56 protein-coding genes (2 of these 56 only partly in view) are annotated in these 57,671 nt (G+C 65.9%); 23 read left to right on the plus strand and 33 right to left on the minus strand.

Annotated elements, in window-relative coordinates; translation table 11 throughout:
• Together LWC34_RS43700 and LWC34_RS43705 are read left to right on the plus strand one after the other, a co-directional pair.
• Positions 1-2,027: the 3' portion of an autotransporter outer membrane beta-barrel domain-containing protein gene (locus LWC34_RS43700; RefSeq protein ID WP_233731197.1), read on the plus strand. 1,033 nt of this gene lie to the left of the window's left edge; the window shows 2,027 of its 3,060 coding nt (coding positions 1,034-3,060); its start codon lies beyond the left edge, outside the window; the stop codon is at positions 2,025-2,027.
• Positions 2,028-2,123: 96 nt separating this feature from the next.
• Positions 2,124-3,233, plus strand: coding sequence for a hypothetical protein (locus tag LWC34_RS43705; protein WP_233731198.1), 1,110 nt, complete (start codon positions 2,124-2,126; stop codon positions 3,231-3,233).
• Between the two features lie 54 nt (positions 3,234-3,287).
• On the opposite strand, the gene LWC34_RS43710 is transcribed toward LWC34_RS43705, so the two are convergent.
• From LWC34_RS43710 to LWC34_RS43720, 3 genes are all read right to left on the minus strand, one after another.
• The gene (locus LWC34_RS43710) at positions 3,288-4,385 is read right to left on the minus strand and encodes a DUF6923 family protein (protein ID WP_233731199.1); all 1,098 of its coding nucleotides are present in this window, start codon (positions 4,383-4,385) and stop codon (positions 3,288-3,290) included.
• Positions 4,385-5,155 carry a bestrophin-like domain gene (locus LWC34_RS43715; RefSeq protein WP_233731200.1) on the minus strand — a complete coding sequence of 257 codons (771 nt, stop codon included), beginning with the start codon at positions 5,153-5,155 and terminating at the stop codon, positions 4,385-4,387. Before LWC34_RS43715 ends, LWC34_RS43710 begins: the two co-directional genes overlap by 1 nt.
• A gap of 99 nt (positions 5,156-5,254) precedes the next feature.
• Positions 5,255-5,800 carry an alpha/beta fold hydrolase gene (locus LWC34_RS43720; protein WP_308200224.1) on the minus strand — a complete coding sequence of 182 codons (546 nt, stop codon included), beginning with the start codon at positions 5,798-5,800 and terminating at the stop codon, positions 5,255-5,257.
• Positions 5,801-6,091: 291 nt separating this feature from the next.
• Between LWC34_RS43720 and LWC34_RS43725 the strand changes: the two genes are divergently transcribed.
• From LWC34_RS43725 to LWC34_RS43740, 4 genes are all read left to right on the plus strand, one after another.
• Complete coding sequence (locus LWC34_RS43725; RefSeq protein WP_233731201.1) at positions 6,092-6,472, plus strand: OB-fold nucleic acid binding domain-containing protein; 381 nt, start codon at positions 6,092-6,094, stop codon at positions 6,470-6,472.
• Complete coding sequence (locus tag LWC34_RS43730; protein WP_233731202.1) at positions 6,469-7,215, plus strand: DUF3159 domain-containing protein; 747 nt, start codon at positions 6,469-6,471, stop codon at positions 7,213-7,215. The genes LWC34_RS43725 and LWC34_RS43730 overlap by 4 nt, the downstream gene beginning before the upstream one ends.
• Before the next feature lie 68 nt (positions 7,216-7,283).
• Positions 7,284-9,128 (plus strand): peroxidase family protein, encoded by a 1,845-nt coding sequence (locus tag LWC34_RS43735; protein ID WP_233731203.1) that lies wholly within the window; start codon positions 7,284-7,286, stop codon positions 9,126-9,128.
• 104 nt (positions 9,129-9,232) lie between these two features.
• The gene (locus tag LWC34_RS43740; RefSeq protein WP_233731204.1) at positions 9,233-10,222 is read left to right on the plus strand and encodes a hypothetical protein; all 990 of its coding nucleotides are present in this window, start codon (positions 9,233-9,235) and stop codon (positions 10,220-10,222) included.
• Here the strand turns inward: LWC34_RS43740 and LWC34_RS43745 are convergent.
• Complete coding sequence (locus tag LWC34_RS43745) at positions 10,217-11,014, minus strand: SDR family oxidoreductase (protein WP_233731205.1); 798 nt, start codon at positions 11,012-11,014, stop codon at positions 10,217-10,219. The genes LWC34_RS43740 and LWC34_RS43745 overlap by 6 nt on opposite strands.
• Positions 11,015-11,074: 60 nt before the next feature.
• Between LWC34_RS43745 and LWC34_RS58365 the strand changes: the two genes are divergently transcribed.
• Positions 11,075-11,773 carry an AraC family transcriptional regulator gene (locus LWC34_RS58365; RefSeq protein ID WP_233731206.1) on the plus strand — a complete coding sequence of 233 codons (699 nt, stop codon included), beginning with the start codon at positions 11,075-11,077 and terminating at the stop codon, positions 11,771-11,773.
• Between the two features lie 6 nt (positions 11,774-11,779).
• Here LWC34_RS58365 and LWC34_RS43755 read toward each other — a convergent pair whose 3' ends face one another.
• From LWC34_RS43755 to LWC34_RS43765, 3 genes are read right to left on the minus strand one after another with little or no spacing between them, the layout of a single operon-like run.
• The gene (locus LWC34_RS43755; protein ID WP_233731207.1) at positions 11,780-12,340 is read right to left on the minus strand and encodes a GNAT family N-acetyltransferase; all 561 of its coding nucleotides are present in this window, start codon (positions 12,338-12,340) and stop codon (positions 11,780-11,782) included.
• A gap of 18 nt (positions 12,341-12,358) precedes the next feature.
• Positions 12,359-13,015, minus strand: coding sequence for a potassium channel family protein (locus tag LWC34_RS43760; RefSeq protein WP_233731208.1), 657 nt, complete (start codon positions 13,013-13,015; stop codon positions 12,359-12,361).
• The gene (locus tag LWC34_RS43765) at positions 13,015-13,680 is read right to left on the minus strand and encodes a potassium channel family protein (protein ID WP_233731209.1); all 666 of its coding nucleotides are present in this window, start codon (positions 13,678-13,680) and stop codon (positions 13,015-13,017) included. Before LWC34_RS43765 ends, LWC34_RS43760 begins: the two co-directional genes overlap by 1 nt.
• Before the next feature lie 93 nt (positions 13,681-13,773).
• Between LWC34_RS43765 and LWC34_RS43770 the strand changes: the two genes are divergently transcribed.
• Both LWC34_RS43770 and LWC34_RS43775 read left to right on the plus strand, forming a co-directional pair.
• Positions 13,774-15,774: an APC family permease gene (locus LWC34_RS43770; RefSeq protein ID WP_233731210.1), complete on the plus strand. Its 2,001-nt coding sequence runs from the start codon at positions 13,774-13,776 to the stop codon at positions 15,772-15,774.
• Positions 15,771-17,012, plus strand: coding sequence for a class I SAM-dependent RNA methyltransferase (locus tag LWC34_RS43775; RefSeq protein WP_233731211.1), 1,242 nt, complete (start codon positions 15,771-15,773; stop codon positions 17,010-17,012). Before LWC34_RS43770 ends, LWC34_RS43775 begins: the two co-directional genes overlap by 4 nt.
• Here the strand turns inward: LWC34_RS43775 and LWC34_RS43780 are convergent.
• The 4 genes from LWC34_RS43780 to LWC34_RS43795 form a co-directional block, all read right to left on the minus strand.
• Complete coding sequence (locus tag LWC34_RS43780) at positions 16,996-18,471, minus strand: aldehyde dehydrogenase family protein (RefSeq protein WP_233731212.1); 1,476 nt, start codon at positions 18,469-18,471, stop codon at positions 16,996-16,998. The two genes, LWC34_RS43775 and LWC34_RS43780, sit on opposite strands and share 17 nt — an antisense overlap.
• A 104-nt stretch (positions 18,472-18,575) precedes the next feature.
• Positions 18,576-19,001, minus strand: a complete 426-nt coding sequence (locus LWC34_RS43785) for a WD40 repeat domain-containing protein (protein ID WP_233731213.1) — start codon at positions 18,999-19,001, stop codon at positions 18,576-18,578.
• A 136-nt stretch (positions 19,002-19,137) separates the two neighbouring features.
• Positions 19,138-19,524, minus strand: a complete 387-nt coding sequence (locus LWC34_RS43790; RefSeq protein WP_233731214.1) for a hypothetical protein — start codon at positions 19,522-19,524, stop codon at positions 19,138-19,140.
• Positions 19,525-19,656: 132 nt separating this feature from the next.
• Positions 19,657-21,099: a hypothetical protein gene (locus LWC34_RS43795; RefSeq protein ID WP_233731215.1), complete on the minus strand. Its 1,443-nt coding sequence runs from the start codon at positions 21,097-21,099 to the stop codon at positions 19,657-19,659.
• Between the two features lie 191 nt (positions 21,100-21,290).
• Between LWC34_RS43795 and dxs the strand changes: the two genes are divergently transcribed.
• From dxs to LWC34_RS43810, 3 genes are read left to right on the plus strand one after another with little or no spacing between them, the layout of a single operon-like run.
• A complete protein-coding gene (dxs, locus tag LWC34_RS43800) occupies positions 21,291-23,207 on the plus strand; it encodes a 1-deoxy-D-xylulose-5-phosphate synthase (RefSeq protein ID WP_233731216.1) in 1,917 nt (638 codons plus the stop codon).
• 3 nt (positions 23,208-23,210) lie between these two features.
• Positions 23,211-23,888 (plus strand): response regulator transcription factor, encoded by a 678-nt coding sequence (locus LWC34_RS43805; RefSeq protein ID WP_233731217.1) that lies wholly within the window; start codon positions 23,211-23,213, stop codon positions 23,886-23,888.
• A complete protein-coding gene (locus LWC34_RS43810; RefSeq protein ID WP_233731218.1) occupies positions 23,885-25,012 on the plus strand; it encodes a sensor histidine kinase in 1,128 nt (375 codons plus the stop codon). Before LWC34_RS43805 ends, LWC34_RS43810 begins: the two co-directional genes overlap by 4 nt.
• 133 nt (positions 25,013-25,145) lie before the next feature.
• Here LWC34_RS43810 and LWC34_RS43815 read toward each other — a convergent pair whose 3' ends face one another.
• From LWC34_RS43815 to LWC34_RS43845, 9 genes are all read right to left on the minus strand, one after another.
• Positions 25,146-25,466: a peptidase inhibitor family I36 protein gene (locus LWC34_RS43815; protein ID WP_233731219.1), complete on the minus strand. Its 321-nt coding sequence runs from the start codon at positions 25,464-25,466 to the stop codon at positions 25,146-25,148.
• 142 nt (positions 25,467-25,608) lie between these two features.
• Entirely contained in the window at positions 25,609-26,406 is a 798-nt protein-coding gene (locus tag LWC34_RS43820; protein ID WP_233734032.1) for a DUF72 domain-containing protein, read from the minus strand.
• Positions 26,407-26,441: 35 nt separating this feature from the next.
• Positions 26,442-26,618 carry a hypothetical protein gene (locus LWC34_RS58370; protein ID WP_308200225.1) on the minus strand — a complete coding sequence of 59 codons (177 nt, stop codon included), beginning with the start codon at positions 26,616-26,618 and terminating at the stop codon, positions 26,442-26,444.
• Positions 26,619-26,659: 41 nt separating this feature from the next.
• A complete protein-coding gene (locus tag LWC34_RS58375; protein ID WP_308200226.1) occupies positions 26,660-27,430 on the minus strand; it encodes a CehA/McbA family metallohydrolase domain-containing protein in 771 nt (256 codons plus the stop codon).
• On the minus strand, positions 27,427-27,978 hold the full coding sequence (locus LWC34_RS58380; protein WP_308200227.1) for a PHP domain-containing protein: 552 nt from the start codon (positions 27,976-27,978) through the stop codon (positions 27,427-27,429). The genes LWC34_RS58375 and LWC34_RS58380 overlap by 4 nt, the downstream gene beginning before the upstream one ends.
• A gap of 630 nt (positions 27,979-28,608) precedes the next feature.
• A complete protein-coding gene (locus LWC34_RS43830) occupies positions 28,609-30,684 on the minus strand; it encodes a 3-hydroxyacyl-CoA dehydrogenase NAD-binding domain-containing protein (RefSeq protein WP_233731220.1) in 2,076 nt (691 codons plus the stop codon).
• On the minus strand, positions 30,681-31,904 hold the full coding sequence (locus tag LWC34_RS43835; RefSeq protein ID WP_233731221.1) for a thiolase family protein: 1,224 nt from the start codon (positions 31,902-31,904) through the stop codon (positions 30,681-30,683). Before LWC34_RS43835 ends, LWC34_RS43830 begins: the two co-directional genes overlap by 4 nt.
• A gap of 465 nt (positions 31,905-32,369) precedes the next feature.
• A complete protein-coding gene (locus LWC34_RS43840) occupies positions 32,370-33,614 on the minus strand; it encodes an HRDC domain-containing protein (protein ID WP_372496771.1) in 1,245 nt (414 codons plus the stop codon).
• Between the two features lie 59 nt (positions 33,615-33,673).
• Positions 33,674-34,390: a response regulator gene (locus tag LWC34_RS43845; RefSeq protein ID WP_037262141.1), complete on the minus strand. Its 717-nt coding sequence runs from the start codon at positions 34,388-34,390 to the stop codon at positions 33,674-33,676.
• A 256-nt stretch (positions 34,391-34,646) separates the two neighbouring features.
• Here LWC34_RS43845 and LWC34_RS43850 point away from each other — a divergent pair, with 256 nt between their 5' ends.
• Both LWC34_RS43850 and LWC34_RS43855 read left to right on the plus strand, forming a co-directional pair.
• Positions 34,647-35,789 carry a dipeptidase gene (locus LWC34_RS43850; RefSeq protein WP_233731223.1) on the plus strand — a complete coding sequence of 381 codons (1,143 nt, stop codon included), beginning with the start codon at positions 34,647-34,649 and terminating at the stop codon, positions 35,787-35,789.
• An 81-nt stretch (positions 35,790-35,870) separates the two neighbouring features.
• Positions 35,871-36,116, plus strand: coding sequence for a hypothetical protein (locus tag LWC34_RS43855; RefSeq protein WP_233731224.1), 246 nt, complete (start codon positions 35,871-35,873; stop codon positions 36,114-36,116).
• Here the strand turns inward: LWC34_RS43855 and LWC34_RS43860 are convergent.
• On the minus strand, positions 36,106-36,663 hold the full coding sequence (locus tag LWC34_RS43860; RefSeq protein WP_233731225.1) for a DUF3000 domain-containing protein: 558 nt from the start codon (positions 36,661-36,663) through the stop codon (positions 36,106-36,108). The two genes, LWC34_RS43855 and LWC34_RS43860, sit on opposite strands and share 11 nt — an antisense overlap.
• Positions 36,664-36,852: 189 nt before the next feature.
• Between LWC34_RS43860 and hemE the strand changes: the two genes are divergently transcribed.
• From hemE to hemQ, 7 genes are all read left to right on the plus strand, one after another.
• On the plus strand, positions 36,853-37,920 hold the full coding sequence (gene hemE / locus LWC34_RS43865) for a uroporphyrinogen decarboxylase (protein WP_233731226.1): 1,068 nt from the start codon (positions 36,853-36,855) through the stop codon (positions 37,918-37,920).
• Positions 37,920-39,359 (plus strand): protoporphyrinogen oxidase, encoded by a 1,440-nt coding sequence (gene hemG, locus LWC34_RS43870; RefSeq protein ID WP_233731227.1) that lies wholly within the window; start codon positions 37,920-37,922, stop codon positions 39,357-39,359. The genes hemE and hemG overlap by 1 nt, the downstream gene beginning before the upstream one ends.
• Positions 39,360-39,484: 125 nt before the next feature.
• Positions 39,485-41,926, plus strand: a complete 2,442-nt coding sequence (locus LWC34_RS43875) for a sensor histidine kinase (protein ID WP_233731228.1) — start codon at positions 39,485-39,487, stop codon at positions 41,924-41,926.
• 11 nt (positions 41,927-41,937) lie between these two features.
• Complete coding sequence (locus tag LWC34_RS43880; protein ID WP_233731229.1) at positions 41,938-42,357, plus strand: roadblock/LC7 domain-containing protein; 420 nt, start codon at positions 41,938-41,940, stop codon at positions 42,355-42,357.
• A complete protein-coding gene (locus tag LWC34_RS43885) occupies positions 42,354-42,725 on the plus strand; it encodes a DUF742 domain-containing protein (RefSeq protein ID WP_233731230.1) in 372 nt (123 codons plus the stop codon). Before LWC34_RS43880 ends, LWC34_RS43885 begins: the two co-directional genes overlap by 4 nt.
• Positions 42,706-43,290 carry a GTP-binding protein gene (locus tag LWC34_RS43890; RefSeq protein ID WP_233731231.1) on the plus strand — a complete coding sequence of 195 codons (585 nt, stop codon included), beginning with the start codon at positions 42,706-42,708 and terminating at the stop codon, positions 43,288-43,290. The genes LWC34_RS43885 and LWC34_RS43890 overlap by 20 nt, the downstream gene beginning before the upstream one ends.
• A gap of 2 nt (positions 43,291-43,292) precedes the next feature.
• Positions 43,293-43,985 carry a hydrogen peroxide-dependent heme synthase gene (hemQ, locus tag LWC34_RS43895; RefSeq protein WP_233731232.1) on the plus strand — a complete coding sequence of 231 codons (693 nt, stop codon included), beginning with the start codon at positions 43,293-43,295 and terminating at the stop codon, positions 43,983-43,985.
• Between the two features lie 60 nt (positions 43,986-44,045).
• Here hemQ and LWC34_RS43900 read toward each other — a convergent pair whose 3' ends face one another.
• The gene (locus tag LWC34_RS43900; RefSeq protein WP_233731233.1) at positions 44,046-44,219 is read right to left on the minus strand and encodes a hypothetical protein; all 174 of its coding nucleotides are present in this window, start codon (positions 44,217-44,219) and stop codon (positions 44,046-44,048) included.
• A gap of 244 nt (positions 44,220-44,463) precedes the next feature.
• Between LWC34_RS43900 and LWC34_RS43905 the strand changes: the two genes are divergently transcribed.
• Together LWC34_RS43905 and LWC34_RS43910 are read left to right on the plus strand one after the other, a co-directional pair.
• Positions 44,464-47,184: a helix-turn-helix transcriptional regulator gene (locus LWC34_RS43905; protein WP_233731234.1), complete on the plus strand. Its 2,721-nt coding sequence runs from the start codon at positions 44,464-44,466 to the stop codon at positions 47,182-47,184.
• Between the two features lie 74 nt (positions 47,185-47,258).
• Entirely contained in the window at positions 47,259-47,774 is a 516-nt protein-coding gene (locus LWC34_RS43910) for an NIPSNAP family protein (protein WP_233731235.1), read from the plus strand.
• 5 nt (positions 47,775-47,779) lie between these two features.
• Here LWC34_RS43910 and LWC34_RS43915 read toward each other — a convergent pair whose 3' ends face one another.
• From LWC34_RS43915 to hisS, 11 genes are all read right to left on the minus strand, one after another.
• Positions 47,780-48,280 carry a DUF6328 family protein gene (locus tag LWC34_RS43915; protein WP_233731236.1) on the minus strand — a complete coding sequence of 167 codons (501 nt, stop codon included), beginning with the start codon at positions 48,278-48,280 and terminating at the stop codon, positions 47,780-47,782.
• A 122-nt stretch (positions 48,281-48,402) separates the two neighbouring features.
• Positions 48,403-51,585 carry a S8 family peptidase gene (locus LWC34_RS43920; protein WP_233731237.1) on the minus strand — a complete coding sequence of 1,061 codons (3,183 nt, stop codon included), beginning with the start codon at positions 51,583-51,585 and terminating at the stop codon, positions 48,403-48,405.
• A 229-nt stretch (positions 51,586-51,814) separates the two neighbouring features.
• Positions 51,815-52,324: a hypothetical protein gene (locus tag LWC34_RS43925; protein ID WP_233731238.1), complete on the minus strand. Its 510-nt coding sequence runs from the start codon at positions 52,322-52,324 to the stop codon at positions 51,815-51,817.
• Positions 52,325-52,340: 16 nt separating this feature from the next.
• Positions 52,341-52,688 (minus strand): SCO6045 C-terminal-like domain-containing protein, encoded by a 348-nt coding sequence (locus LWC34_RS43930; protein WP_233731239.1) that lies wholly within the window; start codon positions 52,686-52,688, stop codon positions 52,341-52,343.
• Positions 52,685-53,479, minus strand: a complete 795-nt coding sequence (locus LWC34_RS43935) for an MbnB/TglH/ChrH family RiPP precursor modification enzyme (RefSeq protein ID WP_233731240.1) — start codon at positions 53,477-53,479, stop codon at positions 52,685-52,687. Before LWC34_RS43935 ends, LWC34_RS43930 begins: the two co-directional genes overlap by 4 nt.
• A 4-nt stretch (positions 53,480-53,483) precedes the next feature.
• The gene (locus LWC34_RS43940) at positions 53,484-54,227 is read right to left on the minus strand and encodes a DUF2207 domain-containing protein (protein ID WP_233731241.1); all 744 of its coding nucleotides are present in this window, start codon (positions 54,225-54,227) and stop codon (positions 53,484-53,486) included.
• Positions 54,228-55,115, minus strand: coding sequence for a TIGR04222 domain-containing membrane protein (locus LWC34_RS43945; protein WP_233731242.1), 888 nt, complete (start codon positions 55,113-55,115; stop codon positions 54,228-54,230). It abuts the gene before it with no gap.
• Positions 55,116-55,187: 72 nt separating this feature from the next.
• Complete coding sequence (locus tag LWC34_RS43950; RefSeq protein WP_372496829.1) at positions 55,188-55,886, minus strand: TIGR04222 domain-containing membrane protein; 699 nt, start codon at positions 55,884-55,886, stop codon at positions 55,188-55,190.
• Positions 55,887-56,095: 209 nt separating this feature from the next.
• Positions 56,096-56,536, minus strand: coding sequence for a peptide-methionine (R)-S-oxide reductase MsrB (msrB, locus tag LWC34_RS43955; RefSeq protein ID WP_233734038.1), 441 nt, complete (start codon positions 56,534-56,536; stop codon positions 56,096-56,098).
• A gap of 11 nt (positions 56,537-56,547) precedes the next feature.
• Complete coding sequence (locus LWC34_RS43960) at positions 56,548-56,853, minus strand: hypothetical protein (RefSeq protein WP_233731244.1); 306 nt, start codon at positions 56,851-56,853, stop codon at positions 56,548-56,550.
• Between the two features lie 17 nt (positions 56,854-56,870).
• A protein-coding gene (gene hisS / locus LWC34_RS43965) for a histidine--tRNA ligase (RefSeq protein ID WP_233734039.1) crosses the window boundary here: on the minus strand, positions 56,871-57,671 show its 3' portion. The gene runs 462 nt beyond the window's last position; only the last 801 of its 1,263 coding nucleotides appear in the window; its start codon lies beyond the right edge, outside the window — the gene reads right to left on this strand; its stop codon occupies positions 56,871-56,873.

Genomic DNA, 57,671 nt, shown 5'->3' on the forward strand with positions numbered 1-57,671 from the left:
ACGTCACGCAGGTTCCCGGTAGCGAACCGGCCCGCTACCAAGTGACCCTGACGGTCAGCTTGAGCGGCAAGGCCGGTCTCAGCGGGAACGCGGCGGGTGAGTCCGAATTGCAGGGCGGCAAGGCATCCGGGGGTTTGTCCGGCTCGGTTTCCGCTTCGGGCACAGGAACTTTCGTCCATGTCTTCAACGAAGACGAGGCACAGAAGTACATGGCGTCGGTGACCGCGGGCGGTGCGGGCAGCGGACCGAAGGAACTCCAGGTGATCAAGCAGCTGGCGGCCGGGAACCTGGCCGACGCCAAGGCTTTGCTCACCAACGCGCAGGCATCGCTGATGAGCGCGGACGGCGTCGCGGGCCTGAAGGAAGGCGAGAGCGGCGAGATCACCATCGACCTGAAGGGCGAGGTCGGTGGAAACCTCGGCGGCGACATGGCCGGGTTCGGGGTCAAGGGCACGGCCAGCGGCAGCAAGGGCGTGAAACTCAAGCGGAGTGTGGCGCGCAAGGGCGGCAAGATCGTCATCGATGTCGCGATGGACTACACCGACAGCCTCGGCGCTGGCGCGACGGTGTCGATGGACCTGGCCAGCGGCGGATACAGCGGGAGTAAGTCCGAGACGCAGACCGAAGGTGCCACGTTCACGCTCGATCCGGACAACCGTGCCTATCAGGAGCAGTTCGACGCCATCGCGGGCGTGCGGTCGGTTGAGTCGTTGCGGCACGTCGCCCAGACCCACAAGGACTTGGTGAGCTCGTCGACGACGGGAAGCGGCCACGGCACGACGTCGACCGCGACGGCGGGAGCGGCCGGAGTGGGGGTGGAAATCGGCACCACCAACAGTTACGACGAGAAGGTCACCGTCGGCGAATACGGCAAGACAAGCACTTTCACCGGGACCGAAGGCGGCAGCTTGGCGTTGACCGGTCCTGGCGGTGTCAAGGTCTCGCATTCGGAGACGAACACCGTCTCGGCGTCGGTCGGCATCGACGGCACGGCGACCGGTGACTTGAGCACGACCACGTCCGGCACCGACCTCGGCGGTTCGGCCGCGGCGCTGGGCAAAGCGTTGACGGACAACAAACTCGGCCTGCTGACCGGCAGTGCCAAGGTGATGCAGGAGACCACCGAGGTCTGCGGGATGGCACTGTCCGATGGGGACTTCGCGACCATCGCCGCGGTGGCCGAGGAGGTCAACCGGTGGAAGAAGGTCGAGCAGGACGGTGACGTCTACAGCGACTGGATCCGGTTGCGGTTCAAGATCGTCAAGGCGAAGGGTGACCGGACGGTCATCGCCAAGGCACTCGCCGAGTACGGCGCGGATCACGAAGGCGCGACCAAGGCGATCGGCCGGATCGTCCGCTCGGTGGGTTCGGCCCAAGGCGGCACGCTGTACGACTGGCCGGGCGCGTTGTCGGCGGAGAAGGCCCAGTACGCCGCACTGATCACCGGCGACCCGCTTGCGCCGGTCCGTGAGCACAGGTCGAAGGGCACGTACGCCGAAGGCATCCAAGTCGCCAACGCCTTGCTGCCCAAGATCGACGCTGTGGTGACGGCGATGCGGGCGAACCAGGACAAGTTCAGCGACGGCACGGCACTCGGCGAGATGCTGGCCGCCGCTGCCACTAGGCGTGGCGAGATCGTTCGCGAGGCCGCGTCCTTGCGGCAGCTCAACGGTGGTGGCGCCGCCGAGGTCGATGTGGAGGCCGCGAAGGCCGAACTGGCCGGGATCCAGCCCGCTTTGCTGGAGTTCGAGCGACGGCAAGGCAAGGCGTTCGTGACCGTCCAGGACGAGCTCGACGACATGTACGTCAACCACCGCACGATCATGGAGGCCCTCAACGACCTGCGTGACAACGTCTATCCCGCGTGGGAGAAGACCCTCGAGCAAGCGCGCAAGGCCGCGGCGTCCGCCGGTCTCGACCCGTGGGCGATCCAGCCGACACCCGGCAAAGGCTTCTTCAACCAGCTGCACAAGGAGGCTTTCGGTGGCCCGCCGCCCTACGAGTGGCCGCCGAAACCCAAGCCGTGAGTGGGTTCGGGTTCCCGCCATGCCGGTTTCCGCCAGCCGAGGGAGTGTCCATTGAGGTGATACTGGCCGTGCCAGGGGGCCAGTTCAGGAGCCGCAGTGAGAATGTTGAAACAAGCGTTACGGACAGTGATCCTTGCCGTGGCGCTCGGTGCGGGCGTGGTCGTCGCACCCGCGTACGCCACCCCGGTCGAGCAGGCCCGGCAGATCGTCGACGCCCTTGACGTCGCGCGGATCGAGCAGTTCGCCGCTCGCCTCGGCGTCGAGGACAACGAGCTGACCGACAGCGTGATCAATCCGGGCGACTACCAGTGCTCGGCCGCCACCCCGGTACGGACCTGGCTCGCCGAGCAGATCGCGAGCTGGACTCCGCTCGACCGCGCGTACGCCGACCTCGGGCAGCAACTGGCCGTGCTGGACGCGGTGTTGTTCCCCGCAGGCGACAAGTTCGGGCTCAATGGCGAGTACACACAGGACGTCACGAAGGTCTTCCGTGATCTGAAGAAGTTCTGGGACATCGACGGTTCCTCGATCAAGGTCGCCTCGCTCAACAGCACTGTCCTGCTCAGCCAGCCGCGGCTGTCCCGGCTGTTGCAGGTGTTGTACGGACTCCCGCCGCAGGCAGTGGACCCGACGGCTGCCGCGTTGGTCACCATCTACGACCAGCCGCAGTTCGACCAAGGCAGGCATCCGTTCTTCAGCTTCAACGCGTTCGCGCAGCAAGGCGGACTGGAGATCCCTGGTGTCGGCGTGATCCCCGACGAGATCCTGATGGGTGACGGCGTGCTCGCCGGGTTCGCGGCTGTTGGGCTGGCTGACGTCAGCGCGAAGGCCATCTTCGCCCACGAGTACGGCCACCACGTCCAGTTCCGGCGGAACCTGTTCGAGTCGGACCTGACCGGCCCGGAGGCCACGCGGCGGACCGAGCTGATGGCGGACGCGTTCGGTTCGTACTACCTGACGCACGCCAGGGGCGCGACGATGCAGTGGAAGCGGGTGCGGTTGTTCGAGCAGGTGTTCTTCCAGCTCGGTGACTGCGGGTTCGCCGCGGCCAGCCACCACGGCACTCCCAACCAACGGCTTCGCGCCGTCGATTGGGGCTACGACGTGGCGGACAGTGCCCACAAGCAAGGGCATGTTCTGCCCACGCTGACCTTCGCGGACCTGTTCGACCGCAAGCTGCCGGAGCTCGTGGCGCCGGACGCCTGAGGCCATCCCAGCCATCCCATCCACGGCCCGCCGGTTGTCCGGCGGGCCTTTCCCCTATCGATGCCTCGCGGCTGCCGCGACCGCCGCACTGGTGCCGAGGATCAGCACGACAGTGGTGATCGCCCACCGCCGCTTCTTGTCGGTGTCGGGTTTTCTCGGCCCCGCAACGGGTTTGGCTGACGGCGGCGGGGTATTGCGCGGCTTGGTCGTTGCCGGAGGCGGCGGCGGTGGTGGCGGCTGGATCACTTGCCGCACAGGCGGTGGCGGTGTCGTGGTCGTTGGCGGACGAGTTGGTCGCGGGGTGCTCGTCCGTGGCGGAACGGGCCGCTGGGTTGACGGCGGCGGAGGCGGTTGAGGTGGCGGAGCTGGTGGCTCCACAATCGGCGGTGGGGTCAGGCAACCGGCCGCGTCGGTCGTGTCGGCCGGTGCGAACGCCGCCACCTCGACCGCGTTTTTCGGTGCGTTCAACGGAATCCGGTAGAGCCTGCTCTTACCGTGCGACCGGTTGTTGATCGCGTACAGGACCCGGCCGGGCGCCATCAGCACCGCGCCGTACGTTCCGTACGGCAAGGCATGCGGCTTGGCGATCATCCGGACCTTCCCAGTCCGCGGATCGACGCTGACGACCATGCCGGTGCTCGTCACGCCGTACAGCAATGCGTCCGAGCCGAAATCCCAGTCGTCGACGTGCGCGAGCCACGACAACCACTTCGTTCGAGTGATCGTCAGGTAGGTCGGGCTGGCCGGGTCGATGTCCAACGACACCAGCTTCAACCCGTCGCGCAGGAACAACGTCGACCCCGAGACAGCGCCCGCGGTCGCGTCCCCGATGCCACGAACTTTGCCGCGGTCGACTGACGTGCCACCGCGATCGAGCGTCACCACGTGCGAGCGGGTCGAGACGCCGTACAACAGGTTCTGGCTTCGCGAGTACCCGATCGCGTTGAGCTCGTTGGAGAACTTGCGCAGTTCCGCCCCACGGCCCTCCGGTAACGATAGTCTGACCAAAGTGGACATTGAGCCGTGTTTCGGGGTGTACACCTCGAACGCGTCGCACTCGCCGTCGGCCGCGTGCGCGGAGCCGACCAGACCGCTTGCCACGGCAAGCGAAGCGGCCAACGCGAGACTGGGCAGACGACTGGGCAGACGCATCAGTTCAACCGGTCCAGCACGGCGGTGAACGCGTCCGGACCGACCGCCGCACCTCCGCTGAACGGGTTCTGCAACTGGTAGATCGCGAACAGCAGCAACGTGATCGCGGCCGCCAGCGTGCCCGAGATCAACGCGTGGGACAGCACTTTCGGCCCGCCGTGCAAGTAGATCAGGCCCATCACCATCACGCTGCCGAGCAGCAGGGCGAACCAGACCACCGAGCTCACGCCGCCGCTGCCGGCCGCGTCAAGCCGGGCCTGCCGTGCTTGGTAAACCTCCCACAACTGGTCTGTGGCAGCGGCTTTGCGGCTTTCCTGCCAGGTGTCGTCCGCCGATGTCGGCGCCTTGGCGATCGTGTCGCGCAACTGCTCGAGTTGCTGCCAGCCCGCGGTGGCCTCGACCGTGCCCTGGTCGCTCATCTGCGGCCATTCCTGGCTGACGACCGTGTTGGAGTAGTCCATGGTGATCTGGCGGACTTTGTCGCTCACTGGCTCCGGCAACGCGTCGGCCGACCAGGACACCGCGACCAGGTTGTTGGCTTCCCGCTGTGAGTCGCTCTGAGCCGCGCTCACCCCGTCGAATAAGGAAATCAGCACGAACGCTAGGAGGACCGCGTGTAAGCCCGCGACGATCGTGAACACCTGGCCGGCGACTTCGTTGTTGCCGCTCAACCCAACGGTCGCGGGTATCCGGTGGATCAGGACCGCGACCAGTGCGGCAGCCACACCCGCGCCGATGATCCAGAACGCGCCGCTCAGGTAGATACTCACGCCGGGGAAGGCTGATGCAACACACTGTGGCCGGACAAGACCTGCGCGTGATTACCACTCTTCGACCACTCCGGTTTCGCCGGTTCGGAGCAACGTCGATTAGATCGGCTGCTCCATCCGCGTGACCCCTACGGCCTTGAGCCACGCGAGAACCGCCGCGCGTCCAAGCGATTCACGGTCGTTGCCTAGCGCGCGCAACGTGGTTGTGCACAACTGGGCGTTCGAGATCGTCGACGCCCAGCGCTTGGCCACCTCGATCGGATGGACGAGGTCGTCGGAACAACCAGCGATACCCGTCGGCACGGTAATGCGCGTCAGGTCCGTCAACTCCGGCGCGGGCCGTGTCGCCGCCACGTCCAACGAGTCCGCCAATCCGGGCTCGGCGCGTCGCCACGCACGAGACAGTTCAGCCGTCAGCCACGGCTCGGCGTCGACAGTGGCCAGGGTCGCATCGAGACCGTGCTCACGGACGGCCTGCGCGCTCAGCCTCGCCGATACGGCAGCGGGCGCATCTCCCGGCGACCCATTCCACGCCGGGAGCGCGAGCAGTAGCCCGGCACACCGTCCTGGGTTCGCCAGCGCCCACTCCACCGCCAGATGCGCGCCAAGCGAGATACCGCCGGCGAGAACCGGCCTCTCCGCCATGTCATCCAATGCCCGCAGATGTGTTTCAGCCAGCGTTTTTCCGGGTACCGGCCGGGGCGCGACCAACTGAATACCGACAGTACGAAGCGGACCTTCGAACACTGACCGGACAAACAGCTCATCCGAGGCCGTACCCGGCAAAAGAATCGCGGTCTGAATCGTGTCCGTAAGGGAACGCCCAACCGACACCTGACGTTGGTGTACTGACACGGTTCGGGCCTCCTGCCTACGGTTACGCTTGATTGTGCACGGGTCGGAAGTCGGGGCCGATCCCACCAATGAGGAGCAGGCATGGGTGTCGACAAGGGGGACGGATATTTTCGCCGTCTTGTCCGCAAGCTGACCAGTGACGTAGAAGAGCTGGACGCCGATGACCTGTCCGCCAGCGTCGAGGCGAGCGGCGCGATGAAGGCGTGTGACTGCCGCTCCGGCCAGGAGGTCACGGTGCTCGGCAGGCTGCGCAGCGTCGAGCTCTCGCCTGGCGACGCGGTCGCCACGCTGGAGGCCGAGCTGTTCGACGGAACCGAGGGTGTGACATTAGTCTGGCTCGGCCGACGGCGGATTCCCGGTATCGAACCGGGCAGGACGGTGAAGGCGAAAGGCCGGATCGCGGTGCGGGACGGTCGCAAGGTCCTCTACAACCCCTACTACGAGCTGCAGACGACTACATGACTGAAGAGAAGCCCACGCCCGAGCAGGACACCACCGAGGCTGACCAGACCGAGAAGCCGATGCCGACGCTCTGGGAGCAGATGGGCGGGCTCGTCGGGTTCGTCTCGGCGTCCGTGCCGGTCGCGGTGTTCGTCATCGTCAACATCGCCACCAGCATGGGCCCGGCGATCTGGAGCGCGGTCGGCGCCGCGGTGCTGATCGCGGTGATCCGGATCATCCGCAAGGAACAGCTGATGCCCGCGATCTCGGGCATCTTCGGCGTGGCCATCGCCGCCTTCATCGCCTACCGGGTCGGTGAGGCCAAGGGCTTCTTCCTGTACGGGATCTGGGTCTCCGGCGCGCTCGGCTCCGCGTTCCTGATCTCGATGTTCGTCCGCTGGCCGCTGGTCGGTGTGATCTGGTCGACGCTCAACGGCCACGGCTTCGGCTGGCGTGCGGACAAGAAGTCCCGCATGTACTACGACATCGCGACCGCGGTGTGGACGCTGGTCTTCGCGTCCCGCGTCGTGGTGCAGCAGTGGCTGTACAACACCGACGAGACGACGCTGCTGGGCATCGCCCGGCTGGCCATGGGCTACCCGCTGACCATCATCGCCTTCCTCGTCGCGATCTGGGCGGTGCGCAAGGTGAACCACCGCGACAAGATCCGTGAGGAAGCGGCGAAGCAGGAAGCTGTGGTTGACGCCGAGATCGAGCGGGAACTACGCGCGAAGTACGACACCCCGGCCCAAGAGTCCCCCTAAGGTATTACGGGATTAATCGGAGCCTCGCCGGATGTGGCTGAGGCGGTGGTTCCGAGACGCTTGCTGGCATGAGGAGATCAGCCAGGAGAACCGTGGTGGGCCTGGTTGTCGCCGGGGGATTGCTCGCGTCCGGCGCCGCTGAGGCGAGCGCCGGTTTCGAGTACCAGAGCCTGGACGGCAGCGGCAACAACCGTGCCCATCCGGATTGGGGTAAGGCAGGCGGGGCCTATTCACGAGTGGGCCCCGCGCACTACACCGACGGCGTCGGAGCGCCGTTTTCCGGCCTGAATGCCCGCTACATCAGCAATCGCGTGTTCAACGACGCCGGGCAGCGGTTGTCGTCGCCGCGTGGGGTGAGCCAGTGGGCGACCACGTGGGGCCAGTTCGTCGATCACACCTTTGGTTTACGTGTCGGCGAACCCGGTGCGACCGCGAACTTTCCTTACGACAACAACGATCCGCTGGAAAGCTTCCGCAACGATTTCGGCATGGTCCCGTTCGGCCGAAGCAAGCCGATCGACGGTACCGGCGGGGACAAACCACGCGAACAGGTGAACGCGCTGGGGTCGTACATTGACGCGTTCGCTGTCTACGGAACACCCGATCGGCTGGAATGGATGCGCGAAGGGCCGGTCGACGACAACATGGCCAACAACAGCGCGAAGCTGTTGATGCCTGGGGGAAATCTGCCGCGACGAGACGCCCGCGGCGACATCCAAACCGCTCCAGGGGTGGATGAAGGCAACGGGCGCATGCGGGGCCGCGGCATGGTCGCCGGTGACGGACGGGCCAACGAGAACACGGGCTTGCTCGCCGTGCAGACGTTGTTCGCCCGTGAGCACAACAGGATCGTGGACCGGTTGCCGCAATCTCTACCCGAAGAGGTGAAGTTCCAGATCGCCCGGCGTGTGGTGATCGCAACGCAGCAATACATCACCTACACCGAATTCCTGCCAACGCTCGGCGTGCACCTCAAGCCGTACCGCGGATACCAGCCGGACGTGAACGCGACACTGGGCAATGAATTCGCCACCATCGGGTACCGCGGTGCGCACAGCATGATCCACGACGACATCCGGCTGAAGGTGCCCGTGTCCCGCTACACGCCAGCGCAGCTCGACCTGTTGCGCGCCAAGGGCGCTGTGGTGAAAGTCGTCGGCGACACCGTGGAGCTCACGATGTCCGCCGCCGAGGCGCCGTTCAACCCGGACTTGTTCGAGGAACTCCGTCTTGGACCAGTGCTGCAGGGGCTCGGCCGGTACCCAGCGGCCGCGTCGGACGAACAGATGGGGGAGTTGATCCGGAGCATTCCGTTCACCGCCCCGGGTGCGACGGCCATCTTCGACATCACCGCGGTGGACATCGAACGCGGCCGTGACCACGGTATGCCGACGTATCAGCAGATGCGTGCGCTCTATGGACTCTCGCCGAAGACGTCGTTCGCAGCGATCACAGGTGAAGCGTCCGAGTCGTTCCCCGCGGACCCGGAGCTCACACCAGGTAACGAAATCAACGACCCGGACTCATTGGATTTCATTCGGCTGCGTGACAAAAACGGCCGAGATGTCCCGGCTGGTAGCGAAGAGGCTGTGTCGGGAGAGCGCAGGACCACGACTGCCTCGCGCCTGAAGGCTTTGTACGGAGATGTTGCCAAGCTGGACGCCTTCGTCGGCATGGTCGCCGAACCCAAGGCACCCGGCCGTGAGTTCGGCGACCTGCAGACCGCGATCTGGCGCAAGCAGTTCGAGGACCTGCGTGACGGCGACAGGTTCTTCTACGGCAACGATCCCGTGCTCACCACGATCAAGCAGCGCTACGGGATCGACTACCGGCAGAACCTCGGCGACGTGATCGCACACAACACGGATGTGCCGCGCAATGTTCTGGCGGCCAACGTCTTCCGGGCCTCCTAAGCCCATCGGGGGAATTCGACCCTGACGAAAGCTGCTTCCGCCTGCCCGAGCATCGCTGCCACGCTCGGGCAGGCGGAAGTGTGCCTTGAGGAAGGGGATTTCTCTTGTCGACAAGACGGGCGATTGTCACTGTTGCCCTTGGTGTCGCGGTGAGCTTGGTCAGCGCACCGGCCGGTCAGGCGGAAGCGGCGTGTACCTGGACCAAGACCGCATGGGAAATGCCTGCCAACACGAACTACGGCTGGCTCGTCGGCACGAACGGCAAGTACGCGGTCGGCGGTACCGGATACTGGCAGGGCGGCCCGAACATCACCAATCGGCGTGGCGCGTTGTGGGAGAACGGAAAACTCGTCCTCCAGGGTGTCGAGAAGCCGAATCTCTACGATGTCAACGCTTCCGGCCTGGTCGTCGGCCAGGACATCATCGCCAGCAAGTGGGTGGGGGTCAAGGTCGCGCGTGATGGCAGTGCGACCGTGCTCCCATCGAACCCCGCGTGGGAGAGTTTTTCGGCTGACCTGGTCAACAATGCCGGTGACATCGTCGGAACCGCGGACGTCGGCACCAGGGAAACCGTGGTCGTGTGGCCGGCCAGCGCGCCGGGCACCTACCGCGAACTGTCCACGCCGGACGTCAGTTCGTTGACCCTCGTCGACGTCGACGAGCAGGGCCGGATCGTCGTGGACACCGACTCGAGTACCGGCGGTTTCGTCCGGGACACCGATGGCCAGTGGCGCAAGCTCGCTGCGCCTGGACCGGGTGGATACGGCACTCCGCAGGCGATCCGGGACGGCCGAGTGGTTGGTGACGTGCACGACAGCAACAGCTACGCTGCTGCCGAGTGGAACGCCCAGGGTGCCCTCGTCCGAACGATTCGCAATGGTGCCTTGTCAGCGAAGGCCATTGGCGGCAAGGGCACCGTGGGTGGCCAGAGGTACGTGGGCACGACAAGGCGGCCGGTTCTCTGGCGTGACGGCGTTGTCGTCGACCAGCTCGCCACCGTCTCGGAATTCTTCACGGTGCACGGCATCAGCGATGACGAACGCACCCTCGTCGGATCCGAGGGCATGCCCGCCCACTACACCTGCACGCTATAACAAGGTTTCCTGAGCCCAGGTTCTGAACGTGGCCGGTGACCGGCCGAGGACTCGCTCCACATGGTCGGTCACCACCGCGTTGCCGCCGTTGCGGACGATCTCGAAACCTTTGAGCATGAACTCGACGGATTCACTCGGCATCCCCTGCGCGAGCATCCCAGCGCGCGCTTGGTCAGGCGAGACATCGACTGTCTGCAACGGTTTTCCCAAGACATCGCTCAGAATTTCAACCTGTTGTGTGGTGTTCAAGAGCTCTGGACCAGTCAGCGTGTATGTCTGCTTGTCGTGGTCGTCGGTGAGCAGTGCTTGCGCGGCAACGGCCGCGATGTCCCTCGGGTTGACGACTCCGTTCTTGCCGTCGCCGTAGAAACTCGGGATCGGTTCGCCCGCTTCGATTTGTGGCAGCCACGCCAGGGCGTTCGACGCGAACGCGGTCGGCCGCAGGATCGTCCACATCAGATCGCTCGACCGCAGTGCCTGCTCACCAGGCAGATGCCAGGCGCTGGTGAGCTCGAAACCCGGCTCGCCGGTGTGGATCGCGGAGATCTTCACGACCTTGTGGACATTCTTGGCCTGTTCCAGCAACGCCAAGTCGTACTTCGCGACGGTATCGCCGGGTGGGGACAACAGGAACACGGTGTCGACGCCGTCGAGGGCTCTGGTCAGCGACTCGGTGTCCTCGAAGTCGAACCCCTGCCGCCGGGACATCTCCCTGACCGCCGCGCCACTGTCGATCAGCAACGGGACGAGGTGCCGGCCGATGGTGCCGGTCGCACCGGTAACGAGAATCATGCGTTCACGGTGTCAAGAAGTCCGATCAGGACATAGGAAGATTCGGCTAATGTCGATGGCGTGAAGCCCTGGGACATCCACTCGACGTGCAAGTTCTCCGGCGGAGAGGCGACGCGTACCCGTCTGCCGAGCACGAGCACGTCCTTGATCTTCGTGCAGCTGCCCAGCGGCGAGAGTCAATTGGTTGTGATGGGGCCACGCACACACGCGCTGTACTTCCCGTACAAGGACATCCCAGTGACGGTCAACGCCCAGTTCCACGCCGGTTGGGCGGGCGCGCTGCTCGGCGTGCCGGTCCAAGAACTGACCGATCGTGTGGTTCCCCTGCACGATCTGTGGGGTGCTGAAGGCAAACGTCTACACGAAGAGCTGGATTCCAACCCGCGCAATGCCGCCAATCGGATGGAAAACGCACTCGTTGCGCGAATGACTGACAATCCAGCCGGTGCGCTCGTACGCGAAGCCACGCGGTGGCTCGATCAGGAGAGGCTGCCGGAAACCGCGCGCCGCCTGAACATCAGCGAACGGCACCTGCGCACGGTGTTCACCGGATCGGTTGGTGTGTCACCAAAAAGGTTCGTTCAGGTGAACCGTGTCCGCAAGGTTCTGGCCAACGCCAGCGCCCACAAAGGCGCGCAGCTGGCTGCCGAAAGCGGCTACTACGACCAGTCTCATATGACCGCGGAGTTCCGCGCCACCATGGGCGTCCCGCTCAGCACGTACCTCGCCGGAGATCTGCCTGCGACGGCAACCTGCTGAGCCACCTCAGCCTGCTGACCACTCGCTGGCGAGCATGGCGTACACGACCTCGTCACTCCACTCGCCCTTGATGAACTCGTTCTCCCGGAAGTGCGCCTCCTGACGCATCCCGAGCTTGGCCAGCACGCGCGCGGACGCGGTGTTGCGGCCGTCGAGCCTGCCGATCACGCGGTGCGCTTTCAAGTCTTCGAACGCGATCCGCAACAACGGTCGCGACGCCTCGGTCGCGAAGCCGTGACCGTAGTGGTCGGGGTGCAGGACGTATCCGATCTCCGCCTGCTTGTGCTCGCCCGGCAGCGAGTTCAGCACGACGTCGCCGATCATCGCGCCGGTGTCCTTGCGCACGATCGCCAGTATCAGCGACTCGCCGGGTGCGGGCAGCTGGGACTTTTTGGCGATCCGCTCGTCCAGCATGGCTTGGACTTCCTCCCGGCCGAGCACCCCGGTGTAGAGGTACCGGGTCACCTCCGGCCGCGACCTGATGTCGTAGAGCTCGTCGAGGTCGGCCGGGTTGGACACCCGCAACCAGAGCCGGTCCGTCTCAATCTTGTCTGATGGGGCGAACACCCTCCCGACATTATCCGATCAAGAGCCCAGAGCTGTGCGAATTTCATGTTCGACGTTGGCGGCCGCCACGAACAACAGCTCGTCGCCCGGCTCGAAGGTGTCCTCCGGCTGCGGCACGATCACCCGGCCGCCGCGCAGGATGGTCACCAGAGCGGCGTCGCGTGGCAGGTTGATCTCCTGAACCGGCTTGCCCGCCAGCGGCGTGTCCTCCGGCAGGGTCATTTCCACGAGGTTGGCCTGGCCCTGACGCAGGGTCAGCAACTGCACGACGTCGCCGACGCTGACCGCCTCCTCGACCATGGCCGCGAGGATGCGCGGGGTGGATACCGCCACGTCGACGCCCCACGCCTCGGTGAACAGCCACTCGTTGGCTGGGTCGTTCACCCGCGCGACCACCCGGCGGACCGCGAACTCGGTCTTGGCCAGCAGCGACACCACGAGATTGACCTTGTCGTCGCCGGTCGCGGCGATGACCACGTCACACAGCTGCAGGCCAGCGTCCTCAAGGGACGACAACTCACACGCGTCAGCCAGCACCCACTCGGCCTGCTCGACCGTGTGCGGCTCGAAATGCGAGGCCTGCCGCTCGATCAGCATCACCTGGTGCCCGTTGGCCACGAGCTCGGCGGCGATGGACCGGCCGACGGCGCCTGCGCCCGCGATCGCGACCCGCATCAGTTCTCCTCCTCCGGTGGCTGCGCCGCCGCGTTGGTGATGTCGCTGACCGTGCCGGACAGCGCAGCGACATAAATCACGTCGTCAGCCTGAACGACCGTCTTGGCGTTGGGCAGCACGCCCGTGCCGAATCGCATGATGAACGCCACACGCGCGCCCGTGGCTTCCTCAAGGGCGCTCACGCGCTTGCCCGCCCACGACTCGTGCACAGGCAGCTGCAGCACCGCGACCTTGCCCGACGGCTCACGCCACGCCGACGCCACGCCGTCCGGTAGCAACGTTCGTAGGAAACGGTCTGTGGTCCACGGCACTGTCGCGACGGTCGGAATGCCCAGCCGCTCGTAGACGGCTGCCCGCTTCTCGTCGTAAATACGCGCCACGACGTGCTCGACGCCGAAAGTCTCCCTGGCGACCCTGGCGGAGATGATGTTCGAGTTGTCACCGCTGGACACGGCCGCGAACGCACCGGCCCGCTCGATCCCCGCCTTGATCAAAACGGTCCGGTCGAAGCCGATCCCGACCACCTGCGAGCCGTGAAAATCCTGGCTCAGCCTGCGGAAAGCCTGCACGTCCTTGTCGATGACGGCGACCGTGTGGCCAAGGCGCTCAAGCGCGGCCGCGAGCGACGACCCGACCCGGCCGCAGCCCATGATCACCACGTGCACGACCAGCCTCCTCGAAGATCTCTCGCATCGTCGGGCAAGAACCTACCGTCCGGTGCTCCACCTGGGTGACGGGAGGACATACTCTGTGATCCCGTGTCGAAGTTCTCAACCGCAGCGAAGCGCCTCGTCGTCGGCAGGCCCTTCCGCAGCGACAGCCTTGGCCACACGCTGCTGCCCAAACGGGTGGCGTTGCCCGTGTTCGCCTCGGACGCCCTGTCGAGCGTGGCGTACGCGCCACAGGAGATCTTTCTGACCCTCAGCATCGCCGGAATCGCCTCGTTCGCCTTCGCGCCGTGGATCGGTCTCGTCGTCATCATCGTGCTCCTGACGGTGGTCATGAGCTACCGCCAGAACGTGCACGCCTACCCCAGTGGTGGCGGTGACTACGAGGTCGCCACGGTCAACCTCGGGCCGAAGGCCGGCGTCACGGTCGCGAGTGCGTTGCTGGTGGACTACGTGCTGACGGTCGCTGTGTCCATTTCGTCCGCTGCGGACAACCTCGGCGCGCTCGTCCCGTGGATCCACGAGAACAACGTGCTGTTCGCCGTTGTCGCGATCGTGCTGCTGACCGCCGTGAACCTCAGAGGCATCCGGGAGTCCGGCACGGCCTTCGCCATCCCGACCTACGCGTTCATGGTCGGCATCTTCATGATGCTCGGCTGGGGCTTCTTCCGCACGCTGATACTCGGCGACGACGTCAAGGCCGCCAGCTCCGGGCTGGAACTGCACGCCGAGAACGACCACCTGGTCGGCTTCGCCCTAGTGTTCCTTGTCCTGCGGGCGTTCACACAGGGCTGCGCCGCGCTGACCGGTGTCGAGGCGATCAGCAACGGCGTGCCCGCCTTCCGCAAGCCCAAGTCCCGCAACGCGGCGACGACGCTGCTGATGCTCGGCACGATCGCGGTCACCATGTTCATGGGCGTGATCTTCCTCGCCCAGCTCACCGGCGTGGTACTCGCCGAACACCCGGAAACCCAGCTGGCCAACGCGCCGGCCGGCTACCAGCAGCAGACCGTGATCGCGCAGCTGTCCCAAGCGGTGTTCTCCGGTTTCGCGCCCGGCTACTTCTTCGTCATCGTGTTCACCGCGCTGATCCTGGTACTGGCCGCGAACACGGCGTTCAACGGATTCCCGGTGCTCGGCTCGATCCTGGCGCAGGACCGGTACCTGCCGCGCCAGCTGCACACCCGCGGCGACCGGCTGGCGTTCTCCAACGGCATTCTGTTCCTCGCGGGCTTCGCCATTCTGCTCGTCATCGCGTTTGACGCGGATCCAACGAAACTGATCCCGCTGTACACCGTGGGTGTGTTCGTTTCGTTCACACTGAGCCAAAGCGGGATGATCCGGCACTGGAACCGATTGCTGCGCACCGAGACCGACCTCGCGGCGCGCCGCAGGATGCGCCGGTCACAGGCGATCAACGCGTTCGGCCTCGCGATGACCGGGACCGTCCTCGTGATCGTGCTGATCACCAAATTCCTTGTCGGCGCGTGGATCGCGATCGCCGCGATGACGGCGATCTTCGCCCTGATGACCGGGATCAAGAAGCACTACGACCGGGTCGCCGACGAGCTGCGGGAGGCCGAGGACGATCGGCCGACCGTGATGCCGTCGCGCAACCACGCCATCGTGCTTGTGTCCAAACTGCACCTGCCGACCCGGCGTGCGCTGGCGTACGCCAAGGCCACCCGGCCGGACGTGCTCGAGGCGGTGACGGTCAATGTGGACGATCGGGACACCCGGATGCTCGTGAAGGACTGGGAAGCGAACGGATTCAAGATCCCGCTGAAGGTGATCGAGTCGCCGTACCGGGAGATCACCAAGCCCGTGCTGGACTACGTCAAGCGGATGCGCACCAAGAACCCGAGGGACGTGGTGACGGTGTTCATCCCGGAATACGTTGTCGGTAGGTGGTGGGAGCATTTCCTGCACAACCAAAGCGCGTTGCGGCTCAAGGGGCGGTTGCTGTTCCAGCCTGGCGTGATGGTCACCAGCGTGCCGTGGCAGCTGGCGTCCTCCGAGAAGGTGCACGACAAGGCCGTGATCGCGCCCGGATCAGTGCGGCGCGGACTACACGGCGAGGACCACAAGTGACCGCTCAGGAAAAAGTGAACTGGAAGGGCCGCAGGCTCGACGTCGAAGTCGGGCCGGTAGCCCACGGCGGGCACTGCGTAGCCAGGTACGAAGGGCGTGTTCTCTTTGTGCGCCATGCGTTGCCGGGCGAGCGCGTGACGGCGGAGGTGACCGAGGACAAAGGCGGTTCGTTCTGCCGTGCGGACGCCGTGGAAATCCTCACAGCATCACCTGATCGGGTAGAACCGCCGTGCCCGCTGTCCGGGCCAGGAGCCTGCGGAGGCTGCGACTGGCAGCACGCTTCCGGTGAAGCGCAACGGAAACTGAAAGCCGCGGTGGTCTCGGAACACCTCACCAAGGCCACCAACCGGGAAATCCCGATCGTCGTCGAAGAACTGACCGGCGGGCTGCTGGGCTGGCGCACCCGTGTGCGAATGGCGGTCGGCTACGACCAGCTGCCCGGTTTCCACCCGCACCGAAGCCACGCCGTGATCCCCGTCGGGCACTGCCCGATCACGGTGCCCGGCCTGGTCGAATCGGTGGCGGGCCAGGAGTTCGTGAAAGACAGCGAACTCGAACTGGTCCGTGACGGCAGCGGAAGGATTCACGCAAGGCAGCTCAAGCTGATGCGCGGATACCGAGGCCGGATGCACTGGCAGCGCACGCCGATAGCCGGAGACGCGGACGCCGCGGTCGAATTCGCCGCCGGGCGCCACTGGGAAATGAACGCGTACAACTTCTGGCAGGTCCACCCAGCGGCAGCGGACACCCTCGCCGCCGTGGTGGGGGAGTGGGCGAAGGCCTCGCCGGGCGCGTGCGCCTGGGATTTGTACAGCGGCGTGGGGATTTTCGCTTCGGTGCTGGCCGACCAAGTCGGCCCGCACGGCACGGTGCTGGCCGTCGAGCAGGCCGGACAGTCCTCATCGGACTCGGCAAGACTGTTGGCGGACCTGCCGCAAGTCCAGTACCTGTCCAGGAAGGTCGAAGTAGCGTTGCGCGAAGGCCTTCTCGACGAGACCAAACCCGAGGTGGTCGTCCTCGACCCGCCCCGGAAGGGAGCCGGGCACGAGGTCGTCGACCACATCGCCGGACTGAAGCCCGCCCGCGTGGTCTACGTGGCCTGTGACCCGGCAGCACTAGGCCGGGACGTCGCCCGGTTCATGCTGCACGGGTACAAGCTGGATCAGGTGCGCGCGTTCGACGCGTTCCCCATGACCCACCACGTCGAGGCGGTGGTCCTGCTCATTCCGGGCGACTGAACCAGTACTGCGGCCCCGGCCGCAGGTTCTGGTAGACGTGCTTGGCCTCCTGGTACTCGGCCAGCCCCGCGCGGCCGAGTTCCCGGCCGACGCCGGAACGCTTGAACCCGCCCCATTCCGCCTGCGGCAGATATGGGTGGTAGTCGTTGATCCAGATCGTGCCGTGCCGCAACCGCGACGCCACACGCTGCGCCTTGTCACCGTCCTGAGTGAACACACCACCGGCCAAGCCGTAGTGCGTGTCGTTGGCGATACGGATCGCGTCGTCCTCGTCAGTGAAGCGCTCGACCGTCAGCACCGGGCCGAACGCTTCCTCGCGCACCGCGTAACTGCCCTGCTTGACGTCGGTGAGGATCGTGGGCAGGTAGTAGAAGCCTTCCTTGAGGCGCTCGTCCTCCGGACGCCAACCGCCAGTGCGCAGGGTCGCGCCCTCGGTCATTGCGGCGGCGACGTAGTGCTCGATCTTCTCCAGGTGCGCGGCGGAGATCAGCGGGCCCGTCTCGGCCTCCGGATCGAACGGCCCGCCCAACCGGATCCGTTCGGTCCTGCGGACAATCTCGTCGACGAACTCGTCATGCAGCTCGTTCTGCACGATCAACCGCGCACCTGCCGAGCACACCTGACCCGAGTGCAGGAAGACAGCGGTGATGGCGTAGTCGACAGCGGTCTCGAAATCGGCGTCCGCGAACACGATATTCGGGTTCTTGCCGCCCAGCTCCAACGCGACTTTCTTGACCGTGGCGGCAGCCGCGGCAGCGATTCGGGTCCCAGTCGTCAGCCCACCGGTGAACGACACAAGGTCAACGTCCGGATGTTCGGCAAGCGGCGCCCCAGCCTGCGCCCCAGCACCCAGCACAAGGTTGGCGACACCGTCCGGCAAACCGGCTTCCTGCAACGTCCGCATCAGCAAGATCGCGGTGCTCGGCGTGAGCTCACTCGGCTTGAGCACGAACGTGTTGCCAGCCGCGAGCGCGGGCGCGACCTTCCAGACTGCCTGGAGGAGCGGGTAATTCCACGGAGTGATCAGTCCGCACACGCCAACCGGCTCGTACACGATCTTGCTGGCGATGTTCGGGTTACCGGCGTCGACGATCCGCCCGGACTCACTGGCCGCGAGCTTGCCGAAGTAACGCAAGCAGGAGACGACATCGGCCATGTCGTACTCGCTCTCAACCAAGCGCTTGCCTGTATCAAGCGACTCGGCGCGGGCATAAGCGTCCTTGTCCCGGCTGATCAGATCGGCGACGCGGAGCAGCAGATCGCCACGTTCACTTGCCGGAGTACCAGGCCACGGGCCACTGTCGAACGCACGCCGTGCCGCGTCGATCGCTGCCTCGGTATCGGTGCCGTCCGCCTCGTCGACTGTGGCAACCAACGACCCGTCAGCAGGGCACCGGATCTCCCGCGTCGCGCCGGCGAGCGCGGAAACCCACTCCCCGCCAATGAACAGCTCGGCCATGCAGAACTCCGATCTTGATCTCGCAGTGAATCCACCCTACGGGGTCTGCCTGCGATTCCCAGAAACTCTGCGACCCAGCATCACGATGCGCAACACCAACTCGATCAGTCGGCGTCCCCGGCCTCGTACTTCAGCCAGTACACGCCACGTCCACCGACAGCGACCAACCGCGTGCCATCCAGCCACGCGCAGCCATGGATCTCACCATCGCGCCGAAGCTCAGTCAGGCAGGACCAGTCGGTGCCCCGGTGGATGCGCAAAGTCTGGTCACCAGACACCGTGGCCGGCAAGGCACCATCAAGCGACCAGCTCCCATAATCAGCCGTCAAAGCCTCCTCGTCGACCAGGAATTCGGTGCCGACGGACCACGACTCGTAGACATCAACGGCTTCGTCGAAAGTCGACGTCTTGATGGTGCCGCCGGTTTTGGGGTCGACAATATGAACGGTGTTCCCCGCGCTGACGGCAAGCCAAGCGCTGTCCCGCGCGATGACGACATCGAAGTCGGGCTTGCGGTCACTTCGCCTCACTCCAGCTCGATGTGAGCAGATTGATCGCGATGGCGGCCGAAATGTTGACCAGGATCACCGCTCCCGCGGTCGTGGTCCGCCTCCGCGACGAGCTCAATCCGACCCCCGGTTCGATGAAGTCTGACTTGTGTCCCGATCAGGAGGCGTAGCCGAACTCAGCCTCATGGAAAACGTCGGAGCCTTCGGTGCTCTCGTACGTGACGCCGCATTCCTGGCTGAGCATGGCGTGGCCAAGGTTCGCCATCGTCAACCACGCCGTGATCAAGCCACCGATGAGCAAGAAAACGCCAACAGTCCCCGCCCCCGCCCGAAAAGCCCAAGCGACAAGCATGACGACAGCCAAAGTGATCGCAGCCGTGAGTACAGCCCGGATGAGATAAGTCCGCCGCTCACGAGCAACATCCTTGCGAGCCGCCGCGTAGATCGCCACGGTCGCGCCGCACTGCCAGCATTTGACAGTCACGATGGCCGGTTCAGTCTCCTGCCGCTCAAGCGCGTAAACGTCACCGCCCGCCGCACTCAAGTGCGTCACCCTCGCGGACACGTGTGTCGCGATCCGGAATAAGCCCCACCCTCGAATCTCCCCCAAACCCGGACAAGTGCCAGAAGCAGGATCCTCCGCCTGACCCGGACACAGAGCAAGCGGCCACCCGGATTACTGCTGCCCCGGACGCTGCGGTGGCGGCGGGACAACCCCCTCAGGAGGCATGCTGCTGACCAGCCCACCCGGCTCAGCCTGAGCAGACAAAGAACCAGGAGAACCAACGCCCAAAGGACCGTCTGAAGACAGCCCACCGGACGCGAAGGCCTGCGGCTCCCCGCCCTGCGGACCACCCCCGAAACCCGTGAGCCCGGAAGCTCCGAAAGAGTCCCCGCCCGGAAGTGCCCCCGGACCAAACCCAGCAGGCCCAGCTTGAGGAGATTCACCTGGTGAAGCAGACCAGAACCCAGTAGGTCCCGATGGCGGTGGCATAGGTGGCAGCGGTGTGCCACCCGCTGGCGTGCCCATCCCGAACCCACCCGAGCCCGACTGCGGCATCTCACCCAACGGTGGCGTGCTGAGGCCAAACCCAGGCGAGCCCGATTGGTGCGCCTCGCCAGGTAGGGGTCTGCCGAATTCGGCTGGAGTTGTACCTGCCCCGAATCCAGGAGAACCTGATCGCGGCATCTCGCCAGGAGCGCTGAAGCCAGTCATCCTTGGCGGTGGCACTGGCGTTCCGCCGGGTGGCGTGGCTGGTCCGAATCCCATTGTGCCGGAATGAGGCAGCTCGCCCGGCGGCTTGGTTGGGCTGAACCCAGCAGGACCCGGCTGCGGCATTTCGCCAGGTGCAGGCGTGTCGAACCCAGACGTTCCTGGCGGTGGCAGCGGTGTTCCGCCTGGCGGCGTGTCCGGCCCGAAGTCTGCCTGACCTGGACCTGCCGAAACCGGTCCACCCGCGAAGCCAGCTGCTCCGGAGGAACCTGCTGCGAAGCCAGGGGGCGTGGCTCCGGGACCCGCTGGTCCGCCTGGTGGCGTGGTGCCGGGTGGCTGCATAGGCGCACCAACCGGGCCGTGTGGCGGTGTGAATTGCGGCGCACCGGCAGGCCCTGCTGATCCGGGCGCGGCGCCTGGATGCACGGCTCCTGCGGGCGGCGGGGTGCCTGGATGCGCGGGGCCGCCTGGCGATTGGTCCACGACTGGCGGAAGTCCGGCGCGGGCACGCAGCCACTCGGGGATGTGGGCATCCTCACGGGGGAATTGGCGCAGCTCGTCCTGGAACCCGATCGGCGGCGGCATCCTGCGCCAGCGCGGCTCGGTGTCCGGCTCGAACTCCGCACTGAACTTCGACGGGTGATCCAGCAGGTAGACGCCGGAAAGCCAGGTTCCTCTGCCGGGCCGGTACATCGCCGCGCGCAGTTCACCGAACAGTTCCACCACGTCCATCGCTGGCCGGATCGGGAATGTCTGGTCGTCGTTGGTCGTCAGGGCCACATCGACCTCGATATGCCGGCCAGCCGACCGGTATTCGGCCCGGATCTGCTTCCAGTTCGGTGGCGCCGCCCCAAGTAGCGCCCGGCCGATCCGCCTGATCAGCTGCTGCTGATCAACTTCTGGCACGCTCATCTCCCCCGGTCCTCCCTGACCCAGCGTTCCTGCAGGGACCTTACAACTTACGGGCCGGGCGTAAGGCCAGGTTCGTGCCGCCCGGCCAGCACTACGCAACCGTCCGTAGACTTGCTGGAAGCCGGTTGGGGCGGGAAGCCGGGCACACGAGTACGGAGTGGAGCGACTCAGACGAGGTGGAAGCAGTGACTCTGCTTGAGACCCTGCACGGACCGACCGACTTGAAGCGCCTCACCGACGAGGAGGTGATCCGGCTCGCCGGCGAGATCCGCTCGTTCCTTGTCGAAAAGGTCGCACGGACCGGTGGGCATCTCGGCCCCAACTTGGGGGTTGTCGAGCTGACCCTGGCGGTGCACCGGGTTTTCGACTCACCGAGCGACGCGATCGTCTTCGACACCGGTCACCAAAGCTACGTACACAAGATCGTGACTGGCCGCGCCGCGGGATTCGACACGTTGCGCCAGCGCGGTGGCATGTCGGGTTACCCGTCGCGTGCGGAAAGCGAACACGACTTGGTGGAGAACAGTCACGCGTCCACCGCACTGTCCTATGCCGACGGACTGGCAAAGGCATTCCAGCTTCGCTCCCAGCGGCGGCACGTGGTCGCGATCGTCGGTGACGGCGCGCTGACCGGCGGCATGTGCTGGGAAGCGCTGAACAACATCGCCGCGGACCACACCCGCCCCATCGTGATCGTGGTCAACGACAACGGCAGGTCCTACGCGCCGACCATCGGCGGCCTGGCTGATCACCTCGCGTCGCTGCGCCTGCAGCCTGGGTACGAGAAGGCGCTCGAAGGTGGCCGCAAGGTCCTGCAGAACACGCCGGTCGTCGGCAAGCCGATCTACGCGGCGCTGCATGCGGCCAAGCGCGGCATCAAAGACGCGCTGAGCCCGCAGATGATGTTCGAGGACCTCGGCCTGAAGTACGTCGGCCCGGTCGACGGCCACGACGTGCACGCGATGGAAGCCGCGCTGCGCCGGGCCAAGGAGTACGGCGGCCCCGTCGTCGTGCACGCGGCGACGCGCAAGGGCAACGGCTACGCGCCTGCCGAGAACCACGAAGCCGACCAGATGCACGCCACCGACGTGATGGACCCCATCACCGGCGAGCCGGTCAACCCGAAGAAGGCGACCTGGTCGTCGGTGTTCTCCGACGAGCTGGTCCGGCTCGGTGCGGACCGTGAGGACATCGTGGCGATCACCGCCGCGATGCTCGGCCCGACCGGCCTCGACAAGTTCGCCGCCCGGTTCCCCGGGCGCTGTTTCGACGTGGGCATCGCCGAGCAGCACGCGCTCACCTCGGCCGCTGGCCTGGCCATGGGCGGCGTGCACCCGGTGGTCGCGGTGTACGCGACCTTCCTCAACCGTGCATTCGACCAGTTGCTGATGGACGTCGCGCTGCACAAGCAGCCGGTCACCGTCGTATTGGACCGTGCGGGAATCACCGGTCCGGACGGCGCCAGCCACCACGGCATGTGGGACATCTCGATCCTGGGCACCATTCCTGGGATCCGCGTGTGCGCGCCACGGGACGCTCAGACGTTGTCCGAGTTGTTGCGCGAAGCGACCGACGTGAACGACGGCCCGACCGTCCTTCGATTCCCGAAGGCCGCGGTCGGCGCTGAGATCCCGGCGATCGAACGGGTCGGTGGCGTCGACGTGTTGCGCCGCCCGACTGAAAGCGAAGACATCCTCCTTGTCGCGGTCGGTGTGTTCGGCGAGCTCGGTTTGGCCGCCGCCGAACGCCTGTCGGACCAGGGGATCGGCGTCACGGTCGTCGACCCGCGGTGGATCACTCCGGTCCCGGCACAGCTCGTGGAGATGGCCGCACGGCACCGGATGGTCGTGACCATTGAGGACGGCGGCAGGCACGGCGGCTTCGGCTGGGCGCTCGCCGCCGCGTTGCGGGACGCCGAAGTGGACGTTCCGCTGCGCGATCTCGGTGTGCCACAACAGTTCCATGACCACGGCACCCGCGCGGAGGTGCTCGCCGAACTCGGGCTGACCGCGCAGGACGTGGCCAGGCGAGTCACCGAATGGGCCGCTGGCCGGCTCGGTGAACCCGCCGCTCACGAAGTCAGAGCGTCCACGAAGGACTGATAAGTGCGAGTTCTGGTAGTCGAGGACGAAGAGGCATTGGCCGAGGCGATCGCCCGCGGCCTTCGCCGGGAGGGCATGGCCGTCGACGTCGCGCTGGATGGCGACGCTGGTCACGAGAAGTCCACGATCACGCGGTACGACGTGATCGTGCTCGACCGTGATCTGCCGGGCATGTCCGGCGACGAGCTGTGCCGCGAGATCGTCTCCTCTGGCGCGCTCACCCGCGTGCTGATGCTGACCGCGAGTGGCACGGTTGAGGACCGCGTCGAGGGCCTGTCCCTCGGCGCGGACGACTACCTGGCCAAACCGTTCGCCTTCCCCGAGCTCGTTGCCCGCGTGCGGGCGCTGGCTCGTCGCGCCACACCCGCGACACCGCCGGTGCTGACCGTCGGCGACCTCGAACTCGACCCAGCCAAGCGCACAGTCAGCCGGGCTGGCCGCGCCGTGGAGCTGACCCGCAAGGAGTTCGGCGTGCTCGAGGTGCTGCTCGCCGCGGGCGGGTCGGTGGTGAGCAGCGAGGAGCTGCTTGAACGGGTCTGGGACGAGAACGCTGACCCGTTCACCACCACCGTCCGCGTGACGGTCATGACGTTGCGCAAGAAGCTGGGCGAACCCGGCCTGATCGACACCGTTGTCGGGTCTGGCTACCGGGTCCCGGTGGCCGGCTCCGCAGAGGGGTGACCACCAGGCGCGGGCTCCGCCTGCGAGTCCGCATCACGCTGCTGGCCACTGGCCTGGCCGCAGCGGTCAGCGTGATGTTGTTGTGGCTTGGCTGGTTGCTCGCCGGAGACGTGGTGGGCTCGGTGCCGACACTGCCTGGGGACACACCCGTCGTGGTGAACGGCAGGCAGATCGACGCGTCCGAGCTCGCCAAGATCATGCAGAACGACGTCCGTGAACGCATTCTGGTCTTCGGCGGCATCGCCTTCGCTGCTGTGGTCGCTGCCGCTGCCCTCCTTTCCTGGACCCTGACGGGCCGCATCCTCCGACCGTTGCGGGAGGTCACCATGACCGCCCGCCGACTGTCGGCCGAGTCGCTCAGCTCGCGCATCGCCTACGACGGTCCCCGCGATGAGCTCGCTGAGCTGGCCGACACCTTTGACGCCATGCTCGCCCGCCTGCAGGCGGCGTTCGAGTCACAGCGCCGGTTCGTGGCCAACGCGAGCCACGAACTGCGCACGCCCCTGTCGGTGATTCGCACCGAACTGGACGTCACCCTCGCCGATCCCGACGCGGACGTCGCCGAACTGCGCCGGATGGCTGGCGTGGTGCGCGCCGCGACCCTCCGGTCAGGTCAGCTCGTGGACGCCCTGCTTCTGCTCGCCCGCACCGACGGCATGGGCTTGGGCGTCCGCGAACCAGTCGACTTGGCCAGTACGGTGGCCACCGCCTGGCATGGTGTCCGCGCCGAAGCCGAACCCCGCGGCATCACCCCGACATTTCATGCCGCGCCGGCACCGGCCATCGGCGACCCGGCCTTGCTTGAACGTGTCGCTGGCAACCTCCTTGAAAACGCCGTCCGTCACAACGTGGACGGTGGATGGATAGATGTACGCACATCAGCGAACCCGGAATGGGCGACGCTGCGCGTGAGCTCTTCCGGCCCGCACATCGATGCCACCCGCGTCGGTGAACTCTTCGAGCCGTTCCGTCGCGGCGGCGTCGATCGCACAGCCCAGTCCGGCACCGGATTGGGCCTGTCGATCGTGCGAGCCGTCGTGATTGCCCACCACGGCCAGGTCAGTGCCTACCCTGTGCCCGAGGGCGGCCTGTCGGTGGAAGTCCACCTCCCAGCCAAGCTCTGATCGTCCTTGGCCACGCGAGACGACAGGGGCGGTCGTCGCTCACGGGTGTCCTATGCGGACTTGGACGTCACCACATCCGGATAGTGGTCCGCATGTGCGACTCCTTTCTCTCAAGGTGACGGGGAAGCGCCGGCTACTCCCAGATCTGGATCGCCTTCACCACGAACGGCGCGTCGGGGACGAACGTGCCGCCCTTGGGATACGTGGTGAACTCCGCCTCGGTCGAGCAGGTTTCCCCTTGGTAGACAGTGACATCCTTGGTCATGCGATTGGCGACCGACTTGGCGACAACGCCGCCGAGCGAGACGCACTCGCCGGGATTGGCGGTCTCCAGATTGTGTCTGACCGCGTTACCCGCGTAGTTTTCCTTTGGCCAGGCGCAAAACTCGCCACGATCGCACTTCGGCACGGTGTCCGCGGCTGACGCGGGCGAGGCCGAGAAGGCGGTGCCCATGACGAGCAAGCTAGTGAAAACGGCGCGCTGAACAAGCTTTGACATTGTGTGATCCCCTCGATCTTGCGGCCAGCGATTGGCCGCGCCCTTCGAGATTCGCGCGTTTGGGCTTCGCTGTCCGCTGATTTCGGGATTAGTCACCCTATCGTGTGTTGGGGAGGCGCTTTCGTAACGCTATGGCGTCGCCCGGCGCCTTCACTTTGATGTCGTTGTCAAAGTAGACATACGTGTCGGTGTTCCACTGCCGGATCCTGTTGGCCCACAGGTCAAGCGCTTCGTCGCTGTATCCGCTTGCGTAGAGCTCGACGTCACCATGCAGCCGGATGTAGACGAAATCTGTTGTGACGTCATCGAAGTACGGGAACTTGCCTGCGGTATCGGCGACGACCATGGCAATGTCGTTGCCTCGCAACAGCTTCGCGAACGATGGATCGGCGAAGCTCGGATGTCGGACCTCCACGGCGTGCCGGATGGGACGGTCGTCCGACACTTCGGTCCACGAGCGACCATCCAACCGGGAGTCATGGCCCTCGGCCAGCGAGGCGGCTGAGTAGGTTGATCGCGGCAGCAGTGCGAAGAACTGGCTGAACAGGCCTTCGTCGAAGGGGAAGCTCGCGGGGAACTGCCAGAGCACAGGGCCGAGTTTGTGCTCAAGGGCCAGCACGCCGGACGCGAAGAAGTTGGCGAGCGGTGTCTCGACGTCCTTGAGACGCTTCATATGTGTGATGAACCGGCCGCCCTTCACCGCGAACACGAAGTCGTCCGGCGTCTCGGCGGACCACCGCTGGTAACTGGTTGGCCGTTGCAGCGAATAGAAAGAACCGTTGATCTCCACGGAGTCGACCTGCCGGGAGATGTACTCCAGCTCCCGCCGGTGTGGTAGCCCTTTCGGGTAGAACACGCCACGCCACGGCGGGTACAGCCAGCCCGAAGTCCCGATCCGGATCACGAGTCAGGTGTACCCGCCAGGACTGGTCACCACACGTCGACGAACACCGGGTTCGTGTAGCACCACAGATCCTTGAAGGGATCGGAGTCGCCGATGACGTCGGAAACCGGTTCGATGCCGCCGGCGGAGTGGCGATTGCCGTCTGTGCCACGGACTCGCGCATGGAAAGGCGCGCGGACGTCGCGGAACGTGTGCTGGAACAAAACGGTGTGCCTGGGCCACGAGCGAGGCGAGAAAGATTGCGCTACGATGGTCGAGGGGGCGGAAAAACATCCGGTGAAGCGGTTCCAGTGACATGGCCTTGAATCAGGTCGAGACGACGTAGCTTGGGGATCGAGCCGCTTCCGTTGGGGCGATAAGCCAACCGGGCCGCGATGACGACAGTGACCGACGAACCTCGGCGAACCCGGATGCGCTCGCCGTATGTGGCGACCTGGCCGTCGCCATAGGCAGCGAATTCAAGGTTGTCGACGAGGCCACCGTGGGTCACCCAGATCCGGCCGGCGCGTAGGGCGGACGCGACGGCGGAGTGGGTACGAGCGGTGGTGCCGACGTAGGTCCGGCTGAACTCGCCGGGGTGGAAGTCGGCGTAGGGCGCGAGTGGTTGTGGCACACCGGAATGGATCGGGTCCGGATACTTCCCGACCTTGTCGTAGTAGTCGCCGGGCACGGCTGGCCGGGTCAACACGTCACCCCTGTTGTAGTGGGAGTCGGAGTTGCTCGTGATCCAGAAACCCTTGCCCTCAGCCAGAAGGGAGTCCCATACGCCACCTAGTTTCGCGGTCATCCAGTCGAACCCGCCGTACGTAAGGTAGGCCTCGGCCGGGTATCCGGGCCACGAATCAGCACCGGGGTTGTTGACGTAACCGCCGCGCGCGCCGCCATTCCCGTTCGGCTTGGGGAAACCGTCGGCCTGCGCGCCGGGCGCGCCTTCCATTCCGATGACGAGGCCGGCGTCACGCATGGTGCGTAGCTCGTGCGGGGCCACACGGCCGTTACGGCTGGGATGGTTCACGACGACGATCGGGTCGCGCGTGTTCTGCCGCAGCCAACGAACGGCCGCAAGCGCTTTTGCCTCATTCTCGGGAGACCCGGCCTCGAATTGGTCAGGCGAGAGTCGTGGTCACGCTCGAACCTGCGTAGCAACGTGGCTTCGTCGTGCCCTGGGGTAAAGAAGACAGTGGCGTGCTCGGCACCGGGCACATTCCACTCGATTCCTTGCCACAGCAGGACGTCGCGATGCTTGCGACGGGCTGCCCGGACGTCCACATTGGTGGCCTCGACCGAGGACTTCTCGTGCGCCGGATACCCGTGGTCGGTGATCACCAACCAGTCGGCACCGTGTAGGCGGGCACCCGCCACCACGTTGTCGACGGTGTACATCGCGTCATACGAGTACTGCGTATGCGTGTGGTGATCGCCGACGAGCCAACGGTACCGGTTGCGGCCGAGCAGCCGCCCAAGCTCGGTGGTGATGTCGGCGGAAACCGGTGGCGCGGCGCCCAAGGAGGCGCCCGCGACAGCCGCGCCCAGGGTGAGAAATCGTCTTCGGGAGGAGCTCATGGGCCGGACGCTATGTGTCCAACACGGCCATTAGATGACCAGCAGATGACCCCTGACAGAGGAGGCGCATGTCGCCGGTCGATTCGTCATTGCCGATCTACGAGCGAACCAGGTCGTTTGCCATATCGACGTGGATGCACCGCGAGAAGGATACGGCGTGTCCGTGAGGATCCGAAAGTGTGCTCCGCGATCCGTCGAGGGAGCTGAAATCGTTCTGGGGCGTCTTGGTGGGCACTGATGGGTGTCAAACGTGGTGTCGGGAAAGGAGCGTCATTGACTCGGTGCTGCTCGCCGTCGGGCGTTCTACGAAGGCTTTGTTCAGCATCTGAAGGCATCGACTCTGGCACCGCCAAAGGTTCGTTCGGAGTCTCCGAGCGAGTCGACTGCAGTGATCGAGCAGGCCTGGCGTCGTCCGCTTTGTCCTCATAGGACGATGCGGAGCGGGTCGACGATACGCCGGTTGATGTCGCCGACGGTTCTCCTTGGAGCTGAAGGACTTGAGCCCCAACGCTTGTTCCGCAGGAGACAGAGCACTATGAGCCAACAGCGAGCAGCGGCGTCGGTTGAATCTACTGGCGCAAACACAAGTGGCCCCTGACAAGGCAGGGGCCACTTGAGGAAAAGGAGGGACTATCGGGGAACGCTCGCCACACCCGGTTCGAGGAACCGCTTGCCTGTGACGCGCTCGGACACACCCGAGCGGTCGAGGTATGGCGTGATGCCGCCGAGCCAGAACGGCCAGCCCGCGCCGAGGATCAGGCACAGGTCGATGTCCTGTGCCTCGGCCACGACGCCTTCGTCCAGCATGCGGCGGACCTCGTCGGCCAATGCGGCCAGCGTGCGGTCGAGCAACTGCTCGGAGGTGGAGGGCGAGTCGCCTGTCTGCCAGAGCGCCGCGACCTCAGGGTCGAGCGTCTGGTTGCCCTGCGCGTCCCATTGCCACACCGCGGTCTTGCCCGCTTCGACGAAGCGCTTCATGTTCTCGCTGACGCCGAAACGGTCAGGGAACGCGTTGTGCATGACCTCTGCGACATGCAGGCCAACGGCCGGGCCCACCAGTTGCAGCAGGATCATCGGCGTCATCGGCAGGCCGAGCGGGTCGAGCGCGTGGTCGGCCACGTCGAACGGCGTGCCTTCGTCCAGTGCCGCGGTGATCTCGCCGAGGAACCGGGTGAGCAGGCGGTTGACCACGAACGCGGGTGCGTCCTTGACCAGCACCGACGACTTCTTCAGCTCCTTGCCCACCTTGAACGCGGTGGCCAGGGTCGCGTCGTCGGTCTTGTCGGCGCGGATGATCTCCAGCAGCGGCATGACCGCGACCGGGTTGAAGAAGTGGAAGCCCACGACTCGCTCCGGGTGCCGCAGCTTGGCGGCCATGTCCGTAATGGACAGTGAGGAGGTGTTGGTCGCCAGCACGCACTCGGCCGAGACGTGCTCTTCGACCTCGGCGAAGACCTGCTGCTTGACTTCCAGGTTCTCGAAAACCGCCTCGATCACGAAGTCCGCGTCGGCGAAGGCCGCTTTGTCCAGCGCGCCGGACACCAGTGCCTTCAAGCGGTTCGCTTCGTCGGGGGAGATCCGCTTCTTGCCTGCGAGTTTGTCGACCTCGGTGTGCACGTAGCCGACGCCCTTGTCCACGCGTGCCTGGTCGATGTCCGTCAGCACAACCGGAACATGCAGCCGGCGGGCGAACAACAAGGCCATCTGCGAGGCCATCAGGCCTGCGCCGACGATGCCCACCTTGGTGACCGGACGGGCCAGCGACTTGTCCGGCGCACCCGCTGGGCGCCGGGCGCGCTTCTGCACGAGGTTGAATGAGTAGAGGCCTGCGCGCAGCTCGTCGCTCATCACGACATCGGCCAGCGCCTCGGTCTCGGCCGCGTAGCCACGATCCAAGTCGTTGTGCCGGGCCAACTCCAGCAGTTCCACTGCCTTGTTCGGGCCGGGTGCGGCGCCGTGCGTCTTGCCCTCGACGATCGCGCGGGCGCGGGCAATTGCCGCGTCCCATGCCTCGCCGCGGTCGATTTCCGCGCGCTGCACAGTGGTCTTGCCGTTGACCACGTCCGCAAGCCACGTCAGTGACTGCTCGATGTAGTCCGGCGAGTCCAGCAGGACGTCGGCGATGCCAAGCTCGAACGCCTGCTTGGGCTTGAGCATCTTGTTCTGGTTCAACGCGTTCTCGATGATCACGGTCACCGCGCGGTCCGCGCCGATCAGGTTCGGCAGCAGCTGCGTACCGCCCCAGCCCGGAAACAGGCCGAGGAAACACTCCGGCAGCGCGATCGCGGCCACGTTCGACGCGATCGTCCGGTAGTGGCAGGACAAAGCCAGTTCGAGCCCGCCACCCATGACCGCGCCGTTGATGAACGCGAACGTGGGCACCTTCGAGTCGGTGAACTTGCGGAACACGTCGTGTCCCTGCTGGCCGATGGCCAACGCGGTGGCGTGGTCGGTGACCTGGCCAACGCCGGTCAGGTCCGCGCCGACAGCGAAGATGAACGGCTTGCCGGTGACCGCGATGGCCGCGGGGTCGGCCTGCACGGCCGCGTCGAACGCGGCACTGAGGCTGTTGAGCCCCTCCTGGCCGAAGGTGTTCGGCTTGGTGTGGTCGAAGCCGTTGTCCAAAGTGATCAGTGCGACCGGCTTGGCGAGGCCGGGTACCCGGATCGTCCTGGTGAACGCGTGGGTCACAACTTCGTCAGTCACTTGCCGCTCCAGTGTGGGTTCTCCCAGATCACGGTGCCGCCCATGCCGATACCGATACACATCGTGGTGATGCCGTAGCGCACCTCGGGGTGCTCGGCGAACTGGTGCGACAGTTGCGTCATCAGCCGCACGCCGGACGAGGCGAGCGGGTGACCGGTGGCGATCGCGCCACCCCACTTGTTCACGCGTGGGTCGTCGTCGGCGATGCCGAAGTGGTCGAGGAACGCAAGCACCTGCACGGCGAATGCCTCGTTGACCTCGAAAAGGCCGATGTCCTCGATGCTCAGCCCTGCCCGCTTGAGTGCCTTCTCGGTCGCGGGCACCGGGCCCACACCCATCACCTCGGGCTCGACACCCGCGAAGGCGTAGCCCACGAGCCTCATGCCGATCGGCAGACCCAGCTCGCGAGCGGTCTCCTCGTCGGCCAGCAGTGCGCCGGTCGCACCGTCGTTCAAACCAGCCGCGTTACCCGCGGTCACCCGGCCGTGCGGGCGGAACGGCGTCTTGAGCTCCGCCAGGGTTTCGACTGTGGTGCCTGGCCGTGGCGGCTCGTCCTCGGTTGCCAGACCCCAGCCAAGCTCGGCGGAACGGGTCGCGACGGGCACGAACTCAGGACCGATCTTGCCGGTCTTCACGGCCTCGGCGTACTTCTCCTGCGACGCAGCGGCGAACTTGTCCGCGCGCTCCTTGGTCAGGTGCGGGAACCGGTCGTGCAGGTTCTCCGCCGTCTGACCCATCACAAGCGCGGACGGGTCAACGATCTTGTCGGACAGGAACCGTGGGTTCGGGTCGACGCCCTCACCCATCGGGTGACGCCCCATGTGCTCGACACCGCCCGCGATGGCGATGTCGTACGCGCCGAAGGCGATACCGCTCGCGGTGGTGGTCACGGCGGTCATGGCGCCCGCACACATCCGGTCGATCGCGAAGCCCGGCACCGACTTCGGCAGCCCGGCCAGCAGCGCGGCGGTCCGGCCGATGGTCAGGCCCTGGTCGCCGATCTGGGTGGTCGCGGCGATCGCGACCTCGTCGACGCGCTCCGGCGGCAGCTGGGGGTGCCTGCGCAGCAGTTCGCGGATGACCTTGACGACCAAGTCGTCCGCGCGAGTCTCGGCGTAGATGCCCTTCTTGCCTGCCTTGCCGAACGGCGTGCGAACGCCGTCGACGAAGACGACGTTGCGAAGGGCTCGCGCAGCACTTGTAGGTGCTGGTGCGGCCACGGCAAGTCCTCCCTCGTGTCTCTGGGTTACCCGCCGGTAGGGGCGGCCGTGACGTCAACTCTAGCCCTTGTTACCCGCCGGTAACTACAGTGGTCCCTCTGTCGTGTGTGTCACGTCCGCCGTCAAGCCCCTCATGCGAATTCGGCCCGACTTGTCCACAGCACGCAGTTGTCCACAGCGAAGGCATCGCCGTACTTCCGAGCCCTCTCGCCATTCCCATAGCCTGAAATTAGGGGTCCCCCTCGCAGGCGGGGAGGGGTGTGAGTGGGACTGGGAGCGATTCCAGCGGGTTGGGGTGGACGTGGTTTGGCAGGAGGAGCCGAGGGTGCCTGCGGTGTGGCGTGGGCTGAGTTGGCGCGTGCGCGCGACGGCTTCATGACAGTGCGCAGGGCTGCTTGGTAGAAGGTCGCGCCGGGCGGCCGATGTAGGCGGAGTTGGGCAGGGCTGCTGGCTGGCAGCCTGCCGTCACTCAGTGGATGGCGTGGTGTGCAGAGCCTTGCTCAGCGGCTCGGCCACCAGGTCGACCTGCCACTCACGCGCGCCGCCCGCTCGCAGGGCCGCCGCTGTCGCGTCGACGTCGATCGATGCGGGCGGTGTCCAGCAGATTCGGCGGATCAGGTCTGGTTGGACCATGTTCTCCACCGGGAGCCGCAGGGACTCGGCCAGCGCTGAAAGGCCTGCCCTGGCCGCGGAGAGCCGCGCGGCTGCCGCGGGGTCCTTGTCGGCCCACCGGTTCGGTGGGGGAGGACCGTCCTGCTGCGGGGATGGGTCTGGGAGTTCGTTGCGGGGCAGCGCCGCCGCCGTCTTCAGCGCCCGTGCCCATGTGCCTGCCAGGCGTCGTTGGGACCGGCCTCGGAAAACGGGGAGCTTGACCAGCGCTGCTTCGTCGATGGGGGCGGCTACTGCCGCGTCCACGATCGCGCTGTCGGGCAGGACGCGGCCGGGGGCGACGTCTCGCTCTCGCGCGATGGAGTCACGTACTTCCCACAGCGCTCGTACAAAGGCCAATGCGCGGGCCCCACGGGCCCGGTGGATGCCTGAAGTACGCCGCCATGGCTCCTTACGTGGCTCAGGCGTCGGAGCGTCTCTGAGAGCCGAGAACTCCTGCAGCGCCCAGTCGAGTTTTCCTTGCGACGCGAGCTCTGCTTCCAGTGCGTCGCGCAGGGGGACTAGCAGCTCCACGTCCAGTGCCGCGTAGTTCAGCCACTCGCGGGGAAGGGGACGGCGCGACCAGTCAGCGGCGCCGTGGCCTTTCTCCAGCCGGTAGCCCAGCACGCGTTCGACGAGCGTTCCGAGAGCTACTCGGTCGAAGCCCGCCAAACGTCCTGCCAGTTCTGTATCGAAGAGCTTGCTTGGCCGTAGGCCTAGCTCGGCTAGGCATGGCAAATCCTGGGATGCCGCGTGCAGCACCCACTCCGTGCCTTGCAGCGCTTCGATCAGTGAGTCGACTTCGTCGTTCAACGCGACCGGGTCGACCAGCACTGTTCCCGCGCCTTCGCGGCGGAGCTGAACCAGGTACGCCCTTTGTGAGTACCGGTACCCGGACGCGCGCTCGGTATCGACCGCGACCGGCCCATGACCTGCCGCCAGAGCTGCGGCCGCGCGCCGCAGCTCTGCCGGCTGAGTCACCACAGGTGGCGTACCACCCGCTGGTTCGACCAGAGGAATTGGTTCCGGCTGGTCGCTGGTGGGAGATCCGGGTGTGCTCACGGCGGGAAACCCTACGTCAGGGTCACCCGCCGATCGCACGTTTTCGGGCGAACAGCGTTTCAGCGGATCACGCCGGCACGCATGGCCAGCGCAACCATCTGAGCCCGGTCACCGGTCCCGAGCTTCCTGCCGATGCGCGACAGGTGGCTCTTGACGGTAAGTGCGGACAGGTTGAGCGCCTCGCCGATTTCCTTGTTGCTCTGGCCATCGGCGACCAATTGCAGCACCTCAACCTCACGGGCGGACAGTTCCCGCGGTGTGTTGTCAGTCCCCGGAACCCGGGTGCCCGTCGCGAGCACGGGAGCGACACTCGGGTCGGCGTACACGCCGCCTTCGAGCACTCGCCGAACTCCGTCGGTCACCACCACCGGCGATGCGGACTTCAGCAGGTAGGCCTGGGCCCCTGCCTGGAAGGCCGAACGCACGGCGTACGGGTCGTCGGACGACGCCAGAACCACGATCCTGGGCCACCCATGGCTACGGAGTTCCGTAACCAGTTCGATGCCTGAGCCGTCGGGCAGCCCAAGGTCGAGGATCGCCAGGTCGCATGGCCCAGTGGCCAACGCCCGTGCCCTCGCCTCGGCCACCGAAGCAGCCTCGTGCACTGTGCCCGCGCCCATCTGGGTCAACCGGGCAGCTATCGCCTCCCTCAGCAGCGGGTGGTCGTCGACCACCAACACTGAGAACAGCTCTTCCCGCGGGTGCGGGACCATGTTCGCTGGCAACGCGCCAGCTGGCGTGGTTCGAACGGCCTGACCTAAGCCGACGGCAGCCACGTCACTACCTCCCTGTAGTCGGTCGTGCCCCCCGACCGGCACTGGGACTTTCCGCCAATCAGCCGCGCCGCTGATGGACCGAAAGTGGTGTCGACGAGGGCAGCCTAGCCGCCCAAGCGGGTCAACGGGACGATCAATCGGGTATGTATCCGATCGGGTTGTCACTTTCTGGACGTGTTGTCACACGATCAGGTGACTCCGGTATTGGTGACGTAACGGAAGCATGCCCCAACGCGATGGAACGAGGTCATGGGTAATGAAGTCCGCAGGATTTGACCGTGCGGTCGCTCTTCTGAAAGCGACCCAATTGGCCGACGGTCACAACGACCTGCCGTGGGCGCTGCGGTCGATCGCCGGTCCGGATCCGGCCGTCGCGGTGGCGTCGACAGACCTGGCAATCCCGCAACCTGGGTTGCATACCGACATCCCCCGCTTGCGGGAGGGCGGCGTCGGGTTGCAGTTCTGGTCGGTATACGTGCCGTGTCAGTTCGAGGGGCATTCCGCGGTCACCGCCGTGCTCGAGCAGATCGAGGTCGTATACCGCCTAGCGGAACGTTACCCGGACGATCTGGCGATCGCCACGACAGCGGATGAGGCGGAAGAGGCCTTCCGAGCAGGCAAGATCGCGTCGATGCTCGGCGCGGAGGGTGGCCATTGCATCGCGGAGTCACTTGGCGTGCTGCGCGCGTTGCGGCGTCTCGGCGTCCGCTACATGACCCTCACGCACAACCTGAACACGCCGTGGGCGGACTCCGCGACCGACGATCCGGTGCACGACGGGCTGACCGATTTCGGCCGTGAAGTCGTCAGGGAGATGAACCGGATCGGGATGATGGTCGACCTCTCCCACGTGGCGCCCGCGACGATGCGCGACGCGATTGAAACGTCACAAGCGCCGGTGATCTTTACCCACTCGTCGTGCCGAGCGGTGAATGATCACCCTCGCAACGTCCCTGACGATGTTCTCGAATCGCTGGCCTCGAACGACGGTGTGTGCATGATCACGTTTGTCCCCCGATTTGTATCGCCTGCATTGTCCGAGTGGGATGAAGCGCTTCAGAACGCGATGACCACCGAAGGTCTGGACCACAGGGACCTGACCGTCAGGGAGAAGTTCACCCAATCGTGGAACGGTCCGAAGTCGCCGGACGCGACCCTGGATGAAGTCGTGGCGCACGTTGAGCACGCCCGCGAGGTCGCCGGGATCGACCACATCGGACTCGGCGGCGACTACGACGGGGTGGGCTCGTTGCCGATCGGGCTTGAGGACGTCTCCAAGTACCCGGTCTTGATTGGCGCACTGCTCGACCGCGGCTGGAGTGAGGAGGACTGCGCCAAACTGGCTGGTCGAAACGCGCTGCGGGTGTTGCGGGCGACCGAGGAAGCGGCCGAGAGGTAGAGAGAAGCAGGCCGGAGCCGGAGAAGGACAGCGGCGGAGAAGGGCAGGCGACTGGGATTCGGTGGTGGTCGAGCTGGGCCTGTGGCTGAGATCCGGTGGGGCGAGCCGCGCAGATGGCTTGGGCTTGGCGAGGCCGCGCTGGCATTCAGCTGGGATCTGGTGGAGATCGGACCGGCAGGCAGGCTGCAGGGATCTGGTGGTGGTCGAGCTGGGTCTGTGGCTGGGATCTGGTGGTGGTCGAGCTGGGGTTACGGCTGGGACCTGGCGGACGTTGGGCCGGGTGGGCAGGTGGAATCCTCGGGGATGGCGTGCCGCGTCAGGTGTTGAAGAGGGTCACTCCGACCGGGGGCAGACCCACCACGCTGGCGAGCAGGTCACAGAAGGCCTCGCCGTGTGGCTGGAGCTCCCCCGTTCGTGGCGTCCACGAGGCACGCAGCTCCAGGTCGTCGGTTCGGGCTGGGCCTGCTATGTCACCGAATCGGGCGGACGAGGTCTCCGTGACGGTTCCGCCGAGCGCGGCGAACTTGGCTCCTGAGGCTTCGAGGGCGTCGGTCAGCCATGACCAGCCGACGGCGGGGAGCAGGGGGTCGGAGGCCAGCTCGGCGTCCAACTCGGCGCGCACGAAGGTGACCACTCGGAGGACGCCGTCCCATGCTTCTTGACCTTGTGGGTCGTGCAGCAGGACGAGCCGTCCGGTCGCCAGTACTTCGGCTGGGCCGTTCACCTCGGCTGTGATCGCGAAGGCCCATGGTGCCAGCCGCTGGGGCGGCCGGACCTCCTCCAATTGGACCTCGGGTCGCGGCCGGACCGACCGCAGCGCCGCGACGGCCTGGCGAAAGACCTCGGGTGCTTCGGAAGCCTTGGACGCAGTCACGACAGGTAACTGTAGGACCACCCGAGTCGGTGAGCCTGGATGGCGCGCCGAGCAACACCGCGTACGTTCGGTCGATGAAGTTGATCAGTGTTCGTGACCTTGTCCCCGACCGGGGGTCGGGGACAAGGTCAGCCGACGGACCGGCTCAGGCCGAAATGACCCGTTCGGCGGTGTGGAACGATAGGAAAGGTGACCACAGCCTCGCCCGTCCGCCGCGACCTTGCCAACGCTCCTCTGCTCGCCGCAGCCCGCGGCCTAGGACCAGCGCGGACGCCGGTGTGGTTCATGCGGCAGGCTGGTCGTTCGCTTCCTGAGTACCGAAAGCTCCGCGAAGGCACGCCGATGCTGCGGGCCTGCTTCACGCCGGACATGGTCGTCGAGGTCACCATGCAGCCGATTCGGCGGCATGGGGTTGATGCGGCGATCTTCTTCAGCGACATCGTCGTGCCGCTCAAGGCCGCCGGGATCGATCTGGACATCGTGCCGGGCACTGGGCCGGTGGTCGCGAAGCCGGTGCGGGACGAGAAGGCCGTGCGGGAACTTCCCGAGCTGGATCTCGCCAACCTCGATCCGATCGCCGAGGCGGTCGGCTTGCTGGTCAAGGAACTGGGCGACGTTCCGTTGATCGGGTTCGCCGGTGCTCCTTTCACCCTCGCTTCCTATTTGATCGAGGGGGGTCCGAGTAAGCACCATGAGCGCACGAAGGCGCTGATGAAGGCCGAGCCCGAGGTGTGGCACGCGCTGCTGGCCCGGATCGCCGACTACACCCTCGACTTCCTCAAGGTCCAATTGGACGCCGGCGTCGACGCCGTCCAGCTTTTCGACTCGTGGGCCGGTGCACTGTCCGAAAAGGACTACCGAGAGTACGTCCTTCCCCACTCCCAGCGGGTCTTGGCCGGGTTGGCGTTCGCTGGTGTGCCGCGCATCCACTTCGGTGTCGGTACCGCCGAACTTCTCCCCGCGATGCGCGAGGCCGGTGCCGATGTGGTCGGTGTGGACTGGCGGCTTCCGTTGGACGAGGCCGTGCGCAGACTCGAGGCCGCCGCACCCGACGCGCCAAAGCCTGTCGTGCAGGGAAACCTTGATCCCGCCATGCTTTTCGCGGGATGGGATGTCATCGAGCGTGAGGTTCGGCGCATTCACGCCGAGGGCAAGGCCGCCGCCGGCCACATCTTCAACCTTGGTCACGGTGTCATGCCGGAGACCGACCCGACCATGCTGACCAGGGTTGTCGAACTGGTCCACAGCCTGAGCTGATGGCCGCCAAGGTTGTTGTCGTCGGTGGCGGCATCGGCGGGCTCGCGGCTGCCTACCGGCTACGCACACTGCACCCCGACGCCGAGATCACGATCATCGAGTCGGCACGGGAACTCGGCGGCAAGCTGAGGACCATGCAGCTGGCGGGCGCGGCTGTCGATGTTGGCGCGGAAGCATTCGTCACTCGCAATCCGACAGCGATCAAGCTCGTCGAAGAGCTTGGGCTGACGGAAAATCTCGTACATCCCGTGTTGTCGGCGGCGACTGTCCACGCCGCCGGGCGCACGGTTGCCTTGCCGAAGCGGACTTTCCTCGGACTGCCGGTCAGTGCCGACGAGGTCAGGAGCGTGCTTTCGGCTGACGGAACGGCAAAAGTCGCGGCCGAACGCGACCTGCCGCCGTTGCGCGTCGACGCGGACCCTGACGCACCGGACGTTTCAGTGGGCCAGGTGATCGGTGAACGGTTCGGGCGTGAACTGGTGGACCGGCTGGTAGAACCCTTGCTGGGCGGTGTCTACGCGGGCCGCGCGGACATGCTCGGGCTGCGCGCCACGATGGCCCCTCTGGTCGGCAAAGAACAGACGTTGACCGAGGCCGTCGGCAAAGTCCTTGGCCCGCCAAGACAAGGCTCGCAACCGCCAGTGTTCGGCGCGCTACGCGGAGGCATGGCGAAGCTGGTGGACGAGCTCGCCAAGCGGTCAGCGGCGAGAATTCGCCTGGGATTGCCGGCAAGGGCGCTGACGAGAACCGAGCGTGGCTGGCGGCTGGAAATCGGTAGCGCGGCCGCACCGGAGTTTCTGGACGCCGACGCGGTCATCCTGGCGGTGCCCGCGCCCTCTGCCCGCAAGCTTCTCGAACACGAAGTCCCGCAGGCCTCGGCTGCGTATGGCCAGATAGAGGTGGCTTCGATGGCCGTGGTGAGCCTTGCGTTGCCGCCGGACACTGTGTTGCCGCAGTCGAGTGGCGTGTTGCTGGCTGTGGGGGAGCGACACGCGGACGGAACTCCGTTCACCGCCAAGGCTTTCACTTTTACCAGTCGCAAGTGGGGCAACGCGGAAGGCGAACCGGTTCAGTTGCGGGCCTCGGTCGGCCGGTACGGCGAAGCCGAGGCGCTGCAGCGTGATGATGACCAGTTGGCCGCCGCGGTGGTGTCCGATCTATGGGAACTCACCGGAGTCGATGTTGCGCCAGTCGAGCGAACCGTGACCCGATGGGGTGGTGGGCTTCCGCAGTACGGAGTAGGCCATACGTCCGCCGTCGCCGCCATACTCGACTCGGTCGATAAAATGCCTGGTCTCGCCGTTGCCGGTGCGACTTTGCGCGGTGTCGGTATCCCCGCTGTCATCGACTCGGCGCACACCGCCGCATCGGCGATTGGCGCTTACCTGACGTCGCGATCGGGCGAAATTAGTGCGCCGAGTGGCCTAGTGGGTGACTAACCGCCTGTGCTACAGTGCGGCACCGTTGTGGTCGTTTATCAGGTGACTCACAAAAGAGTATCGTGCGTCGATCTCTTGCGGGTGTCGCGAATTGTTTGAAAAGTATTCGACACCGGTGGAGTATCGTGAGATTTCTGGGTGACCGGCGCCAGGGCCACGGCTCTATCCGGACGCGGCTAACCGCCGTTGTGGTGTTTTCCGCAGTCGCTCTTGTCGTCATGTGGCTCGCTGTGAGCATGCCCCGGCTGTACGACGCGATCTACTTACGCGCGGTCAGCGAAGCGATGCAGGAGACCATGCCGAAGGCGGTGCGTGCGCTTGCCGCGGTGCAAGCGGAACGCGCACAGAGCTTGTCCGCCTCGGGATCCGGAGCCGAGCTGGCCGACAAACGCACTCAGACCGACCAGTCCGTGCGCGAGGTGCGCACTCTGGTCGAGCCGCTGCTCCCGGACTCGCCGCAGGTCGTCCAGGATCGGTACGCCGACTTCACCCGCGCGCTCGACGAACTCGCCGGAGTACGCCGCCAGCTCGACACCAAGACGATCGAGCGGCCGGAATTGTACGTTTTTTACAACAAACTCGCTGATGTCAGCATGACGGTTTTCGAGACCATGGCCAGAGCGGTGCCCGATCAGCAGACCGCGTTCAGTGGTGTCGAGGTGACTTCGCTCTTCCGGGCCGCCGACCTGATGTCACGCGCCGGCACGGTCGCCGGTGGCGCTATTACTACTGGCGTACTGAATCAATCGGATCACGTCGAATTCACCCGGCTATCGGGTGCTTATCGGCAACAGCTCGAATTGTCCACACAAAACGGTTCCGAAGAGGTCAGGTCGGCCTACCAGGAGATACGCGATGGCGCGGACTGGAAACGGCTGACCGCCGCGGAGGACACCTTGATCAATCAAGGCCCGTGGACCGTGGTGACCAATCGCAACCGGACGGACGGACAGCTCGCCGCGCCTCCGGTGAGTGATCAGGAGTGGCGGGACGTCACTGGAAAGGTCTATGCCGATCTGGAGCAGCTTGGCGTGACGCAGTTCGCCGACTCGGCAAGGCTGGCGGACAGCAAGTCGAGCAGTGGCCTGACACAGGCCATCATCGGCAGCGCGATCGCCTTGCTCGTCGCGCTGATCGTGATCATCGCGGCGATGCGGATCATGCGCTCGACGGCACGCAGGCTGACCAGGTTGCGTTACGAGACCTTGGATCTCGCGGTGGAGAAGCTGCCGCCGATCGTGTCCCGGCTGCGCACCGGCGAGCAGGTCGACGTGAGTACCGAACTGCCGATGCTGGACTTCGGCAAGGACGAGATCGGCCAGGTGGCCAGGGCGTTCAACGCCGCGCACGCCACCGCGGTCGAAGCGGCCGTGCAGGAATCACAGGCCCGCGCCGGTGTCCGCAACGTCTTCCTCGGCATCGCCCACCGCAGCCAGGCATTGGTCCACCGGCAGCTCAAGATCCTCGACAAGCTCGAGCGTGAACAGGAAGACCCGCAACAGCTGGACGCTCTGTTCACGTTGGACCACCTGGCGACGCGAGCCCGCCGCAACGCCGAGAACCTGATCATCCTCGGTGGCCAGCAACCGGGCCGTGCGTGGCGTAAACCCGTTCTGCTGGCGGACATTCTTCGTGGTGCGGTCGCGGAAACCACACAGTACAAGCGAATCCGGATGCAGGGCGTGCCACGGGTGTCGCTGGTCGGTTCCGCGGTCGCGGACACCATGCACCTGCTGGCCGAACTGCTGGACAACGCAACGTCCTTCTCGCCGCCACAGGCGCACGTCCGGCTGTCCGGTGAGCCTGCTGCCAAAGGCATTGTGGTCGAGGTCGAGGACAATGGCCTTGGCATGGACGACAACGAGCGCGACCGGCACAACCTGGTACTCGCCGACCCGCCGGACTTCGAGTCGATGGCGCTGAAAGGCGATCCACGGCTCGGCCTGTTCGTAGTGGCGCGACTGGCGGCACGGCACGGCATCAAGGTCGAGCTGCGTTCGTCCTCCTACGGCGGTACCAGGGCGATTGTGCTGATCCCCGCGACATTGCTGGTCGAGGCCGACCAGGATGACACGACCTCGCCGTTCGATCCGGTGCCGTCGGCACGGGCCGCGTCCCCCGATCCGGACTACGTCGACGACGTACTGCCGTTCCGGGTTTCGCTGTTCCAGCCCGTCGACGAGCTGCCGGCCGAGACAGCGGCCGAGACAACCGGCGAGGTCTCGCCACGGGCGCTGGACTGGGAGGAACCCGAGCCTTTGTGGCCAGAAGAAGACATGGCTGAACCAGATCAGCCGCAGCCGAGTGTCACACCCGTGCAACACATTCCCACAGGCCACACCTCGCCAGGAATGATGCCGGTCGCTGCCCCGCAGCCGGGCACGTCGGACAAGCCAGCCCTGCCGCGACGGCGCAGGCAGGCGAGCCTGGCACCACAGCTCAGAGAGATCGCGCCGATGCCACTGGACGACGAGGACCCGACAGGAGGTCGCTCGCCAGAGGAAGTCCGCAGCATCATGTCGGCTTTCCAGTACCAGACCCGGCGCGCACGTGACGAGGATCAGTAGGGGAGAACTGAATGAAGAAGGCGAACTCAGGCGCTGACCTGGACTGGTTGCTCGAAGACCTGGTCGGCCGGGTGGTCGGGGCACGGCACGCGGTCGTGCTGTCCGCCGACGGCCTGCTCGTCGGCCGGTCCGCGGCGTTGTCCAAGGAAGACGGTGAGCACCTTTCCGCTGTCGCCTCGGCGTTCCAGAGCCTGGCGCGCGGAACCGGCAGGCAGTTCGGCGGCGGCAAGGTGCGGCAGACGATCGTGGAGATGGAACACGCTTTCCTGTTCGTCACCGCGGCCGGCCAAGGTACCTGCCTCGCGGTGCTCGGCGAGGAGGAGGCGGACGTCGGCCTGATCGCCTACGAGATGAACCTGCTGGTCAAACAGGTCGGCTCGGTGCTCAACGCGTCACCGCGGATAGAACACCTCGGCGTGCCGACATCATGACCGCCGGCCGCGACAACTGGGTGGACGACGAGGCCGGTCCGCTGGTTCGTCCCTACGCGATGACGCGTGGGCGGACCCGGCCGGCGAACCCTGATCTCAACATGATCACGCTTGTGGTCGCGGCGAAGGATGTCATCGACACGGTCGCGCTGGACGCCGACTATGTTTCCATCCTCGAACTGTGTCATCAGCCCCTGTCCATCGCTGAGCTCGCTGCGCGGATGAACGTGCCGATCGTGGTGGTCAAGGTCCTGGTGTCGGACTTGATCGAGCAGCGGGAAGTAATAGCCCGCAACCCCACACGCGATGTCAGGGTCCCAGACATGAAACTACTGCAGGCGGTGCTCGATGGTGTCCGACGGCTCTGACGCGATACCCACCGCGGTCAAGATCCTGATCGCGGGTGGGTTCGGTGCCGGGAAGACCACGATGGTCGGCGCGGTCAGCGAGATCGCCCCGTTGTCGACCGAGGAGTTGCTCACCGAGGCGGGCGTCGGCGTCGACGATCTGGTCGGGATCGAGAACAAACGGACGACGACGGTCGCGCTCGACTTCGGCCGGATCACGCTGAACGACCAGGCGATCCTTTACCTGTTCGGCACCCCAGGCCAGGGCCGGTTCTGGTTCATGTGGGACGAATTGGCCTACGGCGCGCTCGGTGCGGTCGTGCTCGCTGACACCCGGCGGCTGGACACGTGCTTCCCATCGATCGACTTCTTCGAGAAGCGTGACGTGCCGTTCGTGATCGCGGTGAACTGCTTCGACGGGGCCGTGCGCTACGAGTTGTCCGAGGTACGCGAGGCGCTGGACATCGGCCCGGACGTGCCGATCGCGATGTGCGACGCCCGTGACCGGGAATCCGCCAAGGAGGTCCTGGTCACATTGGTGGAGTACGTGCTGCGCAACCAACCCGTGGCCCGTGCCACGATGTAGGCATGGCTCGTCTGAACTACACCGAACTCAACGACACGATCCGCTACACGATGTGGTCGGTGTTCCGGATCGAACCGGGCAAGCTGCCCGATGACCGTGGTCCGGCGGCCACTGAGGCCCAGAACTATCTCGACGCGCTCGAAGGCAAGGGTGTCGTCGTGCGTGGCGTGTACGACGTGGCGGGGTTGCGTGCGGACGCGGACTACATGATCTGGTGGCATGCGGAGGAGATCGAGCAGGTTCAGGCCGCGTACACGGGGCTGCGCCGGACCGCGCTGGGTCGGGCGTCGACGCCGGTCTGGAGCCAGGTGGCGCTGCACCGGCCCGCGGAGTTCAACAAGAGTCACATTCCGGCGTTCCTGGCTGGTGAGGAAGCCCGCAAGTACGTGTGCGTGTACCCGTTCGTCCGGTCGTACGAGTGGTACCTGCTGCCGGACGACGAGCGCCGCAAGATGCTGGCCGAGCACGGCCACATGGCTCGGGACTACCCGGACGTGCGCGCCAATACCGTCGCGTCGTTCGCGCTGGGCGACTACGAGTGGATGCTGGCGTTCGAGGCGGATGAACTGCACCGGATTCTGGATCTGATGCGGCATCTGAGGGGCAGCACGGCCCGGCGGCATGTGCGCGAGGAAGTTCCTTTTTATACCGGCACGCGGTTGCCTGCTGCTGAACTCGTCGCCAATTTGCCGTGACGCGAATAGCGCTAAGCCCGAATGGTCGTTAACCATTCGGGCGCAGCGGTCAAGAATTGGTCAGTTGTAACCCATGTCGTTGGTGCCAGCGCCGCGGTTGTAGCCCATGTCGGCCACGGTGACGGTGCTGCTTCGGTTGTATCCCATGTCATCCGGCGACAGGGCCGCGACGGTGCTGATGGCACCGACAAACGCGAAACCCAGTGCCGCGGTCGCGCTCGCCACGATAAGCATGATGCGACGGTGTGCCCGCATGATTCCTCCGCACGGAAACCTTGTGGAGATCGGACGAAATGTGGCTACAGCGTGGCAGTGCGTCAGTAATCGGCGATGGAGTGTGCGGTAAATAGTTGGCCAACGATTGGTTGCCGCCCCGGGAATGTGCATCGGAAAGTAAACAGAACCGAGTGTGGCGAACAATTCTTAGGCTGACTAATGAGCATTGTTAAGATCGTATTCACCAGGTATTCTTTCCGGTATGCCCGGATCAGGCGCACTGATCGGCCGGGACGGTGAGCTGACCCGGCTCGGCGCCTGGCTCGGTGAGCTGCGCGATGGCCGTGGCCATGCCGTACTGGTCGAGGGCGAACCCGGGATCGGCAAATCTATGCTGGTCCGCGCGGCATGCGCGGACGCGGGCATCCAGGTTTTCTGGGGCTCCGGCGACGAACTGGGCCAAGACCTGCCGTTGATGCCGCTGCTGGACGGGCTGCGGGTGCACAGCGCCGCTGATCCCCGGCGCGAGACCATCGCCAAGCTGCTGCGCGGCGAGACCACGATCGGGCGCGGCCTTGACGTGCCGACGGCGGTCGCCGAGCATCTGCTGACCCTGCTTGAGGAAACGTGTGCGTCCGGCCCTGCTGTGCTGGTCGTGGACGACCTGCAGTGGGCCGATCGCAACACGGTCGCGCTCTGCGGTAGGCTGGCCCGTCTGGTCCGCCAGATCCCCTTGCTGTTCGTGGGGATCATGCGGCCGATTCCGCAACGCGCGGATCTGATGGCACTGCGCAGATCCATCCCGATGACCGACCGGATCCGGTTGTCCCGCCTACCAGACGCGGACGCAAGCGCTCTGCTGACGGTGTTGGCCGGTGGACCACCGAGTGACCGGCTGCGGCGGCTCGCGGCGGGTGCGGCCGGAAACCCGTTGTACCTGACCGAACTCGTTGGCTCGCTCACCCAGAAGGGGCGGCTGTTCGTGACCGAGTCCGGGGTCGTCGAGACCGCGGCAGACCGGACGCCTCGGTCATTGTCCGCGGCGATCACCGAGCGGCTGAGCTACCTGCCCGCCAACGTGCTCGACGTGGTCCGCACGGCAGCCTTGCTCGGTGGTGACTTTTCAGTCGGCGACCTTGGTGTGGTCAGCGGATTGGCGACCGCGGAACTGGTTCCCGCGCTGGAGGAAGCCCGCGCGGCCGGGATATTGACCGAAGCGCCCGACGGCTTGGCCTTCCGGCATCCGTTGATCAGAATCGCCTTGTACGAACAACTTCCGGTCGCGGTACGGGCCGCGTGGCATCGGGACGCGGCCAAAGCACTCGCCGAAAGCGGTGCACCCGTCGACCGTGTGGCCAGGCAGCTGCTGCCTGCCGATGTCCGTGACGAGGAATGGCTTGCCCGGTGGCTGGAGGATGCGGCGCCCGCGCTCGTCGGGCACGCGCCGAAGGTCGCGGCCGAGGTTCTGCGTCGCACAGGAACATTCCCGGAGTTGTTGGCAGACGCCCTGTTCCGGATGGGAGAACCCGCGGAAGCCGCTGAGGTCGCGAGCCGGGCGTTGACCGGCGAGCCCGAGCCGTCCCAATTGGTCGAGCTGTACCGGATCATGACGCAGTGCCGTTCACTCGCGGGCCGTTCCCCGGAAGCCTTGGCGGCCTTGCAATCCGCGCTGGGAACAGATGGGCTGAGCCCTGAACACAGGGCCCGCTTGCTGGTGCTCGCGGCGCGCGTCAACCGGGATCTCGGTCAGGTCGACGATGCCGAGGCGCTGGCCTTGGAAGCGTTGGGGCTCACCGACGATCGGTGGTCGACCGCGTGGGCGCTGCACGTACGCATGCTCGTGTCGATGATGCGCGGGGCCAGCCACGCGGCCCTTGAGTTCTCCGAGAACGCCCTCACAGTCGCGGCAGACGATCCAGAACTCACCGACCTGCGCCTGCTGCTGCAGATCAACCAGGCCGTGGCGCTCGGCGACCTCGACCGTTACCAGGAAGCCCTTGAAGTCGCGGGCCGGATGCGTACCGAGGCCGAGCGCACGGGCAGCTTGGTCCGGCTGACTCAGGCGCAGAGTGCGATGGGCCAGCTGCTGCTGGGCACCGGCGGCTGGGACCAGGCGCTGGCCGAGGTCGACGTGCTGCCCGCCGAGGTCAAGGACCCGAGCGTGGTCTGCTGTGACCACGGTGTTGCCGCGATCATCTGCTTCCACCGCGACGACCCGGAAACCGCACGTCAGCACCTCGCCGCGGCGGCGCCTTTCGCCGGTCAGGTCGGGCTGCGGATCGTCGCGAACCTCAACATGGCCCGCAGCCTGGACGCGGAGTACGCGGGCGACCCGGTCACCGCGTTGAAGGAACTCATCGAGGACCTCGACGAGAAAACCGATATCGAGGACATCCTGCCGGACGCGGTCAGGCTCGCCGTGCAGATCGGGGATCTGGTCACTGCCAAGGAAGTCACCGCCCAGGTAGCGGCCAATGTGGACGGTGCGCCGCGATGGCGGTCGGCCGCGCTGTACTGCCGTGGCCTGCTGAGCCAGGATCCGGCGATGCTACTGGCGGCGGCGGGCGAGACCGACCGGCGACTGCCCAAGGCCAAGGCGTTCGAGGCCGCCGCGACGGCATTTGTCGCCGCCGACGACTTGAGTTCCGCCCGTGCCGCGTTCGCCAGGGCGAATGCCGTCTACGAGGAACTTGGCGCCACGTGGGACATCGCGCGGCTCGCGTCCGTGCAACGGGCCGCGGGGATCCGGCGGGCGCCGAGGGTGGCGCACAAGAAAGCCACGCACGGCTGGGAAAGCCTGACACCGACGGAGTCCAAGATCGCGGCTTTGGTCGTGGAAGGCTTGACCAACAGGCAGATCGCGTCGCGGCTGTTCCTCTCGCCAAGGACTGTGGGCACGCACGTGTCACACATCTTGAACAAGCTGGGCGTGAACTCGCGGACCGATATCGCGCGGGAAGCCAGTCGCCGCGCCTCCGGCTGAGTTTGGCCGGAAACTTACGGATGTCGGCAACCAAGCCACTCGTTCGGCGCTGACCGGCGCACGAGGATGCACGGGTGATAGTCGAACTCAGGCAGTACACCCTCAAACCCGGCGCACGGGACACGCTCGTCGACATCTTCGAGAAGCACTTCATCCACACCCAGCAAGCCGTTGGCATCACGCTGATCGGCCTGTTCTACGACCTCGACAACCCGGACAAGTTCGTGTGGCTCAGGGGTTTCGAGGACATGGAACAACGCAGAAACGCCCTGATCGCGTTCTACGAGCAGGGCGAAGCGTGGCGGACACACGGCCGCGCGGCGAACGCGACCATGATCGACTCGGACGATGTGCTACTGCTGGAACCCTTGGGGGAGTTGCCAAAGGAGGCTGAATACGGCCAGTACACCGCCATAGCCTCGCCGCAGCCGATTGATGTCACGGATCCGGTCGTGGCCTTCAGACCTTATGTCGCCCAGAACACCTACCCACGTTTGCCGGTACGCGAGGAGCAGATGTACGTGACAATCCACGCAGGCGACAGCGAAGGGCTCAGGCTGAAACCCACGCCCGGATCCGCTTTGCGGTAAGTGTTCTACCGGCGGGAACGCACCCGGTGCCACAGTGGGAGCAGATACCAGAAGAACACGAACCACGCCAAGGCACCACCGGCTAGCCACGAACCCGCGTTCATGCCGAGGACGACGGTCAGAATGAGTAACAGAGCCGAGGTCAACGCCAGCATCAACAGGGCGAGGCCGCACAGTGCGAACCTGTTGGAATAGCGGACCAGTTTCTCCTTGAGCCGTTGGCCGAACACCACACGGTGAAAGGCCGCTGGCGCGATCAACAGCGCGTTCGCCGCCGCGCCGAGCACAAGGCTGGCGACGTAGATATCGCGCTGGAACAGGGTGAAGCTGGCGAATCTCGGGGTGAACGCCACGGTCAGCAGGAACGCCAGCAGCAACTGCACCCCGGTCTGGGCCACGCGCAGCTCTTGCAGGATCTCACCGTAGTTGCGGTCAAGCCGCTGGATCCGGCTCTCGCCGCGGACGGCGTAGTTCCAGCGGTCGTGTTCGTCAGGGTGGGGGTGCATGAATACACGATGTCTCGAAGGTGAACGGGAGACATCGGTCGACTGACGTAGATCCGAAGTAAGGGGGCGGAGCGGCCCCGGGTGTGGGGGCAAGCCCGAAGCCGCTCCGCGGGGTGAACAGGTCAGTTGAGCTTGTACGCGTTGATGATCGTCTGCTCGACGGTGTTACCCGCCCGGTCGGTCGCCTTGGCCCGCAACGACACCGACGTGGCATCGTTCGGGTGCTGGACGATGGCGAACACGTTCGCCACGACCGTCGTCGCCGTCCACGTCTGGCCGCCGTCGAACGACGCGTCGACGGTCAGTGACTTGGGCACCGTGCCCTGCCCGCTGTTCTGGGCCTGCACGGATACCGGCAGGATGAACGACTCACCCGCCGGAGCGGAGTTCGTGGCGTCCAACGCGGGCGTGTACCGCACGGTGGACAACGGCAGCCGGACCGGATCCGTGCCGACCGGACCCGAACGGAACGTCCACGCGCCACGAACTGTCGTGGACACGTCGGACACGCCACTGCGGACCGCCTCGGCCGTCAGCGTGTACGTGCCCGTGTCCGCGGGAACGTCGAACTGGCCGTACGCGGCACTCGGAGATTCACCGATCTTCTTGCCGTCGCGGTAAAGCACGGTCGATCCCTTGTCCACAAGGGACGAACCGGCGTTGCCTGCCGCGTCACCGAACAACGGGATGTTCACGAAGATCTTGTTCTCCGTGCGGGTGACGTACTGGCTTGCCGCCCTGGTCTGCGGCATGACCGGGGAGAACACGCCACGGTTGTAGGACTCCTCGTACGTCCGGCCTGCCTGGAACACCTTCACCGGGCTGGCCAGCCGGGACTCGAGGAGCCGGCCGTCCTCGCTCAGCTGGTACAGGCCTGGGCTCCACGCCGCGTCCTCGGTCGTGTAGTACTCGTGGCGGTCACCTGGCAGCTTGACCGGCAGCAACGTCGCCCACGCACCAGGGCCGAGGCCGAACTTCGGGTACGGGAACGCGTAGCGCAGACCGGTCTTGCCCGGCACGGTCGCCGCGAAGGTGCCGTGCACGTGCGCGAGGCTCTCCTTCTTCACCGCCTTGGTGTAGCCGGTCGGGAAGACACCGTTCTGGTAGAAGGCCAATCCGTGGTAGTCACCGGACGGCGTGTCCCACTGGCTGTTGATCTGGGTGATCAGTTCCGTCGGCGGCAGTTCCGGGCCGACGTGCGCGGTGTGCAGCTGCCCGAGGTTGCCGCCGAGCAGCACCCAGCCGTAGCCGAAGCTGTTGCGACCCAACGTCCGTTGGTACGTGAAGTCGGCGAGCAGCATGGTCGACGCCGGATCCGTCGGCGTCACCTTGGTCGGTTTTGTCCGCCGGAAGTCCAGATCGATCGTGGTGTCCTCGTTCAGGGTGAAGGACGGGAACGCCAGCCAGTTGATGACTTCCTGGCCGGGTAGCGCGCTGTCGATCACGTAGTTGCCCTTGGGCAGACGCAGCGTCGGGCTGCCGTCCGGATCGAACGCGGAGCTGAACTTGCCCGATTCCAAGCCGTACAACGCGGTGCTGTACCCCTTGGCAGGCGCGCCATCCAGCCCGATGTGGTTGATGGTCAGCGAGTAGCTCTCCGGCTCGCGGTTGATCGCCACCGGCGTGTTGACCGTGACGTCACCAGCGGTCGCGGTCAGCGTTCCCGAGTAGACGCCGTCCAGCGCGTTGATCTTGGTGTTGCCGGTGATGGTCACCTTGGCCTCGCCGCCGGCTGGCACGGTCACCTTCGTGGGCGACGCGGTGAGCAGGCCCGCCGGGGCTGGCTTGCCGTCCGGGCCGAGCGCGTTGACCGTGACGTCGAACGTGACATCCGCCTTGCCCGCGTTGCGGTAGGTCAGGCTCTTGTCGACGGGCTGGTCGTCGTCGTGCGGCCACAGCTGGGTGCCGAGGCTGATGCTGGTCGGCGAGGTCGTCACGGCCTGCGTGATCGCCTTGGCCACATCGACACGGCCCGAACCCTGTTGGAACGCGTTGAGGCTGGCGTTGGGTTTCGCCGACGCGGCGAGCGTCGACTTGATCTGCTCGCCGGACCAGTCCGGGTGCACCTGCGCCAACAGCGCGGCGGCACCAGCGACGTGTGGCGTTGCCATGGACGTGCCGGAGATGGAGATGTAGCCGTCGGCGACCGGCGCGCCGATCCGGGCGTTGGCGGCCTTTGCCGCGGCGATGCCGACACCGGGCGCGGTGACGTCCGGCTTGATCCCCGCGTCACCGATACGCGGGCCACGGCTCGAGAACTGCGCGATGCTCTCGTCACGGTCGATCGCGCCGACCGTCAGAGCGGCGTCCGCGCTACCCGGCGAATCGATGGTTTCCCCGCCGGGGCCGCTGTTGCCCGCGGCGATGACGAACAGTGTGCCGTGCTTGGCGGACAACGTGTTCACGGCTTCTTCGATCGGGTCGATGTCCGGCGTGTCCGCGCCGCCGAGGCTCAGGTTGACGATCTTGGCGCCCTGGTCGACCGCCCACTGCATGCCGCCGATGATCCACGAGTCATAGCCGTAGCCGCCGTCGGAGAGCACCTTGCCGTCGAGGATGTTGGCGCCGTACGCGACACCCTTGTACTTGCCGTTCGCCTTGGCGCCGGTGCCTGCGATGGTCGAGGCGACGTGCGTGCCGTGGCCCACGCGGTCGACGGCGTCGGGGGAGTCGCTGAAGTTCTTCTCGCCGATCTCACGGGTGGCGAGGTCGGGGTGCGTCTGGTCGACGCCGGTGTCCAGCACGGCGACCTTCACGCCTTCGCCGGTGAATCCGGCCTGCCACGCGGCAGGGGCGCCGATCTGGGCAGTGCTGCGGTCCAGCGAGGCTTTGCGCTTGCCGTCGAGCCAGACCTTCTTCACTGATCCGCTTGTCAGCGACGACCATGCGGCGCCGCTCTTGTCCGCGGTGACCGCGGAAGCGTTGACAGCGGACAGGTTCGCGGTTGTGGTCACGCCCGCGACGCGGGCTCCTGGTGCGTGGCTGACGATCAGCGGCACGGTGTTGCTGTTCGCGCCGTCCGCGTAGCCGGATTCGGTCAGCAGGGTGATGTCGAACAGTCGCTCGTCCAGACGTCCTTGCGCGACAAGGGAAACCGCATCCTTGGGAACGACGTACTGGTGACCTTTGCGTTTGTACGTCGAGAAGGCCATTTTCTCCCGGCCCTTGCCGGGAACGATGGAGCGCACGTTGTACGCCTCATCGACAAGGACAACCCGGTCGCCTGTGATGAGCGTGATCGAAGTGCCGTTGGGTTGCTCGGTAACTGGTGCCGCGGCGGCACCTTGTGCCGTACTGAACGCCACCCCGAGAACGAGAGCCCCGACGCTGATGCGTCTAGCGGTCCGTCTCTTGGCTGAATGCACCTGAAAAACCTCCCGATCGGTTTTCTGCGCATGCCCCAGACATCGACGGTATGGAGTCGATGAACCACTGTCAGTGGTCACCGCAAGCTATCGGTGACTCAATGGGGTGACAAGTCCTCAACAGGACAAACTCGAAAGTAAATTTCCCCAGCGAGCAATCACTGGGTGTTTATGGACGTTCGCTGACCGTCCCATCGGGGGACACCAGTACGCCACCTTGCGGTGTGCCGCCTCCGCAGTCCGGACCAGACGGATAGCTGACTTTCGGCGTGATCATCAGACGGGGTGCGCCGATCTCGGCACCGGCTGGATCGATCAATCGCAGCGTGACTTCAACCGGCCCGGCGGGCAGTTCCGGCAGGTCGGCGAAGGAATTCTTGCCACCGGTCTGCTCGAGCCGCGCACCGCACGCGGTATCCGGTCCAGTTGACGGGCAAGGCTGCGCGCTGGCCGAGGTCGATGGATACAACTCAAGACGCTTGTCGTGGCACGAGGAGTTCCAGCATGCGGTCAGTCGTGCGGAGCCGACCTTCGGCGCGTATGCCGGGTCGATGTCCAGCGAAATGCCCTTCCGGAGGGCCGCACCACCGCACGGCATGCCCGCGCCTTGCAGGGTGGTCCCGCAGCCGGTCAACGCGGCGCAGGCGAGGGCGAGTGCGGCGACGAGGTTCCGGTTCACGCCACTAAGACGGTCCTCACCAGCTTCTCGTTGCACGCCTTCGCCACCACTTCACCTTCGCCAGATGTCCCTCAGCCCGCAACCATTCCACGAACCCGCGTGCGTCATCCCGCATCCGGGAACCGTCCTTGCGGGGATGCGCCTTGGCGTACTCGGTGAACAGCGGGACGAACCTGTCGTCGAGGTCGGCGCACACCTCCGGCTCGACCGTCGCCACGATCTGCCGCCGTTTCGAGCGCAGCGCCCGCGCCTCGACCTCAATGCGGTCCGGATCGAATCCCGGCGGGGGCGGGCCACCGGCCAGCAACGCCTGGAGCAATTGGGCCTGCTGCTGGGCGAGACGATCGCGTTGTGGCTGCGTCATAGCCGGTCCCGGATCGCCTGCAGTTCGGCGGCAAGGTCGTCGTCGGACGGGTAGTCGCCGTCGCGCTCCAACAGCACGCCCGGCGGTTTGGTGCGTTTCACCAACTCCGACAACACGTCCAAGACTTCCGGCAACACGGGGTGGGTGTGCGTGTCGTGGTAGACGCCGTTGTGTTCCTCGCCGCCCGCGACGTGCACGTACGCCAAGCGTTCCAACGGAAGTTCGTCGAGGAGCTTGACCGGGTCCTGGTTGAGGTTGCGGGCGTTGGCCCACATGTTCGCGACGTCCACAAGCAACAGACAGCCGGTCCGCTCGGTCAGCTCGCCGAGGAACTGGGCCTCGGTCAGCTCGGCGTCCGGCCATTCCAGCAGAGCCGCGATGTTCTCCAGCGCGAACGGCACGTTCAGGTTCGCCTGCACAGTCTTCACATTGGCGACAAGCACATCCAGCGCTTCCCGGGTCCGCGGCACCGGCATCAGATGGCCGGAGTCCAGTCCGCCCGCGCGCACGAAGCACACGTGATCGCTCGCCAACGGCGCGTCCAGCACGTCCGCGAGCTTGGCGAGGTGCTCGACCCGTTTCATGTCAACGGGTTCCGCGCCACCGACCGACAAGGACACGGCGTGTGGCAGTACCGGAAGGCCGCGTTCGCGCAGGATCGTGACGGATTCCGGCAGCCGGTCCGGGTTCAGGTTCTCCGCGACGATCTCGACGAAGTCCACGCCCGGCAGTCGTTCCACCGTGATGTCGATCTCCGAGCGCCAGCCGATACCCACTCCGAGAGTGTCCATCTCCTCAGCTCCCTCCCGAACCGCAGCCACCGCCGCTTGGCGACGACGCGCATCCGATCTCGCCGGGGTTTCCGACTCTCGTGTTATTCCGCAACGCTTTGGCCAGGACCGGGTCAGGGTATGCGCCGAGTCCTTCGAGCGCGACCATCGTCACTGCGTCCGTCTCCGAGGCGTTGTCGATCATGTAGTCACCTGCCGTGGTTCGCCTTGCCGCGTAAGGCAAGTAGTGCACCGGCAGCAATGCGATGACGAGCAAGGCGAACGTGAGCAGCGTCAACGCGGCGTTGAGCAGGAACACGCCGACCACTGTCGCCACGATCAACGGCGAGGCCGCTTTGAGCCTGTCGGCAGGCGTCAGGCTGAGCAACAACCGCCGGTCCACCAATGACATCCGCGCCTGTGCGATCAGGGCGTGATCCGACAGCGTGGACTTCAGGGTCTTCACCGTGGTGCCCGCCTCGATCCTGGTGAGGATCACACGTTCCAGTTCCGTGCGCGGCTTGAGCTTCCGGTGGTTGGCCAGGCTGAGCACGCCCGCCCGGCCGATCCGGACCTCCTTGCGCCGCATCAGGACCGCGATGGTCGTCTCGACCAGCCGTTCCCAACCAGCCCGGAGGAAGGCGACGTCCACAGCGGAGGGGGCGAGGTCGGCCAACGGGACGTCGACCAACCTCTGTCGCACTCGTAGCGCCACGGTCGCACCGGCCGCGATCACCAGCACACCAAGGTGCAGTAAGAACTCTGTCACTCAGGAGCCTCCGCCACCGCATCCACCGCCACCGCCGCAGCTGCTACCACCGCTGGAGCAACTGCTTCCGCCGCCGCTGCTGCAGGTGCTGGCGCCGCCACCGAAGAAGACGAAGCTGCTGCCCGCGTACGTCGAACCACGGCTACGGGACGGTCGCCTCCTTGCCTCCTGGAGGAGCCGGGAGATCGTCACGTCCGGGTACGCCTGCATTCCATCTTTGGCAACGGCCGCGGCGGCGTCGACGCCTCGGTTAATGCCATCAAGAGCCCGCTTGCCCCCGCTGGTCAGGCCTTCCTTGATCTCCCGCATCGCGAACAGCGTCACGATCACGGTCAGGATCAGCAAACCGGTCAGGTAACCAACCGGGAAGCCGAGGTTGACGCCGTTGATCCACCGGGCGATGCCGATCACCAACAGCACGACCAACGGCAGCGCCGCGACAAGCGCCTGGCGGCGGTTGCTGCCGTAGTAGTACAGGCCTTTGGCCGCGAGCGACCGGCGGATGGCGTCGTACTCCGGCAGGTTGGACATGGACGACAGGTGGTAAGGCAGTGGCCGCCCCTGCCGCTTGGTGACTCGGTTGGCCAGCCGCTCTTCCAGCGTCGACTCCGGCTTGGCCCTTGCGTCGCTGACCGGATACAGCAGACCCTCGCGCTGCACGCGGATCACGTTGTGCGCCACCAGGTTCGCCAGCGCCGACTCAACCACCCGGACCCAGCCGCCCGCGATGAACGCGGTCTCGTCGACCGTCAGCGGCTCGGGTGACCGCCGGGCGGACCCCGACCGGATCCGCTTGCGCAGCACCAGAGTCGCGACGCACGCGACCACAAGGCCGCAGATGTACAGCCCCAGGAATTCCGGACCCGAAAGGCCCCAAGGGTTCGTCATGACCCTCTCCCCTCTATGTGTGTACAGGCAGGCCCGGGGACACGTGTCCCCGGGCCTGCCTACCTCCCCCTGTTACCCCTTGCAGCTACCTTCTGTGTTCTCCCCTGAAACCGAACCCCTCCGGCCAAGCAAGGACTCCCTGATCACCTGGTCGGGGTGCTCGGTGAACCCACCGGCCGCGACAAGCTCGGCAGGTGCGGTCACCGAGGCACGCCCGACCGCATTCGCCCCCTCGAACGTCCTCGGGCAGATCGCCTGGCGGTACATGGCGAAACCGATCAGCGCACTGCCGATCAGCAACACCGTCAACCAACCGACAGGCCTGTCGTCAGCGACCCCCTCAAGCCACCTGACGACACCGGCCGAGAACACGACGACCGCCGGAACCAAGCTGATCACCTTGCGGCGCTTGGCCAGTTCGTCGTCCACCAGATAACCCGCGCTCACCAAACGAGCGACTACTTCACGTACCGCGTCGGACTCCGCGAGCCTGCGCGTGAGGATGGAAATGGACCTGCTGCCATGCCTGGCCACGTCCGCGACGATCGTGCGTTCGACAGGATTTTCGCCGCCCCTAATGCGGACGTGCTGACCATTCTGGCTGACCTGCAGATAACCATCGCGGGACGCGCGCAGCTGGCCGGTGTCGACCAGCTGCGCGACCGCGGCCTCAACCACACGCCGCGGACCCCCGGTCAGGCATGCCAGCTCCTGCGCCGACAGTGCCTGAATGGGCGCGGTTGTGGAGGCCGCACCCGTACGAGTGAAAATGCGAACTGCGAACGCGAACAGCAAAGTAGCCGAAAACCCGAGCAGATAAATGCCGATGAACGTCGGCCCGGGCATTCCCCAAGTGTCTTCCATGATCTTCCCCCTCTCTCCTGCGAGAGCCGGAAATCAAGTGGAGACACCACTTTCTTCCGCCAGGGGGCACCCGGCAAGACACCTTGATTAAGATTTAGGGTTGTGTTGGGGGTAACTTAGGATTGTTCTTGACCAGCGTCGTCCGGCCGCAGCGTCAACGAGATGCTGTTGATGCAGTAGCGCTGGTCAGTGGGGGTCGGGTAGCCCTCGCCCTCGAACACGTGGCCAAGGTGGCTGTGGCACGTCGCACACAGCACCTCGACCCGGACCATACCCAGCGCGCGGTCCTCGCGGAGAATAACACTGTCACCGGCGAGCGGCGAGAAGAACGACGGCCATCCGCAATGCGAATCGAATTTCGTCGAACTGCGGAACAGTTCCGCGCCGCACGCCCGGCACGCGTACACACCGACCGTCTTCGTGTCGGTGTATTCACCGGTAAAGGCGCGCTCGGTGCCCGCCTGACGGAGTACCTGGTACTCCTCGGCGGTCAGTTGCTGCCGCCACTCCTGGTCGGACTTGACCACGCGCGGAGTGACACCGGTAACGGGCTCCATGGACACTTTCGCTAGCCTCCGAAGCTGGACAGGATGAACACCAACGAGTCCCACACCGCGACGCCGACTCCGATCAGGATCAACCCGATGAAGAGCAAGGCAAGCATCCGGTAGTGGCCACCGAGGCGGTTCGCCGAGTCCGCGAAGTCCGAGATCCCGCCGAGATAACCCTCGACGGTGTACCCCGATCGGCTGGTCTCGATCCGGTCGAGGTGGGCAGCGAATGCCTTCACCTCAGGGTCGTGCGGGTCTAGGCCTTCAAGGTCCTCGCGAAACCGCTGTGACGCGGGCTCATCAGGGGACGCGTTCACACCCATGACAACACCGTAGCCGGTCAGCTTGATTCCCGGATCCCCAAAGCGCGCTCATCCGCCACCTCGCCGGACCGCACGTGGACGAATGAGGTGTATCCCCACTCGGCCAACCTGCCCAGTTGTGCCCCGAACTTGCCGCGCCGCTTGATCGTCGTGACCTGGCGTCCTTCGGCCCGCAGCTGCCGTGCGACGGCCAGGACCTCGGATGGGGAGACGTCTGCCTCGTGCAACACAGCGATCGCGTCCGTACGCGGAGCGTTGTCGAGCAGGTTCACGATCCGCTCGAAACCGATAGAGAACCCACAAGCAGGAACGTCCTTGCCGAGCGAACGGCCGATCAGCTTGTCGTACCGGCCGCCACCGGCAACCGACGCGCTCGTGCCCGGGTGGCTGACCTCGAAGATCTGCCCGGTGTAGTAACCCATCCCCCTGACAAGGGTCGGGTCGAACTCCCAGCCGAGCTCACGGGTCTTGGCCAGTTCGGCCAGCGCGGTCGTGGTCGCCACGAGGTCGCTGGCGACGTCCTCGGGCAGGTTCGGCACGGCATCGGTCAACTGGTCCGCCAGCTTGGCCGGATCGAGGCCCTGCAGGGCGGTGATCGACGCCTGCACGCCGTCAGCCTGGGACTCGCTGAAGCCCGCGCGCTCGGTGAGCTCCTTGCGCACGCCCTCCCAGCCGATCTTGTCGAGCTTGTCCAAGATGATGAAGAACGAGCCCTGCGCCTCGGGGGCCACGCCAGCGCCTTCGGCCAGCGCGGACAGGAACCTGCGGTCGGACAGCCGGACCGTGGTTCCAGGCAGGCCAGCCGCCTCCAACGCCTC

It is taken from the genome of Kibdelosporangium philippinense (assembly GCF_021390435.2).
GTDB classification, from domain to species: Bacteria; Actinomycetota; Actinomycetes; order Mycobacteriales; family Pseudonocardiaceae; genus Kibdelosporangium; species Kibdelosporangium philippinense.

What these genes read in the sequence shown, in the direction of transcription:
- LWC34_RS43935 (WP_233731240.1), bottom strand. Translation starts at nt 53,479, where the DNA reads ATGGACACTCTCGGAGTGGGTATCGGCTGGCGCTCGGAGATCGACATC.
- LWC34_RS58380 (WP_308200227.1), bottom strand. Translation starts at nt 27,978, where the DNA reads ATGAGCTCCTCCCGAAGACGATTTCTCACCCTGGGCGCGGCTGTCGCG.
- LWC34_RS43905 (WP_233731234.1), top strand. Translation starts at nt 44,464, where the DNA reads ATGCCCGGATCAGGCGCACTGATCGGCCGGGACGGTGAGCTGACCCGG.
- LWC34_RS43880 (WP_233731229.1), top strand. Translation starts at nt 41,938, where the DNA reads ATGAAGAAGGCGAACTCAGGCGCTGACCTGGACTGGTTGCTCGAAGAC.
- LWC34_RS43780 (WP_233731212.1), bottom strand. Translation starts at nt 18,471, where the DNA reads ATGGCCGAGCTGTTCATTGGCGGGGAGTGGGTTTCCGCGCTCGCCGGC.
- hemG (WP_233731227.1), top strand. Translation starts at nt 37,920, where the DNA reads ATGGCCGCCAAGGTTGTTGTCGTCGGTGGCGGCATCGGCGGGCTCGCG.
- LWC34_RS43890 (WP_233731231.1), top strand. Translation starts at nt 42,706, where the DNA reads ATGGTGTCCGACGGCTCTGACGCGATACCCACCGCGGTCAAGATCCTG.
- LWC34_RS43710 (WP_233731199.1), bottom strand. Translation starts at nt 4,385, where the DNA reads ATGCGTCTGCCCAGTCGTCTGCCCAGTCTCGCGTTGGCCGCTTCGCTT.
- LWC34_RS43850 (WP_233731223.1), top strand. Translation starts at nt 34,647, where the DNA reads ATGAAGTCCGCAGGATTTGACCGTGCGGTCGCTCTTCTGAAAGCGACC.
- msrB (WP_233734038.1), bottom strand. Translation starts at nt 56,536, where the DNA reads ATGGAGCCCGTTACCGGTGTCACTCCGCGCGTGGTCAAGTCCGACCAG.
- LWC34_RS43720 (WP_308200224.1), bottom strand. Translation starts at nt 5,800, where the DNA reads ATGGCGGAGAGGCCGGTTCTCGCCGGCGGTATCTCGCTTGGCGCGCAT.
- LWC34_RS43730 (WP_233731202.1), top strand. Translation starts at nt 6,469, where the DNA reads ATGACTGAAGAGAAGCCCACGCCCGAGCAGGACACCACCGAGGCTGAC.
- LWC34_RS43725 (WP_233731201.1), top strand. Translation starts at nt 6,092, where the DNA reads ATGGGTGTCGACAAGGGGGACGGATATTTTCGCCGTCTTGTCCGCAAG.
- LWC34_RS43815 (WP_233731219.1), bottom strand. Translation starts at nt 25,466, where the DNA reads ATGGGCACCGCCTTCTCGGCCTCGCCCGCGTCAGCCGCGGACACCGTG.
- LWC34_RS43735 (WP_233731203.1), top strand. Translation starts at nt 7,284, where the DNA reads ATGAGGAGATCAGCCAGGAGAACCGTGGTGGGCCTGGTTGTCGCCGGG.
- LWC34_RS43885 (WP_233731230.1), top strand. Translation starts at nt 42,354, where the DNA reads ATGACCGCCGGCCGCGACAACTGGGTGGACGACGAGGCCGGTCCGCTG.
- LWC34_RS43960 (WP_233731244.1), bottom strand. Translation starts at nt 56,853, where the DNA reads ATGGGTGTGAACGCGTCCCCTGATGAGCCCGCGTCACAGCGGTTTCGC.
- LWC34_RS43760 (WP_233731208.1), bottom strand. Translation starts at nt 13,015, where the DNA reads ATGCGGGTCGCGATCGCGGGCGCAGGCGCCGTCGGCCGGTCCATCGCC.
- LWC34_RS43915 (WP_233731236.1), bottom strand. Translation starts at nt 48,280, where the DNA reads ATGCACCCCCACCCTGACGAACACGACCGCTGGAACTACGCCGTCCGC.
- hemQ (WP_233731232.1), top strand. Translation starts at nt 43,293, where the DNA reads ATGGCTCGTCTGAACTACACCGAACTCAACGACACGATCCGCTACACG.
- LWC34_RS43930 (WP_233731239.1), bottom strand. Translation starts at nt 52,688, where the DNA reads ATGACGCAGCCACAACGCGATCGTCTCGCCCAGCAGCAGGCCCAATTG.
- LWC34_RS43945 (WP_233731242.1), bottom strand. Translation starts at nt 55,115, where the DNA reads ATGACGAACCCTTGGGGCCTTTCGGGTCCGGAATTCCTGGGGCTGTAC.
- LWC34_RS43900 (WP_233731233.1), bottom strand. Translation starts at nt 44,219, where the DNA reads ATGCTTATCGTGGCGAGCGCGACCGCGGCACTGGGTTTCGCGTTTGTC.
- LWC34_RS43745 (WP_233731205.1), bottom strand. Translation starts at nt 11,014, where the DNA reads ATGATTCTCGTTACCGGTGCGACCGGCACCATCGGCCGGCACCTCGTC.